Annotated in this window: 58 protein-coding genes (1 of these 58 running past the window's edge); 18 read left to right on the top strand and 40 right to left on the bottom strand. The window is 30.9% G+C overall.

Going from position 1 to position 57671, the window contains the following annotated elements; all coding sequences use genetic code 11:
• On the bottom strand, positions 1-1376 hold the 5' portion of the coding sequence (locus tag AADI82_RS00290) for a helicase HerA-like domain-containing protein (RefSeq protein WP_341214468.1). 166 nt of this gene lie to the left of the window's left edge; only the first 1376 of its 1542 coding nucleotides appear in the window; it begins with the start codon at positions 1374-1376; its stop codon lies beyond the left edge, outside the window.
• Positions 1377-1449: 73 nt separating this feature from the next.
• Entirely contained in the window at positions 1450-2175 is a 726-nt protein-coding gene (locus tag AADI82_RS00285; RefSeq protein ID WP_341214467.1) for a hypothetical protein, read from the bottom strand.
• A gap of 117 nt (positions 2176-2292) precedes the next feature.
• Here AADI82_RS00285 and AADI82_RS00280 point away from each other — a divergent pair, with 117 nt between their 5' ends.
• A complete protein-coding gene (locus tag AADI82_RS00280; protein WP_034044325.1) occupies positions 2293-2922 on the top strand; it encodes a 7-carboxy-7-deazaguanine synthase QueE in 630 nt (209 codons plus the stop codon).
• A gap of 86 nt (positions 2923-3008) precedes the next feature.
• Here AADI82_RS00280 and AADI82_RS00275 read toward each other — a convergent pair whose 3' ends face one another.
• Entirely contained in the window at positions 3009-3545 is a 537-nt protein-coding gene (locus tag AADI82_RS00275; RefSeq protein ID WP_341214466.1) for a DUF2911 domain-containing protein, read from the bottom strand.
• Positions 3546-3806: 261 nt separating this feature from the next.
• Here AADI82_RS00275 and asnB point away from each other — a divergent pair, with 261 nt between their 5' ends.
• Positions 3807-5471 carry an asparagine synthase B gene (gene asnB, locus AADI82_RS00270; RefSeq protein ID WP_341214465.1) on the top strand — a complete coding sequence of 555 codons (1665 nt, stop codon included), beginning with the start codon at positions 3807-3809 and terminating at the stop codon, positions 5469-5471.
• A 334-nt stretch (positions 5472-5805) separates the two neighbouring features.
• The gene (gyrB, locus tag AADI82_RS00265) at positions 5806-7755 is read left to right on the top strand and encodes a DNA topoisomerase (ATP-hydrolyzing) subunit B (protein ID WP_034044334.1); all 1950 of its coding nucleotides are present in this window, start codon (positions 5806-5808) and stop codon (positions 7753-7755) included.
• A 71-nt stretch (positions 7756-7826) separates the two neighbouring features.
• Here the strand turns inward: gyrB and AADI82_RS00260 are convergent, their stop codons facing one another.
• The 4 genes from AADI82_RS00260 to AADI82_RS00245 all read right to left on the bottom strand — a co-directional run bounded on the left by AADI82_RS00260 (position 7827) and on the right by AADI82_RS00245 (position 11030).
• Entirely contained in the window at positions 7827-8282 is a 456-nt protein-coding gene (locus AADI82_RS00260) for a hypothetical protein (RefSeq protein WP_341214464.1), read from the bottom strand.
• Positions 8283-8485: 203 nt separating this feature from the next.
• Entirely contained in the window at positions 8486-9079 is a 594-nt protein-coding gene (locus AADI82_RS00255; RefSeq protein ID WP_341214463.1) for a porin family protein, read from the bottom strand.
• 27 nt (positions 9080-9106) lie between these two features.
• Positions 9107-9892, bottom strand: a complete 786-nt coding sequence (locus tag AADI82_RS00250) for a membrane metalloprotease (RefSeq protein ID WP_341214462.1) — start codon at positions 9890-9892, stop codon at positions 9107-9109.
• A gap of 85 nt (positions 9893-9977) precedes the next feature.
• Positions 9978-11030, bottom strand: coding sequence for a hypothetical protein (locus AADI82_RS00245; protein WP_341214461.1), 1053 nt, complete (start codon positions 11028-11030; stop codon positions 9978-9980).
• 307 nt (positions 11031-11337) lie between these two features.
• On the opposite strand from AADI82_RS00245, the gene AADI82_RS00240 reads away from it, so the two are divergent.
• From AADI82_RS00240 to secDF, 7 genes are all read left to right on the top strand, one after another.
• Entirely contained in the window at positions 11338-11853 is a 516-nt protein-coding gene (locus tag AADI82_RS00240) for a sigma-70 family RNA polymerase sigma factor (RefSeq protein WP_341214460.1), read from the top strand.
• 53 nt (positions 11854-11906) lie between these two features.
• Positions 11907-12821: a FecR family protein gene (locus tag AADI82_RS00235; protein ID WP_341214459.1), complete on the top strand. Its 915-nt coding sequence runs from the start codon at positions 11907-11909 to the stop codon at positions 12819-12821.
• Positions 12781-15354, top strand: coding sequence for a carboxypeptidase-like regulatory domain-containing protein (locus tag AADI82_RS00230; RefSeq protein WP_341214458.1), 2574 nt, complete (start codon positions 12781-12783; stop codon positions 15352-15354). The genes AADI82_RS00235 and AADI82_RS00230 overlap by 41 nt, the downstream gene beginning before the upstream one ends.
• Before the next feature lie 107 nt (positions 15355-15461).
• Positions 15462-16496, top strand: a complete 1035-nt coding sequence (locus AADI82_RS00225; RefSeq protein ID WP_341214457.1) for a DUF6588 family protein — start codon at positions 15462-15464, stop codon at positions 16494-16496.
• Positions 16497-16763: 267 nt separating this feature from the next.
• Complete coding sequence (gene mdh / locus AADI82_RS00220) at positions 16764-17690, top strand: malate dehydrogenase (RefSeq protein ID WP_341214456.1); 927 nt, start codon at positions 16764-16766, stop codon at positions 17688-17690.
• 73 nt (positions 17691-17763) lie between these two features.
• On the top strand, positions 17764-18378 hold the full coding sequence (locus AADI82_RS00215; RefSeq protein WP_341214455.1) for a hypothetical protein: 615 nt from the start codon (positions 17764-17766) through the stop codon (positions 18376-18378).
• A gap of 200 nt (positions 18379-18578) precedes the next feature.
• Entirely contained in the window at positions 18579-21563 is a 2985-nt protein-coding gene (gene secDF / locus AADI82_RS00210) for a protein translocase subunit SecDF (RefSeq protein ID WP_341214454.1), read from the top strand.
• A gap of 136 nt (positions 21564-21699) precedes the next feature.
• Here secDF and msrA read toward each other — a convergent pair whose 3' ends face one another.
• The 3 genes from msrA to AADI82_RS00195 all read right to left on the bottom strand — a co-directional run bounded on the left by msrA (position 21700) and on the right by AADI82_RS00195 (position 24366).
• Positions 21700-22359 (bottom strand): peptide-methionine (S)-S-oxide reductase MsrA, encoded by a 660-nt coding sequence (msrA, locus tag AADI82_RS00205; RefSeq protein WP_341214453.1) that lies wholly within the window; start codon positions 22357-22359, stop codon positions 21700-21702.
• A gap of 129 nt (positions 22360-22488) precedes the next feature.
• Entirely contained in the window at positions 22489-23268 is a 780-nt protein-coding gene (locus AADI82_RS00200; protein WP_341214452.1) for a C4-type zinc ribbon domain-containing protein, read from the bottom strand.
• 3 nt (positions 23269-23271) lie between these two features.
• The gene (locus AADI82_RS00195) at positions 23272-24366 is read right to left on the bottom strand and encodes a Nif3-like dinuclear metal center hexameric protein (RefSeq protein WP_341214451.1); all 1095 of its coding nucleotides are present in this window, start codon (positions 24364-24366) and stop codon (positions 23272-23274) included.
• A gap of 54 nt (positions 24367-24420) precedes the next feature.
• On the opposite strand from AADI82_RS00195, the gene lpxK reads away from it, so the two are divergent.
• Positions 24421-25425: a tetraacyldisaccharide 4'-kinase gene (gene lpxK / locus AADI82_RS00190; protein WP_341214450.1), complete on the top strand. Its 1005-nt coding sequence runs from the start codon at positions 24421-24423 to the stop codon at positions 25423-25425.
• On the opposite strand, the gene AADI82_RS00185 is transcribed toward lpxK, so the two are convergent.
• Genes AADI82_RS00185 through AADI82_RS00155 form a run of 7 tightly spaced genes read right to left on the bottom strand, consistent with a single transcriptional unit; the run spans position 25415 to position 32716 of the window.
• Complete coding sequence (locus AADI82_RS00185) at positions 25415-27652, bottom strand: ATP-binding protein (protein ID WP_341214449.1); 2238 nt, start codon at positions 27650-27652, stop codon at positions 25415-25417. The genes lpxK and AADI82_RS00185 overlap by 11 nt on opposite strands.
• A gap of 28 nt (positions 27653-27680) precedes the next feature.
• A complete protein-coding gene (gene gap / locus AADI82_RS00180; RefSeq protein WP_341214448.1) occupies positions 27681-28697 on the bottom strand; it encodes a type I glyceraldehyde-3-phosphate dehydrogenase in 1017 nt (338 codons plus the stop codon).
• 6 nt (positions 28698-28703) lie between these two features.
• Positions 28704-29582: a lipoyl synthase gene (gene lipA, locus AADI82_RS00175; protein ID WP_341214447.1), complete on the bottom strand. Its 879-nt coding sequence runs from the start codon at positions 29580-29582 to the stop codon at positions 28704-28706.
• A gap of 55 nt (positions 29583-29637) precedes the next feature.
• Positions 29638-30858 carry an Nramp family divalent metal transporter gene (locus tag AADI82_RS00170; protein ID WP_341214446.1) on the bottom strand — a complete coding sequence of 407 codons (1221 nt, stop codon included), beginning with the start codon at positions 30856-30858 and terminating at the stop codon, positions 29638-29640.
• Positions 30858-31403 carry a sigma-70 family RNA polymerase sigma factor gene (locus AADI82_RS00165; protein ID WP_341214445.1) on the bottom strand — a complete coding sequence of 182 codons (546 nt, stop codon included), beginning with the start codon at positions 31401-31403 and terminating at the stop codon, positions 30858-30860. Before AADI82_RS00165 ends, AADI82_RS00170 begins: the two co-directional genes overlap by 1 nt.
• A complete protein-coding gene (locus tag AADI82_RS00160) occupies positions 31394-32506 on the bottom strand; it encodes a glycosyltransferase (RefSeq protein WP_341214444.1) in 1113 nt (370 codons plus the stop codon). Before AADI82_RS00160 ends, AADI82_RS00165 begins: the two co-directional genes overlap by 10 nt.
• A 6-nt stretch (positions 32507-32512) precedes the next feature.
• On the bottom strand, positions 32513-32716 hold the full coding sequence (locus AADI82_RS00155; RefSeq protein ID WP_341214443.1) for a membrane or secreted protein: 204 nt from the start codon (positions 32714-32716) through the stop codon (positions 32513-32515).
• A 144-nt stretch (positions 32717-32860) separates the two neighbouring features.
• Here AADI82_RS00155 and aqpZ point away from each other — a divergent pair, with 144 nt between their 5' ends.
• Positions 32861-33547: an aquaporin Z gene (aqpZ, locus tag AADI82_RS00150; RefSeq protein ID WP_341214442.1), complete on the top strand. Its 687-nt coding sequence runs from the start codon at positions 32861-32863 to the stop codon at positions 33545-33547.
• Positions 33548-33633: 86 nt separating this feature from the next.
• On the opposite strand, the gene AADI82_RS00145 is transcribed toward aqpZ, so the two are convergent.
• From AADI82_RS00145 to AADI82_RS00130, 4 genes are all read right to left on the bottom strand, one after another.
• Positions 33634-34422, bottom strand: coding sequence for an anti-sigma factor (locus tag AADI82_RS00145; RefSeq protein WP_341214441.1), 789 nt, complete (start codon positions 34420-34422; stop codon positions 33634-33636).
• Between the two features lie 11 nt (positions 34423-34433).
• Positions 34434-34964 (bottom strand): RNA polymerase sigma factor, encoded by a 531-nt coding sequence (locus AADI82_RS00140; protein ID WP_034044394.1) that lies wholly within the window; start codon positions 34962-34964, stop codon positions 34434-34436.
• Between the two features lie 68 nt (positions 34965-35032).
• Entirely contained in the window at positions 35033-36046 is a 1014-nt protein-coding gene (gene murB / locus AADI82_RS00135; protein ID WP_341214440.1) for a UDP-N-acetylmuramate dehydrogenase, read from the bottom strand.
• On the bottom strand, positions 36046-37236 hold the full coding sequence (locus AADI82_RS00130; RefSeq protein WP_341214439.1) for a pyridoxal phosphate-dependent aminotransferase: 1191 nt from the start codon (positions 37234-37236) through the stop codon (positions 36046-36048). Before AADI82_RS00130 ends, murB begins: the two co-directional genes overlap by 1 nt.
• A 123-nt stretch (positions 37237-37359) precedes the next feature.
• Here AADI82_RS00130 and AADI82_RS00125 point away from each other — a divergent pair, with 123 nt between their 5' ends.
• Positions 37360-38697, top strand: coding sequence for an aspartyl protease family protein (locus tag AADI82_RS00125; RefSeq protein WP_341214438.1), 1338 nt, complete (start codon positions 37360-37362; stop codon positions 38695-38697).
• A gap of 53 nt (positions 38698-38750) precedes the next feature.
• Here AADI82_RS00125 and AADI82_RS00120 read toward each other — a convergent pair whose 3' ends face one another.
• Complete coding sequence (locus tag AADI82_RS00120) at positions 38751-39176, bottom strand: DUF1573 domain-containing protein (RefSeq protein ID WP_341214437.1); 426 nt, start codon at positions 39174-39176, stop codon at positions 38751-38753.
• A gap of 323 nt (positions 39177-39499) precedes the next feature.
• On the opposite strand from AADI82_RS00120, the gene AADI82_RS00115 reads away from it, so the two are divergent.
• Entirely contained in the window at positions 39500-42133 is a 2634-nt protein-coding gene (locus tag AADI82_RS00115; RefSeq protein ID WP_341214436.1) for a valine--tRNA ligase, read from the top strand.
• Positions 42134-42188: 55 nt separating this feature from the next.
• Positions 42189-43388, top strand: a complete 1200-nt coding sequence (locus AADI82_RS00110) for a C40 family peptidase (protein WP_341214435.1) — start codon at positions 42189-42191, stop codon at positions 43386-43388.
• A gap of 13 nt (positions 43389-43401) precedes the next feature.
• Here AADI82_RS00110 and AADI82_RS00105 read toward each other — a convergent pair whose 3' ends face one another.
• The 6 genes from AADI82_RS00105 to rsfS all read right to left on the bottom strand — a co-directional run bounded on the left by AADI82_RS00105 (position 43402) and on the right by rsfS (position 48187).
• Positions 43402-43668, bottom strand: a complete 267-nt coding sequence (locus AADI82_RS00105; RefSeq protein WP_341214434.1) for an acyl-CoA-binding protein — start codon at positions 43666-43668, stop codon at positions 43402-43404.
• Positions 43661-44317, bottom strand: coding sequence for a phosphatidylserine decarboxylase family protein (locus AADI82_RS00100; RefSeq protein ID WP_341214433.1), 657 nt, complete (start codon positions 44315-44317; stop codon positions 43661-43663). Before AADI82_RS00100 ends, AADI82_RS00105 begins: the two co-directional genes overlap by 8 nt.
• Positions 44307-45128 (bottom strand): phosphatidate cytidylyltransferase, encoded by an 822-nt coding sequence (locus AADI82_RS00095; protein ID WP_341214432.1) that lies wholly within the window; start codon positions 45126-45128, stop codon positions 44307-44309. The genes AADI82_RS00100 and AADI82_RS00095 overlap by 11 nt, the downstream gene beginning before the upstream one ends.
• Positions 45129-45132: 4 nt before the next feature.
• Positions 45133-45741 (bottom strand): LUD domain-containing protein, encoded by a 609-nt coding sequence (locus AADI82_RS00090; RefSeq protein WP_341214431.1) that lies wholly within the window; start codon positions 45739-45741, stop codon positions 45133-45135.
• Between the two features lie 116 nt (positions 45742-45857).
• Positions 45858-47810, bottom strand: coding sequence for an ATP-dependent zinc metalloprotease FtsH (ftsH, locus tag AADI82_RS00085; protein WP_341214430.1), 1953 nt, complete (start codon positions 47808-47810; stop codon positions 45858-45860).
• Between the two features lie 5 nt (positions 47811-47815).
• A complete protein-coding gene (gene rsfS / locus AADI82_RS00080) occupies positions 47816-48187 on the bottom strand; it encodes a ribosome silencing factor (protein ID WP_341214429.1) in 372 nt (123 codons plus the stop codon).
• 93 nt (positions 48188-48280) lie between these two features.
• On the opposite strand from rsfS, the gene AADI82_RS00075 reads away from it, so the two are divergent.
• The gene (locus tag AADI82_RS00075) at positions 48281-49009 is read left to right on the top strand and encodes a biotin--[acetyl-CoA-carboxylase] ligase (protein WP_341214428.1); all 729 of its coding nucleotides are present in this window, start codon (positions 48281-48283) and stop codon (positions 49007-49009) included.
• Here AADI82_RS00075 and AADI82_RS00070 read toward each other — a convergent pair.
• Both AADI82_RS00070 and pyrE read right to left on the bottom strand, forming a co-directional pair.
• Positions 49006-49401 carry an SRPBCC family protein gene (locus AADI82_RS00070; protein ID WP_341214427.1) on the bottom strand — a complete coding sequence of 132 codons (396 nt, stop codon included), beginning with the start codon at positions 49399-49401 and terminating at the stop codon, positions 49006-49008. The two genes, AADI82_RS00075 and AADI82_RS00070, sit on opposite strands and share 4 nt — an antisense overlap.
• A 78-nt stretch (positions 49402-49479) precedes the next feature.
• Positions 49480-50124, bottom strand: a complete 645-nt coding sequence (pyrE, locus tag AADI82_RS00065) for an orotate phosphoribosyltransferase (protein ID WP_341214478.1) — start codon at positions 50122-50124, stop codon at positions 49480-49482.
• A gap of 134 nt (positions 50125-50258) precedes the next feature.
• Here pyrE and AADI82_RS00060 point away from each other — a divergent pair, with 134 nt between their 5' ends.
• Entirely contained in the window at positions 50259-50840 is a 582-nt protein-coding gene (locus AADI82_RS00060; protein WP_341214426.1) for an NUDIX domain-containing protein, read from the top strand.
• A 95-nt stretch (positions 50841-50935) separates the two neighbouring features.
• Here the strand turns inward: AADI82_RS00060 and AADI82_RS00055 are convergent, their stop codons facing one another.
• Genes AADI82_RS00055 through AADI82_RS00030 form a run of 6 tightly spaced genes read right to left on the bottom strand, consistent with a single transcriptional unit; the run spans position 50936 to position 55441 of the window.
• The gene (locus tag AADI82_RS00055; RefSeq protein ID WP_341214425.1) at positions 50936-51298 is read right to left on the bottom strand and encodes a glyoxalase/bleomycin resistance/extradiol dioxygenase family protein; all 363 of its coding nucleotides are present in this window, start codon (positions 51296-51298) and stop codon (positions 50936-50938) included.
• Positions 51295-51747 (bottom strand): DUF192 domain-containing protein, encoded by a 453-nt coding sequence (locus AADI82_RS00050; protein ID WP_341214424.1) that lies wholly within the window; start codon positions 51745-51747, stop codon positions 51295-51297. Before AADI82_RS00050 ends, AADI82_RS00055 begins: the two co-directional genes overlap by 4 nt.
• Before the next feature lie 34 nt (positions 51748-51781).
• Positions 51782-52711: a prolipoprotein diacylglyceryl transferase gene (gene lgt / locus AADI82_RS00045; protein WP_341214423.1), complete on the bottom strand. Its 930-nt coding sequence runs from the start codon at positions 52709-52711 to the stop codon at positions 51782-51784.
• Between the two features lie 50 nt (positions 52712-52761).
• Positions 52762-53877, bottom strand: coding sequence for a peptidylprolyl isomerase (locus AADI82_RS00040; protein WP_341214422.1), 1116 nt, complete (start codon positions 53875-53877; stop codon positions 52762-52764).
• Between the two features lie 3 nt (positions 53878-53880).
• The gene (gene gldI, locus AADI82_RS00035) at positions 53881-54429 is read right to left on the bottom strand and encodes a gliding motility-associated peptidyl-prolyl isomerase GldI (RefSeq protein WP_341214477.1); all 549 of its coding nucleotides are present in this window, start codon (positions 54427-54429) and stop codon (positions 53881-53883) included.
• Positions 54422-55441 carry a bifunctional oligoribonuclease/PAP phosphatase NrnA gene (locus AADI82_RS00030; protein WP_341214421.1) on the bottom strand — a complete coding sequence of 340 codons (1020 nt, stop codon included), beginning with the start codon at positions 55439-55441 and terminating at the stop codon, positions 54422-54424. Before AADI82_RS00030 ends, gldI begins: the two co-directional genes overlap by 8 nt.
• An 88-nt stretch (positions 55442-55529) precedes the next feature.
• Here AADI82_RS00030 and AADI82_RS00025 point away from each other — a divergent pair, with 88 nt between their 5' ends.
• The gene (locus AADI82_RS00025) at positions 55530-55949 is read left to right on the top strand and encodes a nucleoside-diphosphate kinase (protein ID WP_034044445.1); all 420 of its coding nucleotides are present in this window, start codon (positions 55530-55532) and stop codon (positions 55947-55949) included.
• Between the two features lie 145 nt (positions 55950-56094).
• Here the strand turns inward: AADI82_RS00025 and AADI82_RS00020 are convergent, their stop codons facing one another.
• The 4 genes from AADI82_RS00020 to AADI82_RS00005 all read right to left on the bottom strand — a co-directional run bounded on the left by AADI82_RS00020 (position 56095) and on the right by AADI82_RS00005 (position 57297).
• The gene (locus AADI82_RS00020; RefSeq protein ID WP_341214420.1) at positions 56095-56286 is read right to left on the bottom strand and encodes a cold-shock protein; all 192 of its coding nucleotides are present in this window, start codon (positions 56284-56286) and stop codon (positions 56095-56097) included.
• A gap of 107 nt (positions 56287-56393) precedes the next feature.
• Complete coding sequence (locus AADI82_RS00015) at positions 56394-56585, bottom strand: cold shock domain-containing protein (RefSeq protein WP_034044448.1); 192 nt, start codon at positions 56583-56585, stop codon at positions 56394-56396.
• Positions 56586-56711: 126 nt separating this feature from the next.
• Positions 56712-56903: a cold-shock protein gene (locus AADI82_RS00010; RefSeq protein WP_034044451.1), complete on the bottom strand. Its 192-nt coding sequence runs from the start codon at positions 56901-56903 to the stop codon at positions 56712-56714.
• 97 nt (positions 56904-57000) lie between these two features.
• Positions 57001-57297, bottom strand: a complete 297-nt coding sequence (locus AADI82_RS00005) for a DUF721 domain-containing protein (RefSeq protein ID WP_341214419.1) — start codon at positions 57295-57297, stop codon at positions 57001-57003.
• Positions 57298-57671 lie beyond the last annotated feature (374 nt).

Raw genomic sequence — 57671 nt, 5'->3', positions numbered from 1 at the left:
TCTTTGGTTTCTTCAGCTTCAGCTTGTTTTATTTTTTCGTTGAGCATTTCGTAAGCACTTTCTCTATCAATAGCTTCATTATACTTTTTAACCATTTTAGATTCAGATAATAAATTGCTCAATTCGCTATCGGTTAAAACATCCATTCTGCTCATTGGTGCGCGCATCATGGTTGCTGCAAGTGGTGTTGGTCGCCCTTTTTCATCTAAAGCCGAGACTAAAGCTTCGCCAATACCTAAGGATGTTAAAACTTCGGTAGTATCGTAATACTCAGAATCTGGATAATTTTGTGCGGTTAGTTTAATGGCTTTTCTATCTTTTGCAGTAAAAGCTCTTAAAGCATGTTGCACTTTTAAACCTAATTGACTTAAAACAGCTTCGGGAACATCGGTTGGATTTTGGGTTACAAAATATAATCCGACACCTTTACTGCGTATTAACTTTACTATGCTTTCAATTTGATTTAATAGGGCTTTTGATGCTTCGTTAAAAATTAAATGTGCTTCGTCAATAAACATAATAAGTTCTGGCCTATCGCTATCACCTTGTTCTGGGAAAGTTGAATAAATTTCAGCCAATAAACTTAACATAAATGTTGAGAATAGTTTGGGTCTATCTTGAATGTCGGTAAGTCTGATAATGTTAATGTAGCCTCTACCATCTTTATCAACACGTAATAAATCATCAACATCAAAAGAGGTTTCGCCAAAAAATAGATCAGCACCTTGTTGCTCTAACTCAATAACTTTTCTTAGGATTGCGCCTGTTGATGCTGTTGATATTCTGCCATAAGCTTCGGTAAATTCTTTTTTACCTTCGTTAGTGGCATATTGTAATATTTTTTTAAAATCTTTTAAATCAAGAATAGGATATTTATTATCGTCGCAGTATTGGAAAATAACAGCTACTACACCAGATTGGGTTTCAGATAAACCTAAAATACGCGATAGTAAAACAGGACCAAATTCACTAACAGTAGCTCTTAACCTAACACCATCTTGCTCAGAAAGTGTTAAAATTTCAACAGGAAACGATTTAGCTTCAAATGGTAATCCAATTTTTTCGTGGCGTTCGTTAATTTTAGGATGCCCAGGACTTGGTTGCGCTAATCCGCTTAAATCACCTTTTATATCCATAAGTAAAACAGGAATACCTTTATCACTTAAATTTTCGGCTAAAACTTGTAACGATTTGGTTTTACCAGTACCTGTGGCTCCAGCAATTAAACCATGACGATTCATGGTTTTTAAAGGAATTTTTACATGTGCACCTGTAACAGTTTCACCATTTAACATTGCAGCACCAATGGGAATAAAATCGCCTTTGGTGGTATTGCCCTCAGAGATATGCTTAAAAAAATTTTCCTTATTACTCATGCCTAATAATTTTGCATAAAAATACAGGAAAAATGAAGAAGAAAAAAATAAGGTTTTTAGTAAATAAAGTTAATTATTTTATTCTTTCAATGTAAATATTTGAGGTGCCAACACTTCTAAAATTTGCTGGGGCACTATTTCCACCTCTTATAGTTTGTACACTTATGGTTTGTCCTGCTATAATATTAAAAACCTCGGTTATATGTAATGATGCTTCATTATGGTTATTAGCACGCCTTACATAGCCTGTATTGGCAATAGCTCCTGTTGGTGTTCCATTAATTGCTAATCGAGCCTCTACAGAAACACGCTGATGAGTATTGTTACCCACACTTGGCACAGTATAAGCAATATTAGTAGTAATCCTATATCTTCCAGTAGTGTTTATAGTTATTGTATTTCCAGATTGGGAATACAACGTAGTATCATCATTCCAATCTAATAATCCAAAAATAGGAATATTAGTATATGACGAAGAGTTTAAATTAGACGTTATGTCTGTGTTACTATATTTTACAGAGTTTCCATGAGAAATTTTACTCCAGTCTGGTATTGCCGTGGTGCCACAATTAAACTGAAACTCATTTAAATCAGTATTATATATCATTAATCCGTTAGCTGGATTAACTATAGCATTAATTTGAACAGTAGTAAGTCTAGGGATAAGGACTCCTTTGTCTGTAGATTCTACATCAAGTATAGACGAAGCATCTGGATTTGTTGTGCCAATACCAACTTGAGCGGCACTGTAATAATAGCTGCAGCAAAGCAGTATTATTAAATACGCAGTTTTTTTCATTTGAGAGAGAGGTTGAGAGCAATTTACTTTAAAATTTTAATAAGACACGAAAGTAGGTAATTTCATTTGGAAATCAAAATAGCAAATTTATAATAGGAATACGTATCTTTGCAAACTATGAAAAAAGAGCTTCAAAGTTTAGTTGATAAAGGTGAAATGTTACCATTAATGGAAGAGTTTTATACTATCCAAGGAGAAGGGTATCATAAAGGCACTGCGGCTTATTTTATTAGAATTGGAGGATGCGATGTGGGTTGCCATTGGTGCGATGTAAAAGAAAGTTGGAATGCCGATTTACATCCGCCAACCCATACAAACAAAATTGTAGAAAATGCAAAAAAATATAGTGATACTATTGTAATAACTGGAGGAGAACCTTTAACTTGGGATATGACGCTTTTAACTAATAAGCTTAAAGCTGAAGGCTTACAAATACATATTGAAACCTCTGGCGCTTATAAATTGACAGGAACTTGGGATTGGATTTGTTTGTCTCCTAAAAAAATGAAACTTCCAACTAAAGAGGTTTACGAAAAAGCACACGAACTTAAAGTGATTGTATATAATAAAGACGATTTTCGCTTTGCAGAAGAACAAGCTTCTAAAGTAAATAAAGATTGCATTTTATATTTGCAACCAGAATGGAGTAAACGTGATAAAGTTGTTCCAGAAATTGTAGATTATGTAATGGCAAATCCTAAATGGAAAGTGTCGCTACAAACGCATAAATATTTAAATATTCCGTAAATTCATTGTTCATCGGTTTTTCTAAACTAAAAATATCCATAAAGATTAAAAAATCTTTATGGATATTTTTAGTTTTGTTCAACGTCTTATTTAGTAAACGGAACTGTTACTCTTGTCGTTCCCCATCCTAAATGCATATTTACACCATCGTCAGTTTTATTAAAAGCTATAGAGAAGTTTTCAATAGATTCTTCATCTGATGTAACAGGAGCATTAACCCTAACAACATCATTTGCTTCTTTGTAAGAGTAAGCACCCCAAACATTAATGTCTGAGTTTAAAATAATAGTCCATTCATTTTCTCCTGGAATTGTAAAAAGCGAATAGGTTCCAGCTTTAACATTTTTTCCTGCTATTTTCATATCGTTGTAAAGAGTAATTTCAGCAGCTTCATTAGCACCTGTTCTCCAAACTTTTCCATTTGGGGCTAATTTACTTAGAGATCTTCCTTTTAGAAAAGGTCTGCTATATACTATTTTTATTAAAGCAGGAGCATTTCTTTCAGTTCTATAAAATGAAGCATCTAATGGGCTTTTGTCCACTTTTGCGAACTCTTGAGCGTTTACATTAGTTGATAAAAGCATAACAAAAGCAATGGCTGTAATACATGATAATTTTTTCATAATAATTCTTAAGTTTTTAGAATGTTTTAAAGGTAATGGGATATTCTCTTAATATTTTTATAAAAGTCGTTTCAGAATGTTAAAGTTTACATTTTTCAAGAAGGTCTTTCTAAAAATTAATTTTATAGTTTCATATTTATCTAAATACTTATTAAATAGTTTTAATTTGTAACGAATTATTCGCTTTGTGTTTTTATAATAAAACTATAATAGCATTTTTGTATCATTAATTAGAATAAAATATATTAAAAGATAAAGATTATGTGTGGAATTGTATGTGCATTCGATTTAAAGCAAAAGGCTGAAGATTTAAGACCTCAAATATTAGAAATGTCTAAAACCATTCGTCATCGTGGACCAGATTGGAGTGGAATTTATAGTGACGACAAAGCAATAATGGCACATGAGCGTTTGGCTATAGTAGATCCAGCCTCAGGAAAGCAGCCACTTTTTAGTGAAGATAAAAAGTTAATTCTAGCAGCAAATGGTGAGATTTATAACCACAGAGAATTACGTAAACAGTTTGAAGGTAAATATACATTTCAAACAGAAAGCGATTGCGAAGTTATTTTGGCATTGTATAAAGAAAAGGGAGTAGATTTTGTAGATGAAATGAACGGTATTTTTGGCTTCGCTATTTACGATGTTGAAAAAGATGAATATTTTGTAGCAAGAGACCACATGGGAATTATTCCACTTTATATAGGTTGGGATCAAAACGGAACATTCTATGTAGCTTCAGAATTAAAAGCTTTAGAAGGTGTTTGTACTAAAATAGAATTGTTCCCTCCAGGGCATTATTTAAGCAGTAAAGATGGTGAGTTTGTAAAATGGTATAACAGAGAATGGACAGAATATGATGCGGTTAAAGATAACGAAACCAGTATCAGCGAGATAAAAGAAGCGCTTGAAGCTGCGGTACACAGACAATTAATGAGTGATGTGCCTTACGGTGTTTTGTTATCAGGTGGTTTAGATTCATCTGTTACTTCAGCAATAGCGAAAAAATATGCAGAAAAACGTATAGAATCTGATGACAAACAAGCAGCTTGGTGGCCACAATTGCATTCATTTTCAGTAGGGTTAGAAGGTTCTCCAGATTTGGCTGCAGCACAAAAAGTAGCAGATCATATAGGAACCATTCACCACGAAATTAAGTTTACTATTCAAGAAGGATTAGATGCTATTCGCGATGTGATTTATAATTTAGAAACTTATGATATTACTACCATTAGAGCTAGTACGCCTATGTACTTAATGGCTCGTGTTATTAAATCGATGGGAATTAAAATGGTGTTATCTGGAGAAGGAGCAGATGAATTATTTGGGGGTTATTTGTACTTTCATAAAGCACCTAATGCTCAAGAATTTCATGAAGAAACCGTGCGTAAATTAAGCAAGCTTCATATGTACGATTGTTTAAGAGCTAACAAAAGTTTAGCAGCATGGGGAATTGAAGGTCGTGTTCCATTTTTAGATAAAGAATTCATGGATGTTGCGATGAGAATTAACCCTCAAGACAAGATGATTAACGGTGAGCGTATGGAAAAATGGGTAGTACGTAAGGCTTTTGAAGATATGTTGCCTGAAAGTGTAGCTTGGAGGCAAAAAGAGCAATTTAGCGATGGTGTTGGTTACAGTTGGATTGATACGCTTAAAGAGGTTGTTAATAACGCTGTAAGCGATGAGCAAATCCAAAATGCACATTTCAGATTTCCAATCCAAACACCACAAAACAAAGAAGAGTTTTATTACCGTTCTATTTTCGAAGAGCATTTCCCGAGCGATGCAGCAGCTTTATGTGTACCACAAGAGCCTAGTGTAGCATGTAGTACAAAAATTGCCTTAGAATGGGATGAGGCATTTAAAAACATGAATGACCCATCGGGTAGAGCAGTAGCAAAAGTACACGATGATGCTTATTAATTGAGTATTCAGTTATATATTTTTATTAGTAAAGACCAGCTTTGTGTTGGTCTTTTTCATTATAATAAAATCTAAAATATGCGTTTTAAGGCATTTTATGATTTTTTAGATTTAATAACGATTTAAAAAACTATAAAATCAATTTTAAGATGCTTTTTAGTCGATTTAAGAGCGTTTTGAGTAATTAACAATTGTTGATAATTATTAAGCAAACATGCTAAAAGGCTTTTTAAAGGCTTTTTAATTTTGTATATTTGTTTGTATTCAAAAGGATGCTTTATAGCGTCTTTTTTTGTGAAAAAAATAACCAGAATAGATCATAAATAATATAAATATGAGCGAAAAAAAAGAAGAATTTAACAAGCATAATTATTCGGCAGATAGTATTCAGGCTTTAGAGGGTATGGAGCACGTGCGTATGCGTCCATCCATGTATATTGGAGATGTTGGTACGCGTGGTCTACACCATTTAGTTTACGAGGTTGTAGATAACTCAATTGATGAAGCTTTAGCTGGACACTGTAATAATATTACAGTAATTATTAATGAGGATAATTCGATTACTACTGAGGATGATGGTCGTGGTATTCCTGTAGATTTACATAAAAAAGAAGGCGTTTCTGCACTTGAGGTTGTTATGACTAAAATAGGAGCAGGTGGTAAGTTTGATAAAGATTCTTATAAGGTTTCTGGTGGGTTGCACGGTGTTGGTGTTAGTTGTGTTAATGCACTTTCTGAACATTTAAAAGCTACCGTTTTTAGAGAAGGTAAAGTTTATGAGCAAGAATACGAGCGCGGTAAAGCTATGTATCCAGTTAAACATATTGGCGAAACTGATAAAAGAGGAACTACGGTAACCTTTAAGCCAGACTCAACTATCTTTACACAAACACTAGAGTATAGTTATGATACTTTAGCAAGTCGTTTACGGGAATTAGCTTATTTAAATAAGGGAATTACTATTCATTTAGTCGATAAAAGAACTAAAAAAGAAGATGGTGAATATGAAGGTGAAACATTTCATTCTACAGAAGGACTAAAAGAATTTATAAAGTATTTAGATGCAACTCGTGAGCCTTTAATGAAAGATGTAATTGCTTTTGAAGGTGAAAAAAATGGGGTGCCTGTTGAGGTAGCCATGATTTATAATACATCCTATGCTGAAAATTTACATTCTTATGTAAACAATATTAATACACACGAAGGTGGAACACATTTATCTGGTTTTCGTCGTGGATTGACGCATACATTAAAAAAATATGCTGACGAATCTGGAATGTTAGACAAATTGAAGTTTGATATTGCTGGTGACGATTTTCGTGAAGGCTTAACAGCTATTATTTCGGTAAAAGTTCAAGAACCACAATTTGAAGGTCAAACCAAAACCAAATTAGGAAACAGAGAAGTTTCTGCAGCAGTAAGTCAATCTGTTTCAGAAATGTTAACTGATTATTTAGAAGAAAACCCAGACGATGCTAAAATTATTGTACAGAAAGTAATTCTTGCGGCTCAAGCGCGTCATGCAGCTCAAAAGGCTCGTGAAATGGTACAGCGTAAAACGGTAATGAGTATTGGAGGTTTGCCTGGGAAATTATCTGATTGTTCTGAGCAAGATCCTGCAAAATGTGAAGTATTTCTTGTTGAGGGAGATTCGGCAGGTGGAACAGCTAAGCAAGGTCGTGATAGAGCATTTCAAGCTATTCTTCCGCTTCGTGGTAAGATTTTGAATGTTGAAAAAGCCATGACGCACAAAGTTTTTGAAAATGAAGAAATTAAAAACATTTTTACAGCTTTAGGTGTTACTATTGGTACTGAAGAAGATAGTAAAGCTTTAAACCTTTCAAAGTTGCGTTACCATAAAGTAGTAATTATGTGTGATGCAGATATTGATGGTAGCCATATAGCGACGTTAATCTTAACGTTCTTTTTTAGATACATGAAAGAGTTAATTGAAGGCGGACATATTTATATTGCAACACCACCATTATATTTAGTAAAACGTGGTGCTAAAAAACAGTATGCTTGGTCTGATAAAGAACGTGATGAGATTGTTTCAGAATTTGGAGATGGATCAAAAATACAACGTTATAAAGGTCTTGGAGAAATGAATGCAGAGCAACTTTGGGATACTACTATGAACCCAGAATTTAGAACGATGCGTTTAGTTCAAATAGATAATGGTACTGAGGCAGATAGAATTTTCTCAATGTTAATGGGAGACGAGGTTCCTCCTCGTAGAGAATTTATTGAGAAAAATGCTATTTATGCTAATATTGATGCTTAAATAATAATTTATAAAATAAAAAAATAGGCTATCTTTTTTCTGATAGCCTATTTTTTTTTACTGTAAAATGTTTAGAATAATCCTAAACGTACATTTGGAGTACTTACGTTTACTCTTGTGTTTATAGTACTTCTTCTAGGATATCTCTCATAGTAATATCCATCGTACCTGTAATAATAAAATGTTGCGTGGTGATAATAGTAATCACTATGATGACAATTATGGCTACAATGCTCGTAATGTTCTGCATAGGCATCTTTTTTGCCCTTCATATAAGCTTTATAGGCTTTTCTGTCTTTTCTTTTTAAATCACTTTCATAATTTTTTTGATCTTTCCAAAAGGTTTCTTCTTCTGCTTTAGTTGCTGCACTAAATTGTTGTTCATATTTAGCATCTTCTAATGCTCTTTTTTGATAATATGATTTTTTATCAATTTTTGTTTCATTTGATGATTCAGAATCTTGAGCTTGTATCACAAATGAAAAACTTAGAACAATAATAAATACTGATGTTTTAAATATTTTCATGACTTAATAATTTTAATGTTATTAATAATTAACTTTCAATATTAAGACACCTTAAACCTTTTTTACCCTACTATTATTTTAATTTAAATTGGAAAAGTGTCATTTAATTATACATCTATGATTAATAAACCTCGTAGGTTTATATATAAAAAGACCATCAAAAATATTAGTTTTGATGGTCTTTTTGGTTTGAGTTCTTAAGTTTAAAAATCAAAGCCCAATGAGAATTGCCATACTCTATTTTTTGGACTTCCTTCGTCGTAAACATCACCCATTCCTATATGATAACGAATGCCTAAAGATACTCCTGAGTTTGTTTTAAAACCACCACCTAAGTTTATACCCCAATCATAGTTGCTAGGGTTAAATTCTTGAGAGGTATCAAATAAACCAAAGCTGCTATCAAACTCTTCTTTATGAGAAATGGCTAAACCAATTTGAGGACCAGCTTCTAAAAAAAAGTTTTCACTTGGATATATTTTTAGTAGTAATGGTAGATTTATATAATTTAATTTTTGGGTAAAAGTGCCGCCATTATCTTGTAATTCGTAACCTTGTTGTGAGTATAATAATTCAATTTGAAGAGCAACACTTTCGTTTAAAAAAGATTCTCCATAAAAACCCACATGAAATGCATGTCTTTGTCCGGTTTCAGTATCGCCATCAAAATTAACAGCTGCTAAATTATAGCCTAGTTTTATACCAGTATTAGACTTAGTTGAGTTTTTATTTTCTTGTGCTTTTGCATTAAAAAGCACCGTTATAATTAATATTGTTGTTAAAAATTTAGTTTTCATATTTCTATAATTTTGAGTTAAAAAAAATTATTTCCCGCCATTAGCTTGCAAATCAGCTATACATTGCGAATCTAATTGTGGGGCATTACTATTTCCAATTAAATTTGATAGACCATCTCCAGTTTCTGCAGACCAATACATTAAGCAGCTTTCAACATTACAATGTTTAGCATGCTCTGAATCTTCATGGTCATTAACCATATCTGAACCCAGGTTTGTAAGACCTAAAATATGCCCAAACTCATGTGTTATAACTGTTGTTTCTAAAACACTTCTATCGGGTTCAAAAGTACTATTGCTTAAATTTTTAATAGTTTCTTCAAAAATCACAAAAGAGGTGTTTCTATAAGCAGTGCCTAAAACAACACTATTATTAGTGTTTTTGTCTGACTCTCCATCCGCAAAAAATGCCCAAACGGCTATTTGATTATTCGTGTTGTATTTGGTTCTATTTGCATCTTCAATAGTTATAATATCTTGAATGGTGTATTTTGCTTTTCCAGTAGGTGTAATAGCTCTTTTTTCAATAGTAATCCCATTAGGTTTAAAAGTTCGAGCTTCTAAAAATGATTTAAAATTATTAATAGTATTTTGGGTAGGTTCAAACCCTTCAACATAAACAACTTCAATAACCATACTTTTAAATATATTATCAGATAAAAGATCGTTAGATGAAGATCCTGTTGCTTTTTGATTCGCAGTTATATTTACATTATCTGTACCATTATTAAGGTCTGTATTAGTTATGTCTTCTTTAGAACATGAATTTATGAAGACTAAAAGCAAAAGTGTTATTAAAAATTTATGTTTCATTATAATTATTTTTAATTGTTAAAAACAGCTGTCTATTCTTGACAGCTGTTTTACCATAACATACGTAACAAATGCGAATCTAGTTTTATATTTGGGCTAATACTAGAGTTATTGCAGCATTTGTTGTGCTTTGCAGAGAGATCGAACTTTCGGAGTAGCTTGTAACTTCCCATGTATTATTTAATAATTCGAAAGTAGCATTTCCTGAAAAAGTTAGATTTAAAAATACTTCAAGTTCTGATGTTACGGCATATGTACCTTGTACATCATCAATAGTTGCATTTACTGTATGTTTTGCTAAACATGTTAAATCGTTAGCAAAATCTATAGAATAGTTAGCATAATCATTAGCTGTATCAACACCAGCTGTTACAAATGATTCTACTTTAAATGCCCCATCAACTAAAATGCTTTCTAATGTATTAGCCTTTTCTTCAGCCTCTTCTTTAAGTTCGTCTGTAGCTAAACATTCAGTAATTTGAGCTTTTAAATCAATATCGCTTGTAATTTCTACTATAGTATCTCCATTTAAAGTAGCTGTTATTGGATAATTAATTGCAAATTTTTCATCATTACCAAAGTTATTCATGTAAGTGTATAATTGTTTTTCAGACTCAATAACAACACTACCAGTTTGCTCTATGTTTAAGTTGTAAGTTAGAATGGTTATTGGGAAATCTATATCTAAACAATTAATAGCATCTTCAGCATTTTGTTCAGCCTGTTCGCAAGCATTCATAAGTGCATCATACTCTGTTTGATTTGCTATCTGTACTTCTGTATAATTACTTAACTTTACTGAAAGCGGGAATTGAAATTCAATAGAATCCTCATCATTAGTAAACTCTCCAAGTATGTTTAAAACTAAGTTGTATTGAGATTCACTAACAATAGTTATTTCTGTGTTATTAATTGTTGCAGTAACGGGCAATAAAATAGAAGAGCAAGACATGCCGTCTAAAAAGTCATCAAAACTACCATCGTACATTGATGAGCGTTCTAAGTTATTTGCTGTTTCTGAGTTTGCTGAGTTTGTGTTTGGATTTTGTCCATTTTCGTTATCAATTTCATCTTGACAAGACGTTAATCCTAAAAATGATAGAAATAAGATTGCTGTAAATAATTTTAAGGTTTTCATAATACTAATTTTTTGGGTTTATATTTTTTTCTTTTTCATAGCGATTTTTTCGCCTTTCTATAAGTAAGACACCTGTGTTTAAGTTTACCCTACTTTTTATTTAAAAATAATTTTTGTTATTAAATTTATAGAGGCTAAAACGCATACAATCAATACAATTTTTAATAGAGTTTCAACTATCTTAATAATTGTTTCAGATTTCATAATATTATATTTTTGTTTCATATAACTTAAAGACAACTAAAAATTAATTTACCCTATTTTTGTAAAAAGAATAATAACTTATAATTTTAATATTTACCAATTAATGGATAGTAACGATCTTAAACTTTGCGAAGAAACTTACTTTAATGCATTTTATTTAGAGAACATTCAGCATGCTAGTAATTTTGCGTACTATAAATGTGGTGATAAGGATAATGCATTAGACTTGGTTCAAGATGCATTTTCTAAAATTTGGGAGAATTGTTCTAAAATAGATTTTACAAAGGCAAAAACATATTTATTTACTACAGTTAATAATTTGTTTTTAAATAAAGTGAAGCATAATAAAGTAGTTTTAGAGTATGCAAAAGCCGCTCCTTATGTTGATAAAACAAATGAGAGTCCAGAATACTTATTAGAAGAAGAAGAGTTTAAAGCGAAACTACAAAATGCCATATCATTATTAACTGAAGCGCAACGCGAAGTGTTTTTATTAAACAGAATAGACGGAAAAAAATATAGAGAAATAGCTGAGTTATTAGAGGTTTCTCAAAAAGCAGTTGAAAAAAGAATGTCTGGCGCACTAAAAATATTAAGAGCACATATAGAAAATATTTAATTAGGGTAGGGTAAATATATATATAGGTGTCTTATTTATAGAATGAACTAAAAATGAACAAAGAAAACGACATATTAAAATGGTTTAATGGTGATATATCTACTACTGAAATTAAAAAGCGATATCCCGATGAAGACTTTTCAGCATTGGAAAAAACAGCTTTTTATGCCAAACAAATTGATACGCCTAAAGTGGATGCTCAAAAAGCTTTAGCAGAATTTAAAACTAAAGCTTTTAAGAAAGAAGCTTCTAAAGTAATTCCTTTAAATTTTCAATCGTTTTTAAAAGTAGCTGCTGTTTTAGTAGTTATGTTAACATCGTCTTATTTTTTATTCTTTAACAATACAAAATCGTATTCAACTGAAATTGCACAAACAGAAACGTTTAATCTGCCAGACAATTCAGAAGTTATTTTAAATGCACAATCTAAATTATCCTTTAATAAAAAAGAATGGAAAAATAACAGAAGTCTAGATTTAGAAGGAGAAGCCTTTTTTAAAGTAACAAAAGGCGAAAAATTTACAGTTAATACAGATGCCGGTAGTATTCAAGTATTGGGTACACAATTTAATGTAAAAGAGCGTTCTAATTATTTTGAAGTACAATGTTATGAAGGTTCCGTAAGTGTAACACATAATAAACAAAAAGTGATACTTACACCAGGAAAATCATTTAGAGTTATTAATAACGAAATTGATTTAACTAAAGACTTTAATGCTGAAAACCCATCTTGGTTAGCTAAAGAGTCTTCATTTGATAATGTGCCACTTTGGCAAGTTATTAATGAATTAGAAATTCAATATAATATAATTATTGATGCTTCAAAGGTCGATGTTACTAAAGCTTTTTCAGGAAGCTTTACGCACGTCGATAAAAATATTGCGTTGCAGTCTGTAACCATTCCGCTTAAATTAAGCTATAAAATAAATGGCAATAAAGTTGAGTTCTATGACTATGCTAAGAACTAAATACTTATTAATTTTATTTTCTATCTATTGTTGTTTTTCTTTTGGTTTTCAAACTGAAGAAAGGATGCCTTTATTGGATTTAATGCAGAAATTAGAAAAACAATTTGATGTTAAGTTTTCCTATTCGGTAAATGATGTAAGTGGTGTTTTGGTTAACACACCGAACAAATCTGATACATTAAATCAAATTATTGAGAATTTAAATGCAACCACACTTTTAAATTTTAAATTCCTCAACGAGCGTTATATAACAGTCTCTACCATTAATAAAACCATATCTATTTGTGGTGTTTTGGTTTCAGAAAAAAATAAAGAACCTTTACTTGGGGCTTCGGTTTTAATTGAAAACTCTACAAATGGAGTTGTCTCAGATATTGATGGCACTTTTACTTTGAATGAAGTTGATATAAGTAAAAAGATAATCATATCATTTTTAGGCTTTGAAACACAGATCTTCAAAGCTGTGGATTTAATGTTATTAAGTAATACTTGTAAGACCATAGAAATGCAAATGAAGAATGAAGAACTCAATCAGGTTTTAATATCAAAATTTTTAACCACTGGTTTACAAAAACGCATAGATGGGAGTACTGTTTTAAATACGGAGAAGTTTGGTATTTTACCGGGTCTCACAGAACCAGATATTATGCAATCTATTCAAGCTTTACCAGGAGTAGAAAGTGTTAACGAAAGTATTGCAAACATTAATGTTCGTGGAGGTACAAATGACCAAAATTTAATACTTTGGGATAATATTAAAATGTATCATTCTGGGCACTTTTTCGGACTTATATCAGCTTACAACCCTTATTTAACAAACAAAGTTACAGTTACCAAAAATGGGACTTCAAGTGAGTTTAGTGATGGTGTTTCTAGTACCATTAATATGTCAACAAAAAACAAAATAGGGGATGTTTTTACTGGCGGTTTAGGTATTAATTTAATACATGCCGATGCTTTTTTTGAAATACCATTAAGTAAAAAACTGGCATTGCATGTATCCGGAAGGCGATCATTTACAGATGTTTTTAACTCACCGACTTACGATACTTATTTTGAGCGTAGTTTTCAAGATAGTGAGTTGACTACTAACAGCGATAATATAAGTGAAAGCAACAAGTCGTCAGAGTTTTTCTTTTACGATTATACAGCAAAACTGCTTTTTGATTTTAATGAGAATCATAAATTTAGAGCCAACATTATTGGCATAAATAATAATTTAGATTACACGGAAAGTTATACTAGTACTGATGATGAAACGGAATCTAAAACCAGTAACTTAAAGCAACAAAATTTAGGTATTGGAGCTAGCTGGAATGCACGTTGGAGTACTAAGTTTGCAACAAATTTTAATATGTTTTACTCAAAGTATAATGTTGACGCTGTTGATTACAGAATTGAAACAGACCAAAAACTAACGCAAGCAAATGAAGTATTAGAAACTGGAATTAAGCTTAAAACTAATTTAAAAATTAATACTTACTTAAACCTTTTAAGTGGTTATCAATTTAGTGAAATTGGTATTTTGAACGAAACCACTGTAAGTGTACCTTCTTATGATAAAACTAAAAAGGATGTGTTGTTAAATCATGCAGTTTTTAGTGAAATAGAATTTAAAAAACAGAATACTTACCTCAGATTAGGAGTTCGAGGAAATTATTTTCAAAAATTCAATAAAATTTTAATGGAGCCTAGATTAAATTTTAGGCAAAAACTAAGTCATTATTTTGCATTAAAGTTACAAGGCGAATTTAAAAACCAATCAGCAACTCAGATTATAGATTTTCAAGATGATTTTTTAGGTGTTGAAAACCGACGCTGGATTTTAGCCGATGAAAAAGAAATAAAAATTTCTGAGAGTAAACAAGCGTCTTTTGGTTTAGAATTTAATCAAAACAATTTAGTAATAGATGTAGAAGGTTTTTATAAAGTTGTTGAAGGAATTACAGCTTCTAATCAAGGGTTTTATAATAATTTTCAACATTTAAATGCTGAAGGAAGTTATCATGTAAAAGGAGTAGAATTTCTTATAAATAAAACCGCAAATAAATATAGTACATGGTTAAGTTATACTTATAGTATTAATGATTACAAATTTGAAAGTTTTACACCATCCGTTTTTCCTAACAATGTAGATATTAGACATTCGTTTTCTTTGGCTTTTAATTATGATATTGTAGATGACTTAAAAATATCAATAGGTGGTATTTGGAGATCTGGTCATCCCTATACAAAACCAGTTGAAGGAAATGAGACCATACAGAATGGTAATAACACAGTAGTTAATTATGATTTACCTAATAATGAAAATTTAGATGATTTCATGAGATTAGATACTTCTGTTAAATATAATTTTAATATTTCAAACACCACTAATGCCTCTATAAGTGCAGGAGTTATTAATCTTATTAATAAGAAAAACAGTATTAACAGATATTATGAGGTAGATCCAGAGAACTCTAACTCAGCTATTCAAATAAATAATAAATCCCTTGGTTTAACCCCAAATTTAAGTCTAAGAATAAATTTTTAAAAAAGGAATTATTATGAAAAAATCGATAAAAAGTAATATTTTAACGATTAAATGTTGTTTTATGTGATTTTTTTTATATTTTTGTCAAACCCAAATCTTAAAATAAAATGAAAAAGTTAATGCTACTTATGTTGTTGTTTTTAGCGACAATTACTTCAAAAGCACAAGATATTGATGCTTTATTAACAGCAGGTGTAAAAAATGCTGAACGTTTTGCGAATGATTATTTAATGACAGGTACCAATGGTTTAATGCATAGTATGAATGCTGGTTGGTTTAATACAGCAGATGCAAAACCACTTGGAGGTTTTGAAATTTCAATTATAGCTAATGCAGCTACAATACAAAATAATCATAAATCATTCTTAATGAATATTGCAGATTACAATAGTGATCCAGACCAAGATTTTGTTGTTTCGTTTACAGATGCTTCAACTTCAAAATCTGTAGCAACAGCTTTAGGGGAAAATGATCCAGATATCAATATAGTAGTTACTTATGATGATCCTATTTTAGGACAGCAACAGGAAACCATAACGTTGCCTAGTGGCATAGGTTCTGATACAGCAAACTTATTACCAACAGCTTTTATTCAAGGAGCTATTGGACTTAGTAAAGGCATAGAAGTTAAAGCACGTTTTGTACCCAAAATTGATACGGATGATGTGGATATTAGCATGTATGGTGCCGGATTGCAAATGGAATTTACCAAATGGCTACCTGCCGATAAATTATTGCCTGTCGCCATTTCAGGTTTGATAGCTTATACGCATTTAGATGGTACTTACGATTTAACAGATTCATCTGGAATAAGTGGTAATAATCAACGCATAGAAAATGATACAAATACGTGGTTGTTCCAATTAATTGCATCAACAAAATTACCTGTCATTAATTTTTATGGTGGTTTAGGATATATTAAAGGTAAATCAGAATCCGATTTATTAGGAAGTTATACTATTTCAAATGGACCATTATTATCTCAAACTATTACAGACCCTTTTTCAGTTTCAAGTGAAGCATCAGCGGTTAGAGGTACTATAGGGACAAAATTAAAATTAGGTTTTTTTAGACTTAATGCCGAATATCATTTAGCCGAATTTAATGCATTTTCAGTAGGTTTAAACTTCGGGTTTAGATAGTATTTAAGTTCTCTTTTTATAAAGATGAAAAAAAGATATTTTAATAATTAAAAAAATTTATGTTTTAGTTAGTTTATATTAGTTATTTGAATTTAAAGTGCAAGATTTAATCTTGCACTTTTTTCATTTACAGCATTTAAATTCATACTTTTGTTAACCAAAATAAATAGCTTTTAAAACAAACAAAAGTCATGTTTTAAGTAAATAAAAAGCATGAATTTTGATTAGAATTTATAACAAATCACAAATCATTTAAAAAATAAACTTATGAAAGTTACAGTAGTTGGAGCAGGTGCAGTTGGTGCTAGTTGTGCAGAATATATTGCAATTAAAGATTTCGCTTCGGAAGTTGTTTTATTAGACATTAAAGAAGGCTATGCCGAAGGTAAAGCTATGGATTTAATGCAATGTGCATCTTTAAACGGGTTTGATACTAAAATTACAGGTATCACAAACGATTATAGTAAAACGGCAGATAGTGATATTTGTGTAATCACCTCTGGAATTCCTCGTAAACCAGGAATGACTCGCGAAGAATTAATTGGGATTAATGCAGGTATAGTAAAATCGGTATCGTCAAGTTTAATTGAGTATTCTCCAAACACAATTATTATAGTAGTAAGTAACCCAATGGATACGATGACGTATTTAGTACATAAATCAACAAATCTTCCTAAAAACAGGATTATAGGAATGGGTGGCGCTCTAGACTCTGCTCGCTTTAAATACAGATTAGCTGAAGCTTTAGAAGCTCCAATTAGCGATGTAGATGGTATGGTAATTGGTGGACATAGCGATACTGGTATGGTGCCATTAACATCACACGCCACACGAAACAGTGTAAAAGTATCTGAATTTTTAAGTGAAGACAGATTAAATCAAGTAAAAGAAGATACTAAAGTTGGTGGAGCAACTCTAACTAAATTATTAGGCACTTCAGCTTGGTATGCCCCAGGTGCAGCAGTTTCAGGATTAGTACAAGCTATTGCTTGTGACCAAAAGAAAATGTTTCCATGCTCAGCTTTATTAGAAGGCGAATATGGTTTAAGCGATTTATGTATTGGTGTGCCAGTAATTTTAGGCAGAAATGGTATAGAACGTATTGTAAATATTGAGCTTAGTGATGCCGAAAAAGCACATATGCAACAAAGTGCAGAAGGTGTTAAGAAAACTAATGGCTTACTTGAGTTTTAAAATTAAATCTTATAAAATTAGATATTTATGTAAAGACTGTAGAAATACAGTCTTTATTTTTTATATTTGGCGCATGAAGGCAAAATGGTACATTAGTACTTTTATTATTATTCTTACCCTATTTGGTGCTATTTCTCAGCAGCAAATTACTGTGCCAAATCAAGAAATTGTATTACAGTTTACAAATACTTCAATAACATCTGAGGAGACTCAAAATACTGTTGCCATTGTAAAAAAGCAATTGCAAGATTTAGGTGTTAATAATATTAAAATAAAGGAAGAAGAAAACGGAAAACTTGTAATAACTTATTACAGTGATACAGATGTAGCGAGTATAAAAAAGACCTTTTCAAAAGAAAAAAATCTAACTTTAGATTACGCTTTTAATAATCAAAATCAAGACTCTTCAAAACTTCCTTTTGATAAAAATAAGATTAACTATAATCTCGATATTTATGAAATTCAAAATGAAAGTGATGTTGAATGGGATTTAAATGGCATTTCTGTTGTTGAGTTAAAAGCTGAAAGCAATAGGTTTTTAAACCTAAATATATACGCTTTTATTAATGTTGTTGAAATAAACGAAAGCATTGAAAAAGTAGCTTATAAAATATATTATAATATTGCCATTGCAATAGACAATACTTCATGTAAAATACCAGAAGTTAGAGCTGGACCTTTAGCTTAATTCAATTCATAAAAATTAGCTTTTATCATCAATCCAAGAGCTATCAAAATTATTAAAACATAAAATTGTAAAATCCTACGAGAAAATTCTATATTTGCTCGTTTTAAAATGAAAACAATTTTGAACAAGGTATAGCCTTGTGAATTATTAAATTTGTCATACCTACGAAAGTGGGAAACTAAAACACAAAAAAACACAAAATGCAAAATAAAGGATTAGTAAAATTATTTGCGCTTTTGTTTGGTTTGGTAAGTATTTATCAATTATCATTCACATTCAAAGCCAATCAAATTGAGAGCGAAGCTCAAGAAATCGCTATAAATAAAGTTGCCGATACAGAAGAAAACTACAGAGCAAAAAGAAGTATTGAAGAAACAAACTACCTAGAATCTATAGCTACAGATACCGTTTATAATATAGGTATAGCAAAATTCACTTATAATGAAGTGAAGCAGAAAGCTATGAATCTGGGTTTAGATTTAAAAGGAGGTATTAACGTAATCTTACAAGTATCGGTTAAGGATATTTTAAAAGGATTGGCAAATAATACTAAAGACCCTGTTTTTAACAAAGCATTAGACGATGCAACCGAGCTTCAAAAAGATAGTCAAAATACCTATTTAGAAGATTTTTTCATCGCATTTGATAAAATAAAAGGTGATACCAAATTAGCATCGCCAGATATATTTTATACCAAAGCCTTAGATGGAGAGATTGATGGAAGTATGACAGATGATGAAGTTAAAAGCATCATTGAAACAAAGATTGACGAATCCATAGTGTCTGCTTTCGAAGTATTACGTAAACGTATTGATGAGTTTGGTGTAACGTCTCCAAACATACAACGTTTAGGGAATTCTGGTCGTATTTTAGTAGAGTTACCAGGTGTTAAAGATGTTGAGCGTGCTACAGGATTATTACAAAGTACGGCACAATTAGAGTTTTGGGATGCTTATAAAGGCGAACAATTTTTTCCGTTTTTAGTACAAGCTAATGAGGTTTTAAAAGACATTGTTAAAGTTGATAAAGTTGATGAAGGTGTTGAATCTCAAGATGAAGAAAATGCAGAAGATTCACAAATTGATGCACTTTTAGGAGAAGCTGAAACAGATTCTACGGCAGTTGCAATAGTAAACCCATTATTCGATTTAATAAAAGGTCAAGGCTATCAAGGTGGTCCAGTTATAGCAAGTTTCGAATTAAAAGATAGAGAAACAGTATTAAACTATTTAAGTTTACCACAAGTTAGAGCCTTATTACCAGCAGAGCAACGTTATGCGAAATTTGCATTTGGCAAACCAGACAAGAATAGTGAGCTTGTAGATTTATATGCTTTAGTTGGTAATAGAGAAAATGTACCTCAATTAAGCGGTGCGGTAGTAACGGATGCACGTAACCAATTTGGACCAACAGGGAAATCTGAAGTGTCTATGCAAATGAATGCAAAAGGGGCTAAGATTTGGGAAGAAATGACAGGTAAAGCATTTACTCAAGGGAGTCAAATTGCTATTGTTTTAGATAACATTGTGTATTCAGCTCCAGGTGTAACTACTGGCCCAATTGCTGGAGGTAGTTCTTCAATCTCAGGAGATTTTACATTAAACGAAGCGATAGATTTAGCAAATGTATTGCGTGCAGGTAAATTACCTGCATCAGCAGATATTATTCAAAGTGAAGTGGTAGGACCATCATTAGGTCAAGAAGCTATTGATAGTGGTACTAAATCATTTATGATTGCATTAGCATTAGTTTTACTTTGGATGATTTTTTACTATGGTAAAGCAGGTGGATTTGCAGATGTTGCTATGATATTAAATATCCTATTAATTTTTGGTATTTTATCAGGATTAGGTGCTGTATTAACATTACCAGGTATTGCAGGTATTGTATTAACCATTGGTATGTCGGTTGACGCTAACGTACTTATTTTTGAGCGTATTCGAGAAGAAATAGTTAAAGGGAAAGGGCAAAAAGAAGCTATTCAAGATGGGTTTAAAAATGCCTTATCATCTATTTTAGATGCCAATATTACAACTGGTTTAACGGCATTAATTTTATTTATTTTTGGTACCGGACCAATTAAAGGATTTGCAACTACCTTATTAATTGGTATTGGTACATCGTTATTTACAGCTATTTTTATTACAAGATTATTGGTAGACTGGTATGTAAATAGAGGGGGTAAATTAGACTTCTCAACAGCTATTACTAAAAATTTATTTAGAAATATTAATATTGAATTCTTAAAGAAACGTAAGGTAGCTTATATTATTTCTGCTGTATTCATTATTGTAAGTTTAGGATCTTTATTTACTAATAGTTTAGATCAAGGTGTCGATTTTGTTGGAGGTAGAACCTACCAAGTACGTTTTGCACAAGATGTTAGTGCTTCAGAAATTACATCAACACTTTCTGATGCTTTCGGTAGTGCTGATGCTAAAACCTTTGGTGATGCGAATCAATTAAAAATTACAACTAAGTATAAAGTAAACGAAACTGGAGCTGAGGTTGATGAAGAATTAAGAAAGGCATTATATACAGCATTAATACCACATTTAGATGGCGTGTCTTACGAAGATTTTATTAGTGATGCCGATACGAAAACGGTTGGCTTAATGAAGTATTATAAAGTAAGTCCAACCATTGCCGATGATATTAAACAAGCCTCATTCTGGGCTATTCTAGGCTCTTTAATTGTAGTATTCCTTTATATCTTATTACGTTTTAAGAAATGGCAATACTCATTAGGTGCAGTAGCAGCAGTTTTCCATGATGTATTAATCGTATTAGGTGTATTCTCGTTAACCTATAAGTTTATGCCATTTAGCATGGAAATAGATCAGGCATTTATCGCAGCCATATTAACCGTTATTGGTTATTCACTAAATGATACGGTGGTAGTATTCGATAGAATTCGTGAATTCTTTAATGAGCATACCTCTTGGAAATTTGATAAAGTGGTAAATGTATCATTAAGTAGTACATTAAGTAGAACACTAAATACATCGTTAACAACGTTAGTAGTTTTATTAGCTATCTTTATTTTTGGAGGCGATTCTATTAGAGGCTTTATGTTTGCCTTGATAGTAGGTGTTATAGTGGGTACATACTCATCGTTATTTATTGCAACACCAATAATGTACGATACCGTAAATAAATTAGAAGGAAAAAAGAAGAACGACTAACTCAAATTTTTTTCTTTATAGTGAGAAGCCTATCATGTATTTGATAGGCTTTTTTTATTTACTCATTATTTTATAAAAGAGACTATTAGATTTTTAAAATCTGACAAGTCTAAAGTTTAGGTATAAATCTCTATTTTTAATGGTTTTCTTTTAAAAACTCTTTAGGGAATTTAGATTTAAACCTATTTAATCTAGGGATAGATACATTTCTAATATAAGAATTGTTTGGATTCAATTTCTCGTAATTTTGGTGATAATCTTCGGCTACCCAAAATTTTTGAAAAGGATATATTTCGGCTGCAATTTTAGCATTTAATGTTTTCGCTAACGCTTCTTTTTTCTTTAGAATAATTTGTTTTTGAGTTTCATTTTGATAAAAAATAATAGAACGGTATTGCGAGCCTATATCATTGCCTTGTCCGTTTACTTGTGTAACATTCTGTGAAGCAAAATATACATCAACTAAAGTTTTAAAACTTACAATTTTTGGATCGTAAATTATTTCAACAGCTTCGGCATGACCTGTTCTTCCAGTATTACTTGATGCGTAAGTTGGGTTTTTTGTATGTCCGCCAGCATATCCAGAAATAGATTCTTCAACGCCTTTAACACTTTCGTAAATAGCTTCAACACACCAAAAACAACCGCTAGCAAAATAAGCGCGAGCTTTGCCATTTTTGATGGGTACTTCTATAGGTTTGGCATTAATTACTTCTTGTTGTTGTTTGTTAACCTGTGCTGTGTTTTGGCAACTAAATAATAAGGTTACGATAAATAAAGGAATCAATTTATTCATTTGTGTTTTTCTTTTTTTCAATAGACGAATAAAAATACAAAACCTTAATAATTAGTGTGTGAAAGTTTTATTAAATAAAAAAGCCTTTCGTTACGAAAGGCTTTTAAAATTTATGTTTTTAAACTAAAATTAAAGTTTCGAAAACATTTTTTCCATTTTTGCTTTTTGTTCATCTGCTAAAGCAGCATCAACTAAAATACGACCACTATGCTCGTCTGTAATTACTTTTTTACGTGAAGCAATTTCTACTTGAACTTGTGGTGGAATAGTAAAGAAAGAGCCTCCAGAGGCACCTCTTTCAATAGCTACTACCGCTAAACCATTTTTAACGTTTTTGCGAATTCTGTTATAAGCAGCTACTAAACGCTCTTCAATCTGCATTTTATAATCTTCAGATTTTGAGATTAAAGCTTTTTCCTCTTTTTCTGTCTCTGCTAAAATAGCATCTAACTCATTCTTTTTATGTTTAAGATGATTTTCTCGCTCTTTTACACGTTCTTTAGTCTCAGCTATAACTTCTTTTTTCTGCTCTATTTGAGCCTTAAATTCTTTAATATGCTTTTCAGCTAATTGAATTTCTAATTCTTGAAATTCAACTTCTTTAGTAAGCGAATTAAACTCTCTGTTATTTCTAACATTTTTTTGTTGCTCGCTATACTTTTTAATTAAGGCTTTAGCTTCTTCAATAAGATTTTTCTTTGAAGTAATATCGTTATCAATTACTTCTAAACTAGCCATAAGTTTTTCTAACCTAATGTTTAGTCCAGCAACTTCATCTTCTAAATCACGAACTTCTAATGGAAGTTCTCCACGAACATTTCTTATTTCATCTATACGAGAGTCAATGAGTTGTAAATCGTATAAAGCTCTTAAGCGCTCTTCTACAGTTACTTCTTTCTTTTTAGCCATACTTTAAAAATACTTAACAGGATTGGTATTTGTCTTTGATAAAACGACTGCAAAATTAGTAATTTTTTTTGTAAGATATGCTACTAAAAGGTTTTTTGTGAACTGTTCGCTTTCATAATGTCCAATATCTGCCAAAAGTATGCTGCTTTCTGCCATAAAAAAATCATGATATTTTAAATCGGCAGTTATAAATGCATCAGCACCAGAGGCTTTAGCTGCTTGAATTGCAAAACTACCTGAACCACCTAAAACAGCTACTTTTTTTATGGGTTTGTTTGTGAAATCAGAATATCTAATACATGCGGTATTCATTTTAGTTTTTACATGATTTAAAAAGTTTGATACTTCCATTGCTTCTTTAAATTCGCCAATCATACCCATACCAATATTTTGGTTGTTATTTTCTAAAGTTGTTATTTCATACGCAACTTCTTCATAACTATGTGTTTTAAAAAGTGTTTTGAGTATTTTAGATTCAATATGCTTAGGGAAAGTGATAGATATTTGAGTTTCTTCTTCGGTATGTAAAATGTCTTTTTTACCAATAGTTGGATTTGAATTTTCGTTGCCTTTGTATGTTCCTAGTCCTTCAATATTAAAGCTGCAATCATTATAATTACCAATACTTCCTGCACCCACATTAAATAAAGCGGTTCGTAATTGTTCTGCTTCATTTTTTGGCACATAAGTTGTTAATTTTTTTATGGTTTTGCTTTGGGGAATTAAAATTTGTTTATTTGTTAATTCTAATTGATTACAAATCATATCGTTTACACCTTGTAAAGCATTATCTAAAGCTGTATGTATGGCGTAAATAGCAATATCGTTTTTAATAGCTTTTAAAACTACACGTTCTACATAATTTTTACCAGTGAGTTTTTTTAAACCTTTAAAAATAATAGGATGAAAACTAACAATGAGGTTGCAGTTTTTTTCAATAGCTTCGTCTACAACGGTTTCAAGTGTGTCTAAAGTGGCTAAAACACCAGTTATTTTTGCGCTTTTATCACCTACTAAAAGCCCCACATTATCAAAATCTTCGGCGTAAACTAAAGGTGCGAGTGTTTCTAAATGGTTTATGACATCTTGAACTATCATATTATTTTTTTTGTATTGATTTAAAACAAATATAAATATTATATTTTCGTAGCTGTGAAGCTAATTAGAAAAATATTATTTCCATTTGTTCCTATATATTATTTAGTGACTTGGTTGCGAAACAAATTATATGATTTAGGAATTAAAAAATCTGTGTCGTATAATTTTCCTGTGCTATGTGTTGGAAATTTAAGTGTTGGTGGCACTGGTAAAACGCCAATGATTGAGTATTTAATTAAACTACTTAAAAATGATTTTAATGTAGCTACTTTAAGTCGAGGTTATAAACGTAAAACAAAGGGGTTTCAATTGGCTGATGTGCATTCGACTGCTGAATCTATTGGTGATGAGCCTTTTCAGTTTTATAATAAGTTTAAAAATGATGTTTTAGTAGCTGTTGATTCGGATAGAAATAATGGCATTAAAAACTTAAGAAATTTAGAAAATAAACCTGAAGTTATTTTACTCGACGATGCATTTCAGCATCGTAAAGTAAAAGCTGGGTTTAATATTTTGTTAACGACTTACAGCAATATTTATACTGAAGATTTTATGTTGCCAACAGGTAATTTACGAGAACCTAAAAGTAGTGTAAAAAGAGCTAATATTATAGTTGTTACTAAGTGCCCGAATGATTTAAAAGAGGCTGAGAAAGTTGTAATTTTAAATAAATTAAAGTTGCAAAGTTATCAGTTTGCTTTTTTTAGCTCAATTGCGTATTCAAATGAAGTTTTTTCTAAAGATACTTCTAAAAACCTTGAATCTTTGTATGATTTTACTCTGGTTACAGGAATAGCAAATGCAAAACCTTTAGTTGATTTTTTAAAAGCTAAAGATTTGAGATTTGAACATTTAAACTTTAAAGATCATCACGAGTTTTCGCAACAAGAAATTTTTCAATTAGAAAAGCAACGATTAATTATTACTACCGAAAAAGATTATATGCGATTAAAGCAGTACGAATCTTTAAAAGATAAATTGTTTTATTTGCCAATAACTATTGTTATAGATAATAAGATAAAGTTTAATGAATTAATTAAGCAAGCAGTTAAGCACTAGTTGAAGAGTTCTTTTTTGAAGCTAATGCATTATAGAGTTTTTTCTCAAACTCTTCTTGCTTGAATGGTTTAGGTATAATGTCTGTAAAACCAGCTTCTTCAAACTCATGCATTTTATCTTCAATAGTTACAGCGGTTAATGCAAAAATAGTTAGTTCTTTATCAAAACTTCTAACAATTTTGGTAGCTTCAATTCCGCTTATACCAGGCATGTGTATATCCATCAAAATAATGTTATACGCATTGGTTTTAATCATTTCTACAGCAGCCTCACCATTATCAATAATATCGCATTTAAGATTCATTTTAGTAAGAATCTTTTTAGTTATCATTTGATTTATTTTATTATCCTCAACTACTAAAATTTTAACATTAGCTAAGTCTAATTCACTAGTGTCACCGCTAAAATAAGTTGGTGCTTTTTCTTTAATTTCTTCTACAGATGTGTATTCTAAAGGAATTTCAAAATAAAAAGTTGTGCCTTGTCCTAATTCACTTTTTAAATAAATATCCCCTTTTAAAATTTCAATTAAACCTTTAACAATCGAAAGGCCTAAACCAGTACCCCCATATTTTCTATTAATTTGGATAGAGCCTTGAGAGAAACTTTCAAACATATTGTCTTGCTTTTCTTGGCTAATACCAATACCATTGTCTTCTACTTCAAAACGTAAAGTATAAGTATTATTACTTTGGTCAATTTTATAAACTCTAATCCAAATATCTCCATCTTTTGTAAATTTAATAGAGTTACCAATTAGGTTTATTAGTATTTGAGAAATTTTTAACTGATCTGCTATAAAGTTTTCAGGTAAATCTGCATCGTACTCAAAATGAATTTTAATATTGTTATCTGAGGCTGAGTTATTTAATGCTAAAACAATATTGTTTATTTTCTTTTTTAAGTTGAAAGATTCTGGCTCGATATCTACTTTATTCGCTTCAATTTTATTTATTTGAAGAATATCATTAATAAATGTAAGTAAATAATCTCCTGAAAATTTAAGTGATTTTAAATGCTGAATTTGTTCTGGCTTAGGGTTTTCATCTAGTAGCATATTGCTTAAACCTGTTACAGCATATAAAGGTGTACGTAATTCGTGTGTTACTGTTGATAAGAAGTTGGCTTTGGTTTTTGAGGCTAATTCTGCTTTTTCTTTGGCAATTATTAATTCTGCATTTTTTTTATGCAACATATTGTTTGTTTTTAACCTTATGTTATTGTTTTTGTAAAGCGATAAGGTTAATAGGGATAATATAGTAATTAAGGCGACACTTAATATTGATATTAATGTACTTAAATCGTTTTTGTTATTAGCTTCTTCTAATTCTTCGGCTTGTCTTTTATTTTCCTCAGTTTTATCTGCAATTAAATACTGAACCTTTTTATCTGGTGATAAATTTGCTCGTTTAACAGCTCTAAGAGAATCTGATAGTTTTATATGTGCTTTTAAATAATTATTTGATAGTTTATAATCTCCAATGTTTTGATTTATCTCACTTAAAATTAAATAGCCATCATTTAAAATATTGGCATATTTATTTTCTTTTGCAATTTGTATACCTTCACTAGCAAACTCTAAAGCCTTTTCATTATCACCTAAAACACTATATATTTTGCCGTGATTTACTAATCCGTTACTTTGAATTTTTAAATAGTTATTCCTTTTTGCTAATGCAACTGCTTGCTCATTAAGTACTCTAGCTTTTCTAAAGTTTTTTAAACGCATATAAGTTTTTGCTTCGGCAAGTAAAACTTCACCTAAATTTTCGTTTAGTTCTTCTTCTTGAAATTTAGATTTTGCAGCGGTATATTGATCTAATGCTTGATAATAGTTGTTTTTACTTAAATAAATATCGCCAAAAACTTTACGAGATTTACCAATATTTATATTATCGTTTATTATATTTTGTACTTCTATGGCTTTATTTATAGATTTTATAGCATTATCTTCTTCTTCTATAATAAGTTGTAGTTCTCCTTTTATTGTATAAATAATGCCTTCGCTTTTTTTGTTGTTAGCATTTATTGCAATTTCTAAAGCCTCGTCAAGTTTTTTTTGGGCTTCGTAATAGTCGTATTTTTCTATATCGTATTTAGCTTGTGTAATACGATAGTCTATGTTGTTTTGAATAATTTCAGGATCGTTTTCAATAGTGTTTTGAGAGTACAAGCTGAAGCTTATCAACATTAAAAAAGCATATATGTAATTTTTTATCTGGGGCATTTATATTTAATATTCTCGACAAATATAATTATTTTATCGATAAAAGCACATTTTTTTCCGACAAATTACACATTAAGTCGATTATTCTTTTAGAATACCCTGTTTCATTATCGTACCAACCTATTATTTTTACCATATTTCCAATAACAGATGTCATTTGAGAATCAAATATACAAGAATGTGCGTTTCCAACAATATCTATTGAAACTATTGGGTCTTCCGTATATTCTATAATGTCTCTATATTGATTTTTTGATGCTTCTTTGAAGGCATTATTTATGCTTTCAATAGTAACTTCTTTTTTTACATTAAAAGTAATGTCTGTTAGCGAGCCATTTATGACAGGGACTCTAATACCGCAACCTCCAATGACATTAGCAAGATTGGGAAAAATTTTTGTTAATGCTTTAGCTGCACCAGTTGTTGTTGGTACAATAGATTGACTGGCTGCTCTTGACCGACGTAAATCGCGATGTGGTTGATCGTGTAAACTTTGATCTGTTGTGTATGAGTGTACTGTTGTTATGTAAGCTTGATTAATACCACAAAGTTTATTGATTACATCAATCATTGGTGCTGCATTGTTGGTTGTGCACGAGGCGTTTGAAATAATGGTCTCTGTACCATCAATAATAGTATCATTTACACCAAGTACAATAGTTTTAATATCATCTTCTATAGGTGGTACGCTTAAAATAACACGTTTTGCGCCATTATCTATATGATGTTGTAAATCGAGTACGGTTTTAAATTTTCCCGAAGCTTCAATTACAAAATCAATGTTAAAAGGCGTCCAATCTATTTGTTTTGGATGGTTAGAATTTAAAAGCGGAATTTTTTTATTATTTACAATAATATGCTTCTCATCATGAGAAATAGTACCGTTAAACAATCCGTGAACACTATCGTATTTAAGTAAATGGCTTAAAGTTTTTGTGTCTGCTAAATCGTTTACAACAACAACTTGTATATTTTTATAGTCTTGTAGTAATCTAAAAACACGCCTGCCAATTCTCCCAAAACCATTAATGGCAACTTTAATCATAAATAATTAATTAATGTGTTTTTGAGCTTTATATGACGAGCGTACCAAAGCACTACTTTCTACATAACGAAAACCTAACTCTAAACCAATATCTTCAAATTCTTTAAACTGATCTGGATTTATAAATTGTTTTACAGGTAAATGCTTTTTACTCGGTTGCAGGTATTGTCCAATAGTTACCACATCTACATCGTTGGCTTTTAAATCTTGAAGTGTTTCTATCACTTCTTCTCTAGTTTCACCCAAACCAAGCATAATGCCAGATTTTGTTCTGCGTTGCCCTTGTTGTTTTAAATATTTTAAAACGCCTAAGCTTCTATCATATTTTGCTTGTATACGTACTTCGCGTGTTAGACGTTTAACAGTTTCAATATTATGAGACACTACTTCTGGTGCGACATCAATAATTCTATCGATATGTTGTTCAATGCCTTGAAAATCTGGAATTAAAGTTTCTAAAGTTGTTTTAGGATTCATTCTGCGAACTGCTTTTACAGTTTCTGCCCACATAATACTTCCCATATCTTTTAAGTCGTCTCTATCAACACTAGTTAAAACGGCATGTTTAATTTTCATTAATTTAATAGAGCGTGCTACTTTTTCGGGTTCGTCCCAATCTACCGTTTCTGGTCGTCCTGTTTTTACACCACAAAACCCGCAAGATCGTGTACAAATATTACCTAAAATCATAAAAGTTGCAGTGCCTTCTCCCCAGCATTCCCCCATGTTTGGGCAGCTTCCAGAGGTGCAAATAGTATTTAATTTATATTTATCTACTAAACCCCTTAATTCGGTATATTTTTTTCCTGTTGGAAGTTTAACACGAAGCCATTTAGGTTTTGCTTGTCTTTCTGGTAATATATTTGAAGCTGTATCTGTGTTCATCTAAATATCGTAATTTCAAAAGCACAAAGATACAAAGTATTCTATTAAAAGTATGTTATAAAGTAGTTAGAAACCATACACTAAAACCTATTAAAAAAGCAATTCCAAGCGAGCTTAAAGCATGTAATTTCTTTGATGGATGCCATTCTTTAGGTGTATGTTTACTAGAAATAAGTATATAATTTACTATGGCAAAAAATGGTGCTGTTAAGAATGATAGTATAGTAGCAATTTTAATAAGTAAACCCATTTCTGAAGCTAAAAAAATAAAAATGCCAATAGTTCCTAATGAAAGTAATACTATCCAGAATAGATAACCAAAATTTGTATGTTTTTCAAAAAGTAGTTTTGTTGTTTTTGCCATGGCTCTAGGTGTAGCATCTAGCGTTGTTAAAGTTGTACTAAACATAGTTGTAAAAGCTGCAATACCAATAATAATATATGCCCAACTCCAATTACCTAAACTGGTTTTGTACATATTTATTAGCTGACTAGAAAATTTACTTGCTGAATTACTAAATGATTCTCCACTGTTAAACATAACTAATGCACCTAATAGTAAAAAACCTATTCCTAAAATAATGGTACTAATATAACCAACATTAAAATCAAATATAGCGGATTTCGTCCCAAACTTTTTAATATTTTTTTTCTTTTCTACAACCCAAAGTGAGTTAATTACAGAAATATCTAATGGAGCAGGCATCCAGCCCATAAAGGCTATTAAAAATGCAATTTCAATACTGTTTTTTGGAAGTACTTGATTAAAATTAATAGGTTCTGTATTATTAATTAATGCTAAACTTACTGCTAAAATTGTAGTAATAGTTAATATTATAATTATAACCTTCATAAGGTTATCTAATAATTTATATTTCCCAGCAATAAGCAGGGTTAAACAAATAATTATAATAATAACAGTCCATATTTCTATACTAAAAAAATTTCCAAATAGTGATGAAGCTAAACCTGCGGTTACTATAGTTACTGCCGTTTGAATTGTAAACATTGTTGCAAAAGTTATAATATAGTAAGTAACTAAAACGCCTTTTCCTAATTTTTTGTAACCATCCAAAAGGCTTTCTCCAGTAGCAGATGCATATCTTGGTCCAAATTGAAAAAAGGGATATTTAAATAAGTTTATTAATAGCAATGCCCATAATAAACCCAAGCCAAAATCGGCACCAGCACGAGTAGATTGTACTAAATGTGAAACACCTATAGCTGCACCAGCAAATAGCAAACCAGGACCAAGGTTTTTGAGTTTGCTAATCATTACTTTTTATTAATAATTTCTGCCAATAACTTTTTAGCGCGAAGAAGCTTAACTTTAACATTATTTATTGGTTCTTTAAGTTCTGCTGAAATTTCTTTATAGCTTAACTCTTGAAAATACCTTAAATTTATAACTTCTTGATAATGAGGTTTTAGTTTTTTGATATCTAGAAGTAATTTGGCTAAATGTTGCTCGGTAATTAACTTATCTTCAGGTGAAGGTGATTCGTCTAAAACTTTAAATGCGTCTCTGTTATTTTTTGAAATAACTTGAGTGATTGAGTTTTTTTCCTTCCGCAGTAAATCAATATGAATATTTTTTGAAATGGTAATTAACCAGGTTTTAAACTTGTAATTATCATCAAACGTTTTAATTTTATCAAAAGCTTTTGAGAATGTTTGAATGGTTATATCTTCAGCATCATTCTCATTTTCAGTACGTTTTAATTGAAATCCATAAACGTTATCCCAAAACATATCCAATAAATAGTTGAATGCTTTTTGATCATTTTTTTTAGCGCGTTTTATTGCTTCCTCTATTTCCAATGGTTAGGTTTTGAAATAAGATTGTTTATAAAGATAGTTAATTGTATAATAATTAAAAAGATTTCTAAGAAAGGAATCAAAATCAAAAGGTCTTCTTCATTTAATTTTTTTGTTGAAAACCCAATAGTAAAATATTGCACAATGATTCGTAATAAAAGTAAAGAAATTACTATTTGCCAATTAAAATGAAACACCAATAATATTGAAGCTAAAACCCAGAACAGTAAGTTTAAAAGATAGATTAAAACCAATAAAATTTTATGGTTTAGTTTATAATATTTGGCTGTAGAAACATGTCGCCTTTTCTGTTTAAACCAGTTGTTAAATGTTGTTTCTGGATTAGATTTTGTAAAACTATGTTTTGAAAAACAAATTGAAGTATTGGTTGTGTTCGAAGCTTGGTTTATAAATAAATCATCATCACCAGATCGAACTTTCATATGACTCATAAAGCCATTTGTATTAAAAAATTCGGTTTTAGTATAAGCTAAATTTCTACCAACACCCATATAAGGAATACCAATTTTCGCAAACGAAAAATATTGAATAGCAGTAATTAAGGTTTCAAACCGAATAAGTTTATTTAAAAATGAATTTTTAATTTTTAAATACGCACCATAACCTAGAACAATTGTCTTTTTTGTGTTAAAATGAGAACACATTTCAGTAATCCAATGTTTTGAAACTGGTTTACAGTCAGCATCTGTAAATAATAAATGATTATGTTTAGCCGCTTTTATACCTAGTGTTAAGGCATATTTTTTATTACCCCAAAAGGCTTCGTTGTTTTTTACATCAACTATTTTTATGTTAGAATGTTGTAATGAAAACGTTTCCATAACTTGAAGTGTTTCATCGTGTGAAGCATCATTGATTAATACAATCTCAAAAGTTGAATACTCTTGAGATATAATTGAAGGTAAAAATATTTTTAAATTTTCAGCTTCATTTTTGGCGCAAATAATAACTGAAACAGGAAGGCTTTGTAGAGCACTCTTCTTTTGTTTTAGAAAAGCAAATTGTCCTAAAATAAATAAATAATAAATAACTTGAAATAAAACTACAACAATAAATGTGTAGAATAAATAATCAAGAAAACCCATAAACAATTAAGAGTGTTGAGGTTCATTACAGTCACTAAATTGATCAGGCGTTTTTCCACAAAAACCACAAGCTTCTCCATTTTTATTTAACACAGGGTTTTGACTTGCACAAGTGCCAGCAAATTTGCCATCTTTTTTTGCCCAAATTTTTATGGCAATCCCAGCAATTGCTATACCTAGTAAAGCAATGGTAATTAAAAGGAGTTTCATTTAGATAAAATTATTTTGTGCAAAGATAAAGCTTTTAACACTAATTTTTAAAGCGTTTAATGTGTTTAATGTGACATTGTTGCTTTTTCGTGTCTAATGTTTAATTATTATATTTAATCATCTAACCATTAAAATTATTTAATTATGAAAAAATTATTTGCAGAATTTTTTGGAACATTTTGGCTTGTTTTTGGAGGCTGTGGTAGTGCTATTTTTGCTGCTGGTTATCCAGATTTAGGAATAGGTTTTGTAGGCGTTTCTTTAGCGTTTGGACTTACAGTTTTAACTATGGCTTATGCTGTTGGACATGTATCTGGAGCACATTTTAATCCTGCGGTGTCTTTAGGTTTGTGGGCAGGAGGTAAGTTTCCTGCAAAAGATTTATTTGGTTATATTATTGCTCAAGTTATTGGTGCTATTGCAGCAGCAGGCGTATTATACTTAATAGTTTCTGGTAAGTCTGATTTTACCGATGTTGGTGGTTTTGCTGCCAATGGTTATGGTGATTTGTCTCCAGGAGGTTATAATATGGCCTCTGTTTTGGTTACTGAATTTGTTTTAACCATGTTTTTCTTATTAATTATTTTAGGAAGTACGTACCCTAAGGCACCTAAAGGGTTTGCAGGTATTGCAATTGGTTTAGCTTTAACGCTAATACATTTAATAAGTATTCCAATTTCTAATACGTCTGTTAATCCTGCGCGCTCAACAAGTCAAGCATTATTTGCTGGCGGTGATTTTACTGGTCAATTATGGTTATTTTGGGTAGCTCCAATTGCGGGCGCCATAATTGCAGGTTTTATTCACAAAGCTTTTTTTGATAAAGAGTAGTGAAAATTAAAAATTTTATAGCATAAAAAAAGCCTCATTTTATTTAATAAAATGAGGCTTTTTATTTTTAACTATCGCTATTAATCTTATTGCAAGCTAATTTGTGCTACAGAATTTTCTACAGATGCAATACTATTTCCACCTTTAGGCTCAATAGTAATTTTTAAAGCTAATGCGTCTTCTGTATAAGGAAGTGATTTGAGCTGTCTGTCCGACTCACTTAAAATGCCTAAACTCACCATTTTACCTTGCAACTCAGCCCAAATTTGATAGCATTGCTCTTCTGGTAATTGAGGTAGAGAAACTACATCAATCATAGATGTTTTTTCTTTAGGGTTTATGTAAGCTACAGTTTTTAAATCTTTTGCACGCTCGTTTCCTTTAATAATGTATTTTTCGGTTTCAGGATTATTGAGCTTTAAAAGTTGTCTCATCACATTATCAAGCATTTTATTGTTTTGTGCAATATCACTACGTAAATCAAAAATTTCATCTACAACTACTTGGTTTTCTTCAGAGAGTTTTTGATTTTGAGAGTAAAACAAATAAGATGTCCCAGCAAAAATTAATGCAGCAATACTAGCAGCAACACTAAATTTATACCATTTCTTAGATTTGTATGAGGTGTTTAATTTAACAACAGGTTTCTCATCAAGGGCTTCTAAAATATTATTTAAGATGCCTTTAGGAGCTTCAACAGCATTGCTTTTTGCAACTACTTCTAAGTTGTATTGTAATGTGTTGTATGTGTTCTGTACTTCTGGGTATTTTAAAATATAAGTTTCAACCATTTCTGCTTCAGCAGAAGTAGTTTCACCTAGTAGATATTTTTCCAATAGGCCAGAACTTAAAAAAGTATTTATTTTCTCATTCATGACTTTATTTATTAAGGATTGTATATTTTTTTCAATTCTCGTAATCCAATTTTTAATCTCGATTTTATAGTTCCCAACGGAATATCTAATTCGTCACTAGCTTCTTGTTGTGTCATGCCCTCAAAAAAGAGTGCATTTATCACTATTTGATATTTCTCATCTAAGCTGCTAAGGTGTTTTTTTATATCTAAAACATCTTGATTTAATTCTCCTGATGATACTTTATATACGGCAGAAGTCTCCATTTGGACTTCTTTTCCTGTTTTATTCTTTAAAGAGCGAATTTTGTCGATAGATGTATTATAAGCTATTCTGTATAACCAAGTAAATAATTTTGCTTTGCTAGCATCATATTTTTTTGAATATCTCCAAATCTTTACGAAAGTTTCTTGTAGTACATCTTGTGCCGTATCGTCATCTGCTATTACCTTTTTAATAACGCCGTATAATGCATCTGCATAGTTTTCATACAATAAGGTTATGGCTTTTTTATCGCCATTTTCAAGTAAATTAACTATGTCTTTTTCTATAGGTGAAATCAAGGTATGTTTGGTTTAAACAAGATGTTTATAGGTTAGTAATAAAATCAAAGTTAGAAATTTCTTTTAGATTATAAGATATTTACTTCAGCTTCTATTGAAATACCAAAGAGTCTTTTAATGGTTTTTTGAATTAATTTTGAAAGATTTAAAATATCTGAACCTTTGGAATTTCCATAGTTTACCAGTACTAAAGCTTGATTTTTGTGTACACCATAATCGCCAAAACGTTTACCTTTAAAACCTGATTTTTCAATTAACCAACCTGCTGGGATTTTTATTTCATTATCAGAAATAGTATAACTTGGTATTTCAGGAAAATTTTCAAGTAAAGTATCATAATGCGCTTTTGAAATTATTGGGTTTTTGAAAAAACTACCACTATTTCCAATCTCTTTTGGGTTTGGTAATTTGCTTTCACGAATGGCTATAACTGCTTTTGAAATCTCTTGAATTGTTGGACTTGTGATTTGCATTAATTCAAGCTGAGAAGCAATACTTCCGTAATTAATATTGAGTTTATGTGTTTTTTTTGAAAGTTTAAAAGTTACGTTAGTAATAATGTATTTTCCTTTTTCGTGTTGTTTAAAAATGGAATTTCTGTAACCAAAATTGCAATTCGCTTTTGAAAATGATTTTATTGTATTGCTTTCTAAAGAAAGGCCTTCGCACGAAATAAAGGAGTCTTTTAATTCTACACCATAAGCACCAATATTTTGAATAGGTGCCGTACCAACATTACCTGGAATTAATGATAAATTTTCAATACCACCAAAATCATGATCTAAACACCAAAGCACGAATTCGTGCCAGTTTTCTCCAGCATTTGCTTTTACTATTACTGAGTTTTCATCTTCAGAGATTATAGTAATACCCTTTAAATTAACATGAATAACTAAGGCTTTTTGATTTTTGGTAAGCAATATATTGCTGCCGCCTCCTAAAATAAGTTTGTCTGGGTAACCCTTTAGTAATAGAATGTTTTTTAATTCATCAAGATTAGAAACCGATACAAAATGTTTTGCAAGCACATCAATACCAAAAGTATTGTAAGGTTTTAAAGATATGTTTTCTTTAATCTTCACTAGTCTTTATAAACCTTTAAGGCTTCTTTTAAAATATTTACGGCTTTAACTAGGCTTTCTTTTTTTAGTACATAGGCAATACGTATTTGGTTTAAACCAACACCCGGAGTTGAGTAAAATCCACCTGCTGGAGCAACCATAATGGTTTCGCCATTAACATCAAAACCTTCTAAAAGCCATTGCGCAAAATCATCCGAATTTTTTATAGGTAATTCTGCTATGCAATAAAAAGCACCTTTTGGTTTTGCTACTTTAACACCATCAATTTTTTGTAATTCGCTAATTACAATGTTTCTTCTTTCAACATACTCTTCAATAACATCATCAAAATAACTTTGTGGTGTTTCTAAAGCAGCTTCACTTGCAATTTGTGCTAATGTTGGAGGACTTAAACGTGCTTGAGCAAATTTTAATGCCGTTTGTATAACCGCTTTATTTTTAGATACTAAGCAGCCAATTCGGGCACCACACATGCTGTACCGTTTAGAAACCGAATCAATCATTATTGCATAATCATCTAAACCAGTTTCTTGCATTATAGAATAATGTGTATTACCATCGTAAGCAAATTCTCGATAAACTTCGTCGGCAATTAAAAATAAATCATGTTTTTTAACAATAGCAGCAAGTTTTTGAATTTCTTCTTTAGAGTATAAATATCCTGTTGGATTTCCAGGATTACAAATTAAAATAGCCTTAGTTTTTGAAGTAATAAGTTTTTCGAATTCCTCAATTGGCGGTAATGCAAAATTATCTTCAATTTTAGAAATTACTGGTACAACTTTTACACCAGAAGCTGTTGAAAACCCATTATAATTGGCATAAAAAGGCTCTGGGATAATTATTTCATCATCTACATCCATAATACTGCCAAAGGCAAATAATAAGGCTTCACTTCCTCCAGTGGTTACAATAATATCATCGTGATTAACATTAATATCATGCTTTCTGTAATAAGCCGAAATTTTTTGTCTGTAAACCTCCGATCCTTCAGATCTTGAATAAGCCAAAACATCAATATTACTGTTTTTAACAGCTTGTAAAGCAATTTCTGGAGTTTTAATATCGGGTTGCCCAATGTTCAAATAATAAATAGACTTACCATTTTTTACAGCTTGTTCAGCAAATGGAACTAATTTCCGTATAGGTGATTGAGGCATTAATTGCCCTTTTTTCGAGATTGTTGGCATTTAAAAGTATTTAAAGTACAAAGTTGAGAAAATTATCTTAAAGTTTTTTTAAAAAATAGCTATAAATGAGAAAGCTATTATAAAGATTAGTAAATTGATAAGAGAAATATTTAGCATGTGTATATGAAAAAAGGCTTAGCTCTTATTTTGTTGTTGTTTTGTTTGAGTAATCTTGCGTACTCACAAGGAAAGTTTGTTATCCAAAATAAAAAAAGATCAGATAAAATAAAGTTTAGATTAATAAATAATTTAATTGTTATTCCAGTTGAAATTAATGGTGTAGAGTTGTCATTTTTATTAGATACAGGTGTTAGTAAGCCCATTATTTTTAATTTTTTAAATGTTTCTGATACTTTGAAAATTAAAGACACTAAGAAAATATTTCTAAGAGGTTTAGGCGAAGGCGAGTCAGTCGAGGCTTTAAAGTCAAAAAATAATGTTTTTAAAATTGGAAATGCCATTAAGTTAAACCAAGACTTATATGCAGTATACGATGCTAATTTAAATTTTGCACCAAGATTAGGCGTTCCAATTCACGGTATTTTAGGTTTCGATTTTTTTAAAGATTTAATTGTAGAAATAAACTATTCTCATAAGTATTTAAAAATAACAGAACCAATTAGTTATCGGTATAAAGGGTGCAGAAAATGTGAAAGATTTAATCTGGAGTTTTACAACAATAAACCCTATATAAATACAAAGGTTAGAATAAATAACAAATTAATTCCTGTAAAGTTATTAATCGATTCTGGCGGTAGTGATGCGTTGTGGTTATTTGAAGATGATAGTTTAGGAATAGTGTCTAATAATAAATATTTTGAAGATTTTTTGGGACATGGACTAAGCGGGAGTGTGTATGGTAAACGTTCTAAAATTGACGAATTTTATTTAAAAAGTTTTGTTTTTAAAAAAGCAAATGTGGCATATCCAGATTCTACATCTATTTCCTTTGCAAAAAAGTTTACTGGGCGTAATGGAAGTTTAGCTGGTAATATTTTAAAACGGTTCAATATTATAATGGATTATAGAAATGCCATAGTAACCTTTAAAAAGAATGGATATTTTCAAGAAAAGTTTAGCTATAATAAAAGTGGAATAGAATTAGCACATGATGGTGTTAGGTTTGTAAAGGAAAGAGAAAATTTCGTTCCAAGTAATAATAATTTGAGTAATGAAACTAATCAAAACGGAACAAGAATTGTTTTTGATGCACGTTACAAATTTTCACTTAAACCTGCTTACGCAATAGTAGAACTTAGGATAGATTCGCCAGCGTATAGAGCTGGATTAAAAAATGGTGATATTGTTTTATCAATTAACGGAAAACCAGCTCATCAATATACATTACAGCAAATAATGTATATGTTTTATGATAGTGATGGAAAAAGAATAAAACTAAGAATAGATAGAGGTGGCATTATTTTAAACTACTCATTTTTACTAGAAGATTTTTTTAAATAAAAAAGTCCAAACACTATTGGTGTTTGGACTTAATTTTTAAGACTATTAAAGTACTATTGTTCCATAACACTTTTGTTTTTCTTATCTAAGACACTATCCTTGCTAGAATCTACAACAAGTCCTTTTATTTTTAAGGCAACTGTTGGCGTTTCAGCATTAGAAATAACGGTAATAGTTTTTCTTATAGGCATCACTCTTTTTGTGTCATATTTCACTTCTATTTTGCCAGTTTTTCCAGGTAAAATGGGGCCTTCTGGTTTTTTAGGTATAGTACAACCACAAGTAGAAGATACTTTCGAGATTATAAGTGGCGCATCACCAGTATTTGTAAATTCAAAAACTCTTACACCATCAGCTCCTTTTTCAATAGTTCCATAATCTATAGTATCCGATTTAAACTCTATTTTCGCTACTTTGTCTTGCGCATTTACTGAGAAATTAATCAGTCCGATAAATAAAATTGTAATTAATTGTTTCATTACTTTTAATTTTAAATTCAAGTCAAACATACTTACTTTTTCTACAATCTGCAAAAATATTAGATGTAATGCACGTATGTTAACATATTCAACTTAGTTATAAGTACATACAACTTTTCTTTATTTGCAATTAAAATAATAAAGAATCATCTTTATCAATCACAGTTAAAACTATCGTCTGATGATTTATATTTGATATAATTATCAAACGTAATTCGTATTTCAAGAGTTCAAACTAAATGTAAACTTTTCATCATGCTCATTTCATAGAAAAAGAAATATAAGTACTTTTGCACATCAATATTCAAAAACTATTCCAAAGTATGCAAATTCCATCAAAATACGATGCAAGAGAGGTAGAAGGTAAGTGGTACGATTACTGGATGAAACATAATTATTTTCATTCAGAGCCAGACGAAAGAGAGCCATATACCATTGTAATTCCACCACCAAACGTTACGGGCGTATTACACATGGGGCATATGTTGAATAATACCATTCAGGATGTGTTAATTCGCCGTGCACGTTTACAAGGAAAAAATGCGTGTTGGGTTCCTGGTACAGATCACGCATCTATTGCTACCGAGGCTAAAGTAGTTGCTAAATTAAAAGAACAAGGCATTGATAAAAATGATTTGTCTCGTGATGAGTTTTTAAAGCATGCATGGGATTGGACGCACGAATATGGTGGTGTTATTCTTGAACAGTTAAAAAAACTAGGTTGTTCGTGCGATTGGGATAGAACAAAATTCACCATGGATGACGACATGAGTGAAGCTGTTATTAAGGTTTTTGTTGATTTATATGAAAAAGGTTTGATTTACCGCGGATATCGTATGGTGAATTGGGACCCTGAAGCTAAAACAACTTTGTCAGACGAAGAAGTAAATCATGTTGAACGGACTGACAAATTGTACTATGTAAAGTATAAAATTGAAGACGAAGATGGATTTATAACTATTGCAACAACACGTCCTGAAACTATTTTAGGTGACTCGGCAGTTTGTATAAACCCAAATGATGAGCGTTTTACAAGCTTAAAAGGTAAAAAGGTAATTGTGCCAATTTGTAATCGAATTATTCCCATTATTGAAGACGATTATGTTGATATTGAGTTTGGTACAGGATGCCTAAAAGTAACACCTGCTCACGATGTTAACGATAAAGAAATAGGCGATAGGCATAATCTTGAAATTATAGATATCCTTAATGAGGATGCTTCGTTAAATAGCTACGGATTGCACCATGAAGGTAAAGATAGAGTAGTTGCTAGAAAAGATATAGCCAAAGAATTAGACGATATGGGAATTTTGGTTAAAACCGAAGATATTACCCATAAAGTTGGGACTAGCGAGCGTACACATGCTGTAATTGAGCCCCGTTTAAGCGATCAATGGTTTTTAAAAATGGAAGAATTAGCTAAACCAGCTTTAAAGGCAGTTTTAGATGAAAATCCTGAAATTAAGCTATTCCCTAAAAAGTTTGAAAACACCTATCGCCATTGGATGGAAAATGTACGCGATTGGAATATCTCACGTCAATTACTTTGGGGACAACAAATTCCTGCATATTATTATGGCGATGGAAAAGAAGATTTTGTTGTAGCTGAAACTATTGATGAAGCTCTTGAAAAAGCTAGAGAAAAAACTAACAACCCCCAACTAGCAACTAATGATTTGCATCAAGAAACAGACGCACTTGACACTTGGTTTTCGTCTTGGTTATGGCCAATGAGTGTGTTTGATGGTATTAGAAACCCTGAAAATGAGGACATAAAATACTATTACCCTACCAACGATTTAGTTACTGGGCCAGATATTTTATTCTTTTGGGTAGCGCGAATGATTGTTGCTGGTTATGAATATAAAAACGAAAAACCTTTCGAGAATGTATATTTAACAGGTTTGGTACGCGATAAGCAACGTCGTAAAATGAGTAAATCTTTAGGAAACTCGCCAGATGCATTAAAACTCATTGAAACTTATGGAGCCGATGGTGTTCGTGTTGGGTTATTGTTGAGCTCTGCCGCTGGAAACGATTTAATGTTTGATGAAGCTTTATGTAATCAAGGGAAAGGATTTGCTAATAAAACATGGAATGCTTTCAGATTAATTAATGGTTGGGAAGTAGCAGAGATTAATCAGCCAGAGTCTTCTAAAATAGCAATTGATTGGTTTGAAGCGAAATTCCAAAAGGCTTTATCTGAAATTGAAGATCATTTTAGTAAATACCGTTTGAGTGATGCTCTAATGAGTATGTATAAGTTAATTTATGACGATTTTTGCGGATGGTTTTTAGAAATGATAAAACCAGCATATCAGCAACCTATTGATAAGAAAACTTACAATGCTGCCATTTCCATTTTAGAGAATAATTTAAAAATACTGCATCCGTTTATGCCATTTTTAACCGAAGAAATCTGGCAGCATATTACAGAACGTACTCCAGATGAAGCTTTAATAGTAGCAAAATGGCCAGAAAATAAAACAGTGAATAATACGCTAATTCCTGAGTTTGATTTTGCTTCCGAAGTTATTTCGGGTATTCGTACCATTAGAAAACAAAAAAACATTGCCTTTAAAGATGCTATTGGGTTTTCGATAATTAATAATGAAAATTCAGGCAAAACTTTTGATGCTATTATAGCTAAATTAGGTAATCTCGAAAATGTTGATTATGTTTCTGAACCAGTTGAGGGTGCTTTAACTTTTAGAGTAAAATCTAACGAGTATTTTGTGCCAATGGCAGGAAATATTGATGTTGAAGCTGAGGTTAAAAAGTTAACAGAAGAGTTAAACTACACCGAAGGCTTTTTGAAATCGGTACAAAAGAAACTCTCAAACGCTAAATTTGTTTCAGGTGCACCCGAGCAAGTAGTAGCAAGCGAAAAGAAAAAAGAAGCAGATGCTTTGGCAAAGATTGAAACATTAAAAGCTAGTTTAATAAGTTTAAAGTAAACAAAGTGGCTTTTGTAGTTTTTTAATTTTGTTTCATTATAAAATAAATTTAATTATGAAAAATATTTTTATAAAGCTACTATATACTTTTATAGTATTACTAATTTTTACTTCTTGTAAGGAAAAAGACGCTATAGAAGATAATGTATTAAGTGATGATATATCTCTAGTTAAAGCTGAATACGCTCCAGATAAGCGAGTTGCACTATTTAATGTAGAAGCTATAAAACAAAAGGAAAGCTATTTGTTAAAAGGAGAAAGTAACTTGCCCAAAGCTATAAATGCATTAAAAGATAAATTAAAGGCAAAAAGCATCAACTTTATTGATAGTATTCAAATGCTGCCTTCAAAAGAATTAAATGGAAACATATTTGGTTTGGTTAACATTTCAGTTGCGAATTTAAGAAGCAATCCAAAACATTCAGCAGAATTAGCAACTCAAGCGCTTTTAGGAACACCTGTTAATTTACTTAAAAAAGAAGGTAGTTGGACACTAATCCAGACTCCAGATAAGTATTTAGCATGGGTTGACGATGGAGGCATTATAGAAATTACTACATCCGATTTATCTTCTTGGAAATCTTTACCTAAAGTTATATATACGAATATTACAGGAAGCACTTATTCAAAATCAAATAAGGAGTCTCAAGTTATTTCAGATATAGTTGCAGGTAATATTCTAGTTCTTTTAGATGAAGAAAATGGATTTTACAAGGTAAAATATCCAGATGGTAGAATAGCTTTTATTAACAAAAAAGAAGCACAGTTATATACAGATTGGTTACAAAAAACAAAGCCAACGGCAGAATCATTAATTACAACATCAAAAAAATTAATGGGGCTACCTTATTTATGGGGAGGGACATCAACAAAAGGTGTTGATTGTAGTGGATTTACAAAAACAGTTTATTTTTTAAACGGAATGGTTATTCCAAGAGATGCTTCACAGCAAGTTCATACAGGTAAATTAACTGATGAAATAAAGAATTTTTCTCAATTAGCTCCAGGTGATTTATTGTTTTTTGGTAGAAAAGCAACCGATTCTACTGCTGAAAAAGTAGTTCATGTAGGTATGTGGATTGGTAACAATGAGTTTATTCATTCTTCTGGACAAGTAAAAATAGGCAGTGTTGATAAGAATGCTGTAAACTTTGATGCTTACAATTTAAATAGGTATTTGCGTTCTAAAAGAATTGTGAATAGTAAAAATGATGCCATTATTAACTTAAATAGCACGTTTATTTTTAAAGATTAAAGATAAGATACCATTACTTTCTATACAAAAAGTAATTGTTTACCAAGTTAATATACTCTTGTTTGGCTTCGTCTTCGGTAATGTTTTCAGTTTGAAATAAAGCATTGGTTTTAAAGGCATTAATTATGGGCTTTCTGCTTCGTGGTTTTCCATAATCATTAGTAGCTCTTTTGTAGTAAGCGTAGAGCTTTAAAAGCGTATCGGCAGGAAAAGGATCGGTATGCGCATTTACACGATTAACAGCATCAAGAAACTCTATGTCTAACTCACTATTACTCATTAATTTCTGCAATAATACTTTCGCCACCCCTTACTTTTTGGTTAAGCTGTACTTTTATTTTAGTGTTTAAAGGTAAAAATAAATCAACCCTCGAGCCAAATTTTATAAACCCAGAATCTGCACCTTGAATAGCTTTATCGTTTTGTTTAGCATAATTAACAATACGTTTTGCTAAAGCACCTGCAATTTGTCTGTAAAGTACTTTTCCGTAGGTTTCATTTTCTACAACAACAGTTGTTCGTTCGTTTTCTTCACTCGCTTTAGGATGCCATGCTACTAAATATTTACCTGGGTGATATTTACTGAAAATCACATTTCCACTGATTGGGTAACGTGTTACATGCACATTTATTGGAGACATAAATACACTTACTTGTAGGCGTTTTTCTTTAAAATATTCCTTTTCGAAAACCTCTTCAATAACCACAACTTTACCATCAACAGGAGAAACTACTTGCTTATCGTTAAAAGAAGTAAGTCGTTTAGGATTTCTAAAAAACTGCAGAATTAATATAAATAAAATTAGAAATACAATTAAAACTAGAGTTCGTAGCCACGATATATTTATAAAACTATCAACTAGTAAAAACGCTGCAACAACTATAACCAGTGTTACAAATATAATTTTATGTCCTTCTTTATGAAACATATTGTAAAATTCTTAAAAATAAATATATAAATGGTGCAGCAAAAATAATACTATCTAGCCTATCTAGCAATCCACCATGTCCAGGCATAATAATACCACTGTCTTTAACGTTGGCTTGACGTTTAAATTTCGATTCAATTAAATCTCCCAAAGTTCCAAATACACTAATAATAATACTTAAAATTAACCAATTTGTAAAGTTTAGTGTTTCTGTAAAGGTAGCAATAAAATAACTTGCAATACAGGAGAAAAACAAACCACCCAAGAACCCTTCGACGGTTTTTTTAGGTGAAATTTTTTCGAATAATTTTTGTTTTCCAAAATTTTTACCAACTAAATAAGCGAACGAATCGTTTATCCAAACTAAAATAAAAGATCCTAATAATATACTTGGATTATAAGTATGATGATAATTTGCAATTAATATTAAGAACACAAAAGCACTCGAAATATAAAAGGTTGTAAGGATGAATCGTTTAGAACTAAACAGCGGAATAGTTTTTTCTGAAAACAAATCTTTTATTAAAAATAACTCCACAAAAATGGTAATTACCATTAATATTTGTGTGGCTTCATCTAAACCTGTATTGGTGTTTAACACGAGTTGCCAATAGCCAAAAACTAAATAAAGTAAAATAAAAAGAAAATAAGGAATAATACTTCTTAGTTGAATAAGCTTTTTGAATTCTCCCATACAGATTAGTCCAAAACCAAAGAAAAGGATGATTAATGCATGCTCGTTAAATAAACAGGCTATTAATAGTAAAACGTAAATCAAACCAGATAGAGCTCGTATTAAGGTTTCTTTCATCTATTTATAAATCTTCTAAAAGTAATAGATATAAGTTTTTTGCACTACTACCATAACTTAAGAAATCTTTATCATCATTAGATTTAAAGTGTTTTATGGTGGTGATATTTGTTGGGATTCTTTGTCTGTTTTTAGATTTTATACCACGTAACCCCTCACCAATATTTTCTACAATTTGACTTGTGGTAGCAAAAACAATAAAATTTATAGGAAGTTCTGGGAGTTTCTTTTCGTATATCTGTTTTGAAGAAATTAGTAAAGAACCATCGTTAGCAATTAAGTTTTCGCAAGTGGTTAAGAAAAAAGTAGAGTCGCTAATTCTAGCGGTAGTTTGAATATTAGAATTTTTGAATTTATCTTTTAAATTTTCATCTAATAAAAGAGTTTTTTTATCATTCCATTTGTTTTCATCAATAATGCTTTCTAAGTTTTGGAAGATTTCATTTAAGTCTTCACAATACAGAAACTTACCACCATTAGCTTTAAAGTTTATGGTAAACCTTTCGTCTATTGGTAGTTTTATTTCAGGCATATACTTGCCTCTATCATTGGATTTTAGTTCTTCTTGTGAACTATCAGACTTTGATCCAAAAAATTTTCTAAAAAGACTCATTTAGGTTGATGCTATTAACTCAATTTTTTAGGGGTTTATCAAATATAAAAAATCTTAAATTAACCATAGGCTTAATTTAAGATTTTTACTAAAAGCTTAACAAAATTAATTAAAATCTATTCTTCTTCTTCTGTAATTTCTTCTTTTTTAATTTCGGCAGGGCTTTCCTTCTCAAAAGGTCGCTTACCAAATATTTTCTCAAGGTTATCTTTAAAAATCACTTCCTTTTCTAGTAGTACTTCTGCAAGTTGTGTTAATTTGTCTTTATTTTCTTCAAGTAATTTTAAAGCTCTTTGATACTGTTTTTCAATGATTTCAGAAATTTCTCTATCAATTAATTCTGCTGTTTCTTCACTGTAAGGTTTTGTAAACCCATACTCACTTTGTCCTGAAGAATCATAATATGTTAAATTACCAATTTTATCACTCAACCCATATACAGTAACCATGGCTCTTGCTTGTTTTGTTACTTTTTCTAAATCGCTTAAAGCGCCAGTAGAAATTTTATCGAAAATTACTTTTTCGGCAGCGCGACCACCAAGGGCAGCACACATTTCGTCAAGCATTTGTTCTGGGCGAACAATTAATCGTTCTTCTGGTAAATACCAAGCAGCACCCAATGAACGCCCTCGAGGCACAATAGTAACTTTTACTAAAGGCGAAGCATGCTCAAGCATCCAGCTTACAACAGCATGACCAGCTTCATGAAAAGCAACTGCTTTTTTCTCACTTGGTGTTATAATCTTATTTTTCTTTTCTAAACCGCCAATAATTCTATCTACAGCATCTAAAAAATCTTGTTTATCTACGGCTTTCTTACCATTTCTAGCAGCAATTAATGCAGCTTCGTTACAAACATTAGCAATATCTGCTCCAGAGAAGCCAGGAGTTTGTTTCGAAAGAAAATCAATATCTAAATCTTTAGCTTTTTTAAGAGGTCTTAAATGCACTTCAAAAATTTCTTTACGTTCTCGAACATCTGGTAAATCGACAAAAATCTGTCTATCAAAACGTCCAGCACGCATTAAAGCTTTATCTAAAATATCGGCTCTGTTGGTCGCAGCAATTACAATAACATTGGTGTTTGTTCCAAAACCATCCATCTCTGTTAGTAATTGGTTTAAGGTATTTTCACGCTCATCATTACTTCCAGACATGGCATTTTTACCTCTTGCACGACCAATAGCATCTATTTCATCAATAAAAATTATTGAAGGAGATTTTTCTTTGGCTTGTTTAAATAAATCACGAACACGCGAAGCACCAACACCAACAAACATTTCTACAAAATCTGAACCAGACAATGAGAAGAAAGGAACTTTAGCTTCACCAGCAACGGCTTTGGCTAATAAGGTTTTACCAGTTCCTGGAGGGCCTACAAGTAATGCGCCTTTAGGTATTTTTCCTCCTAAAGTGGTATATTTTTCTGGAAATTTTAAAAAGTCTACAATTTCTTGAACTTCTTCTTTAGCACCTTCTAAACCTGCAACATCTTTAAAACTTGTTTTAACCTCAGTGTTTTGATCGAATAGTTTTGCTTTCGATTTACCGATGTTAAAAATCTGTCCGCCAGCACCACCGCCAGCACCACCAGACATACGGCGCATAATGAAAATCCAAACACCTATAAGCAAAATGAAAGGTAGAATACCTAATAGGAAATCGCCCCAAACATTTTCTTGAGTATCTAGACTAAGAATGTCATATTTATTAATGGCTTTTAAATCATTTTCAAAATTCTGAAGATCGCCAATTTCAAATTTATAATTGGGTAATTTTGTTGCCGATGGTATAAATGTTTTAGGCTTTGAGTTTTTATGAATCTCTTTTTCTTGCGCCTCCTTTGTTAAGTAAACTTGAGCAATACGTCTGTTTATAATTTCAACTTTTTCAACATCATTGTCTTCAGCATATTTGAAAAACTCAGAAGGTGTAATAGTACCACCATCTTGATAGCTGCCACTACTGAATAGTTGAAAACCTAAAAAAATCACTAATACTACACCGTAAATCCAATACGGACTAAATTTAGGTTTCTTATCTTTTATATTTTTTTTGTCGTTTGCCATGTGTTTTAGTAGCTAGTTTCTATTACTGTTGTTTTTGCATCTCCCCAAAGACTCTCAATATCATAATATTCTCGAATATGTTTTTGAAACACATGTACAACAATATTAACATAGTCTATTAATACCCATTCGGCATTATCTAAACCTTCTGTATGCCAAGGGTTATCTTTTAACTCTTTACTTACCTTTTTTTGAATTGAGTTTACTATGGCGTTTACTTGTGTGTTTGAAGTACCTTCGCAAATTATAAAGTAGTCGCAAACTGTGTTTTCTATATCTCTTAAATCTAGGATATTTATTTCTTTACCTTTAACATCTTCAATGCCACTTATTATAACAGATATTAATTGATCTGGGCTTATTTTTTCTTTCGCCATTAATTTTATTTAATTTGTGCAAAGTTATTATTTTTTTAGTTCTTTATACTTTAAAATAATCATAAGATTTTAAAGGTTTAAAATAACTTGTAAATGCGTATAATCAAACTTAATGCCATCGACTCAACAAATTCTTTTTTAAAAGAAATGATTTGTAATGAAGATGTTGCCGATTATACTGTTGTTATTGCAGAATACCAAACAAATGGTCGTGGGCAAATGGGTACGAATTGGGATTCTGATAGGGGTAAGAACCTTATCTTTAGCATGTTTAAGGATTTGCGTTTGCATGAGGTTGAGTTTCCTTTTTATATTAGCATGGCTATTTCTTTGGCGATTTTAAAAACTTTAAAAACTTTAAATATCCCTCATTTAAGTATTAAGTGGCCTAACGACATTTTGTCAGTAGATAAGAAGGTTTGTGGGATTTTGATTGAAAATGTCATAAAAAACAAGCTTAATTCTACAATTATTGGTATTGGAATTAATGTAAATCAGACGGAGTTTAACAATCTTCCTCAAGCATCGTCTTTAAAAAACATTACAGGAGTACATTATAATTTAGATGAAATTTTGCATCGTATTATCAAGCACACTAAGGAATATTCCAAACTTTTGCAGCAAGGTGAATATGATGCTGTTAAAAATGAATATGAGGCCAATTTATTTAGAAAAAATAAACCTTCAACATTTAAAAACACTGAAGGTGATTTGTTTTCTGGGTTTATAAAGGGTGTTACCAAATATGGTAAACTTCAAGTGCTTTTAGAAGACGAAATTGTTAAGAAATTTGATCTTAAAGAAATTACTTTAATGTACTAAATAGCCTTTGGAATACTAGTAGCCAGAGTTTCAATAAATTTACTTATTGGACCTTTAATCATCATTGCCATCATAGGGTTAAAGTCGCCAGTAAATTCTAACTGCACTTCGCTAGAGTCATTTTCTACTTCAATTATATTACCAATAAGCGAAAAATCTAATTTACCACCAGCAGCACCTAAAACAATTTTGTTTGGAGCAATAGCTTCTTTCTTTTTAAGTATTATTTCGGGCATGCCTTTTAAAGCAAAAAGAAATTTGTCGTTATCTAAAACTTCAAATTTACTTATGTTTTCTGGCATTAAAGATTCAAAGTTTTTAACATCAGATAAAAAATCAAAGACCTCCTGTGGTGATTTATTAACGTTAATTTTGGGCGATTCTAAATTCATTTGTTGTAATTTGTTTGTCGTTACGCTATTTAGTCGTGCATCTTAACAGCATTACAACTAAACAACATACTTATGTTATCAATTAGCGTTCCATTCACTAGGATTGGTGTTCCATTCAGACAAAGTTTCTAGTTCTTTTTGAGATATATAATTAGTTTCTAAAGCTTGCTCAAGTAAACTTTCGTAATTGCTTAAGGTATGAAGGTTTATGTTTTCTTTTTTAAAATTTTCGGTAGCCACATCAAACCCATAAGTAAAAATGGCAACCATTCCTTTTACATTAATATTGGCTTCTTTTAAAGCTTTTACAGCATTTAAACTACTCTTACCTGTGCTAATTAAATCTTCAACAACTACAACATTCTGTCCGCTTTCAATAAAACCTTCAATTTGGTTTTTGCGACCGTGCCCTTTAGCATCTGGTCTTACATAAATAAAAGGTAAGCCTAAATATTCTGCAACCAAAATACCAATACCAATAGCACCAGTAGCAACACCAGCAATAACATCTGGTTTGCCATAATGTTTTTCAATTTGCTTAGCCATAACTTCCCGAATATAGTTACGAATAGGAGGAAAGGATAATATAATTCTGTTGTCGCAATAAATTGGTGATTTCCATCCAGAAGCCCATGTAAAAGGTTCTTTAGGGCTTAGTTTTATAGCATTAACTTGTAATAAAACCTCAGCGGTTTTTCTAGCGGTGTGTTTGTTAAAAATCATAGGCGTAAAATTACACATAAATTTATTTTTATTTAGCCGAAGATTGATGAATAAAATTATTTTTTTTAACAATAGTTGAAATGTGCTTAAAAATGATATTTTTACCAAAACAAAATAGTTAAGTAAAACCTACTATGCACAAAATTTTTGTTAACGATAAACCTTTAATTTTAACGACTAAAGTTGAAAAAGAAGATGGCTTTAAAAATTATTTACTTAAAACAGTAGATATGGGTAAAGTAATTAGAAAACTTAACAGAACAAAGCTTAAAGAGGTTAGACTTATTGGAAAAAAAGAGGATAAACTGCTTAAAAGATTTCTTAAAAAGTTACCTAATGTTATTGCGGGAGGTGGAAAAGTTTATAATGATAATGGCGATATTTTATTTATTTACAGAAATGATAAATGGGATTTGCCTAAAGGAAAAACCGAAGGTAACGAAAGCATTGAGAGAACTGCTATTAGAGAAGTTACTGAAGAAACTGGAGTTAGCGGATTAGAGATTACAAAACCTTTAGAAACTACATACCATATTTTTAAGCGTAACGGACGTTATAAAATAAAGATAACCTATTGGTTTGAAATGAAAACGAGCTTTAAAGGAAATTTTTACCCTCAAGAAAATGAAGGTATTACTAAAGTTGAATGGCTTAATAAAGAGGAAACAAAAAAAGCATTAGAGAATAGTTATGCTAATATTAAGTTATTAATTTAGGGGGTTTGTTAAATATTTTTAAAAATATTATCGTATTACGTTAAATGATTTTATCGGTTTTTTATAAAAAAACAGGCCTTAATCAAGAAGAGGAATTAAACATCTTCAACAAAAAAAATAGCGTTATTATTCAAATCATAAAAACCAAATTCATTAGTGCGCCAAGGTGTATTTATTCTTAGTTTGTCTTTTTTTACAGTGCCACGTTTTACAAACTCTTCAAAAACAGGCTGTATATTTTTTACAAATATTTTAATCACTGAGCCTCCAAGCAATGGGTCATCTTCAGTATCTGCATGCCATTGTAAATGAATATAGAGTTTATCTCGTTTTAAAACGGCATACATATTATCTTTATGCACTAAAGTAAAACCAACGTTTTTTATATACCAAGTTACATCTCTATCAATTTGTGATGATGGTAAAACAGGAGAGATATTTATAAATTCTGTTTTCACTTAGTATAGCTTATACTGTCTCCAGCAGAAAGCTTCCAAGTGTCAATTAAGCCTGCATTAACTTCTAAAACATATTTTGCAGGTGCATTTGATGGCAGAGAACTTTCATCAAAGGGTTTTGCATTTTTCTGAAAACTTACAATGATTTTTTTGTCGTTAATGAAAATTAAATCTAACGGGATTTTGGTGTTCTTCATATAAAAAGAACGCTCACTAACATCATCAAAAACAAACAGCATGCCTTGGTTGTTTTGCATAGAACTGCGGTACATTAAACCTGTTTGGGTTTCATATTCGGTATTCGCAATTTCAATATCTATAACCACCTTTGTTGAGTCTGTGGTTGTTTTAAAAAACGTGAGTTCACCTTCTTTTGTAAAAACAACCTCAGTTTGCTTAATTATTTTTTTATCGTCTTTACAAGACAATGCACATAATAAAACAAGCAATACTAAAATTAATTTTAAGGACTTTAGAAACATCTTATTTGGTAGCCGTTTTTGGTTTATAAATAAACATAAAATATAGACCAATTAGTATAAACGGAATACTTAACCATTGTCCAGTATTTAACCCAAACCAGTTAATATATTCGTCACCTTGTGGTTCTTTAACACGTTCAACAAAGAAACGGATCGTCCATAGTAAAATTAAAAACAATCCAAAAAGAAAACCAGTTTGGTCTTTTTTAGAAGTTTTAGAATAAAAATACCATAAAATTAAAAATACAAAAACATAGCTAAATGATTCGTATAATTGTGCAGGATGTCTGTACGGAACAGCTTCTAATAATTCAGCAAATTGAGGATTATCAGTTACTGCTGCATAAGCTTTTTGTATATCTTTAATACCAGTGAGTTGAGTGATTTCTCGTTTATAATATTCATCTTGAATAAACCGAACACCAAAACTAGACTCCGTTACTTTTCCAATAATTTCAGAATTTATAAAATTTCCAATTCTAATAAAAACTGCACCAGAAGCGACTGAAATGACTACACGGTCTAAAATCCAAAGTAAAGATTTGTAGTTGTATTTTTTACGATATAAATACATACCTATTATAATACCAATGGCAGCACCATGACTTGCAAGTCCTTGAAAACCTGTAAACTCGAAGCCGCCTTTAAATTTAAAAGGAAGAAAAATGCTAAAAAAGTCTTCGGTTATTAATTCAGACTGATAAAATAAAACATGACCTAAGCGTGCACCAAGCATAGTTGCCAAAACTGTATAAATAAAGAGAGGGTCTAAATAAGTTAGCGATACTTTTTCTTTAGTAAAAATACGCTTCATAATATACCAACCTGCAACAAAAGCAATAACCCACATGAGGCTATAAAAATGAAGCTTAAAATTGCCAATTATATCAATGCCAGTTACTGGGTTCCAATCAAATTTTAAAAAATGCATAGGTTTTGTTTTTCAGCGTAAATATAAGGTTTGCTATACTTTTTTTGAGATTATTTAACAATTTCTAAAATTTCTACTTCAAAAATTATATTTGATCTTGGTGGAATACCTCTATTTCCTGCTTCGCCATAAGCCAAATGATATGGTATAAATAAAGTAGCTTTATCGCCAACATTTAGCTGTTGTAAGCCTTCTTTAAAGCCTGAAATCATTCTTGCATTTGGGCTTAAATCAGCTGTTAAGGGTTCGTATTTATCTGCAAGTTTACGTTTTTCGTTAACCACGTCAAGAGCTTCTGCTATTTTTAAACTGCTTGTTTCTAGTAGTTTACCGTTTTCAAAATAAACAGCATAATGCGTTAAAACTTTATCGGTTTCTTTTAGCTTTTCTCCAGTTCCTTTTTCTGTAATTGTGTATTGTAAACCAGAAGGTAAAGTAATAGAAGTTTCCTGCTGTTTGTTAAATTTTTCTTTAGTAGCTTTTAAAATAGCGGCTGCTTTTGCAGCTTTTTCTTTTTCTAAGTGCTCAATTTCTGCAAAATGATTAATGAAAATTTTTGGAGCATCAAACTTTTTAGCGTCTTTACCTTTTCTAATAATATTTAATTCTTCGATAATAACATCTTTGATTGGTTTATTTCTTGAGCCAACTTTTACATTCGAAATCGTGTCAAGAATATCAAGACCTAGGACTAATTCACCAAAAACACTATGGACATTGTCTAAATGAGGTTTAGGAATTTCGGTTATAAAAAATTGACTTCCATTTGAGTTTGGCCCTGAATTTGCCATTGATAAAACACCAGGTTTATCATGTTTTAAATCAGGGTGAAATTCATCATTAAACTTATAACCAGGATTTCCAGCTCCTGTTCCAAGAGGATCTCCGCCTTGAATCATGAATTTATCCATAACCCGATGAAAAGTAAGTCCGTTATAGAATTTTTTTTCTTTATAGGCACTATCAACCATGGTATTCGTGCCTTCTGCTAACGACACAAAATTTGCAACGGTAATAGGTGTTTTTTTGTAATTTAATTTCGCAACCATAACACCTTTAGTGGTTACAAATTCTGCATACATACCATCTTCAAGATCTGGGTATTGTGCTTTGCAAGAGGTTAAGCTTATTAATAAAGCTAAGCCTAAAAATTTAAAAATTCGCATGATTTAATTGGATTGATTTTGGGTAATTGAATTAACGGTTACTTCGCAAATTAAGGGCGTATTTGAACCTATTTTATTTTGGTCTCCATAATAGCCATAAGCTTTTTGAGAAGGGAATAAAAAAGTAACGGTTTCGCCTGTTTTCATAAGTTTTAAACCTTCACGTAAACCAGTAAACAATTCTTCTTGATCCATGGCATAGGTTTGTGTTTTAATATCTGCTTTCGAATAAATTAATGAGCCATTCAAGTCTTTTATATTATAATTATAGGTTATAATATCACCAAAATTAGGTGTGCTTAATGTATCGATTTCTGCTTTAGTATTATAGTAATACCAAAACCCACTTTCTGACGCTATGTAATTGTTATCCTTTTTAAGTGTCATAACTTTTTGAATGCTAGCTTGTTCTTTAGCGTTTAATTGCTTGTTTCGCTCTACCGAAGCATCAATAAAAGAACCTGTTTTTACCGAAATGGGTTTTCTGGCTTCAGGAGTTTTGCAACTAAATAAAAAAAGTAGCGCAAGTACTATGGTTAATTGTTTAGTCATCATTTAGGGCTTTATTATAACTAGGCAATATACTAATAAATTTTTCTATAGTGTTTTTTAAAGATAATTCGCTTCGTCCACCAGCAGCGTTTGTATGTCCGCCACCATTAAAATGTACACGAGAAAATTCATTTACAGAAAAGTTACCTTTTGATCGTAATGAGATTTTTATAATACCTTCTTGTTTATCTTCAATAAAAATAGCTGCAAAAACAATATTTTCTAACGATAAACCATAATTAACAACACCTTCGGTATCTCCTTTTTTATAATTGAACATGTTTAGTTCATCTTGAGAAAGTGTTATATAAGCAGTTCGTGACTCAGGAATAACTTTTAAATTACTTAAAGCACAGCCCAAAAGTTGCAATCTTTCGTAGCTATTAGTATCGTAAACATTATTATGAATTTCAGCATTATTTGCACCTTTTTCAATCAGTTTTGCAATAATTTGATGCGTTTTACTTGTCGTTGAAGGAAATCTAAAAGAACCAGTGTCTGTCATAATACCAACATAAATACAAGTAGCAATGTTAGAATCGATACGACTTGTATCTCCTAGCATGTCTATAAAATGATAAATCATTTCGCAGGTGGAACTCATACTTACATCAGAAAACATATAAGTTGCATAATTGTCTGGTGCTTGATGATGATCTATCATGATTTTTAAAGCCTTACTTTCTGTTAAAACAGTTTCCATATTTCCTGTTCTATGAAACGCATTAAAATCTAAAGTAAAAATAATATCGGCAGATTTGATAAGTGTTTCGCAAGCTTCGGTTTGAGAATCATGTTTTAAAATATGGTCATTTCCTGGTATCCATTTTAAAAAAGTCGGATAATCATTAGGAACCATAACTGTAGCATTATGCTTGTGTTTTATTAAGTAATGATATAAAGCTAACGTAGAGCCAATAGCATCTCCATCAGGATTTTTATGCGGTACTATAACTATATTTTTTTGTTTAGCTAGTAGTTGTTTTATGTGCTTTATGTCTTCTTTTGTCATAGGTAGCGAATATACAATTTTTTAAAATTGGTTAGACTTGTATTTAATTAGAAATACATTACTTTTGCACGAAAATAAAAAATATATAATGGCAACAAACAGAACATTTACTATGCTTAAGCCAGATGCTGTTGAAAAAGGACACATTGGCGCAATATTAGAAAAAATTTCAGCTTCGGGATTTAGAATAGTAGCAATGAAATTAACGCAAATGACAAAAGCAGATGCTGAAGCATTTTATGCAATACATAACGAGCGTCCGTTTTTTGGTGAGTTAGTTGAATATATGACTCGTGGTCCAATTGTAGCGGCTATTTTAGAAAAAGATAACGCCGTTGAAGATTTTAGAACCTTAATTGGTGCAACAAATCCTGCTGATGCTGCCGAAGGGACTATACGTAAATTATATGCAGCTTCTATAGGAGAAAATGCTGTACACGGAAGTGATAGTGATGATAACGCTGCTATTGAAGGCGCATTTCATTTCTCAGGTAGAGAGATGTTTTAATTAGCATTAAGAAAATAATATAAAAAAATCCCGCAACATCGTTGCGGGATTTTTGTTTAAAAAAAAGTATAGTTTCCCGTTTTCACAGGAATGACAAATTTATTAGAGCATCTGAGATTTTTTATCTCAGATTGTCTTTTCTTAACTAAACTACTTTTACGTTTACGGCATTTAATCCTTTTCTGCCTTCCTCTAAATCAAATTCTACTAAGTCGCCTTCGCGAATTTCATCGATTAATCCAGAAATATGGACAAAATGCTCTTTGTTTGAACCTTCTTCTGTTATAAATCCGAATCCTTTAGAATCGTTGAAGAATTTTACTGTTCCTTTACTCATTGTATTATATATATTAAATTAATATTAATAAGTATACAAACTTTATACCACAAAAAAAGCCCATCAAATAAATGATAGGCTCTTAATTGTAAATTAAAGTATATGTATTAGATTACTTTTACGTTTACTGCGTTTAATCCTTTTTTACCTTCTTGTAAATCGAATTCTACGGCATCACCTTCACGAACTTCATCGATTAATCCAGAAATGTGTACAAAATGCTCTTTGTTGTTGTCGTCTTCAGTGATAAATCCAAATCCTTTAGAATCATTGAAAAACTTTACTGTTCCTTTACTCATTATTTAAACTATTAAATTAATATATTTTTGTAAAGGTAGTGCCAATTAATTTATAAACCACTATAAACAAAAAAAGTCTACCAAATTAATGGTAGACTTTTAATTGTAATTGTTAAAAGTATATTCTTAGATTACTTTTACGTTTACGGCGTTTAATCCTTTTCTACCTTCTTGTAGATCGAATTCTACTGCATCACCTTCACGAATTTCATCGATAAGTCCTGAAATGTGTACAAAATGTTCTTTGTTGTTGTCATCTTCAGTGATAAATCCAAAACCTTTTGAATCGTTGAAGAATTTTACGGTACCTTTACTCATTGTATTTGTATTAAAATAATTAAGCATCAAAGATAATACAAATTATAATAACTTGTTTCTTTTAATTAAAAAAAATCTATTAAATTAAAATATATAATTATCTTAAAACCAGTTTTTTAATAATGTTTTTTCCTAATTCTTCATTAAGCATATCAATTATTTTTTGTTTACCGTAACTTAATTCTTCTCTTAATACACTCGAACTTAGTTGTATATAAAGGGTGTCACGCTCTAAATTTACAGTTGTGGTGTAGTTGTTTACACCATTGCCCATAAGTTTAGCCCAAGCATCGGCAACATTAACTTTATTCAAACCTTTTTCTAGTTTGTTTGTCTCAACAAATTCTTTTAATGCGTCTTGTATGCTAATATGTTCGTTGTTGCGTTTTGCCATAAAATTGTTATTTACTTATCATATTATTTTGGGTGCTATCCTGCCCTTTATCTTACTTCGACTTCGCTCAGCACAAGTTGCTTAGGGTTGGCAGGTCGGGCTTTCCGCAATATCTTTTTAAACGTCATTGCGAGGACGAAGGACGTGGCAATCTACCAAATTTCAGTTTACACCATAGTTTTTTCTCAATCAAATTTAAAAAGGATGCCACTGCAATCCCTAACGTAATTATTTGCTGTCTTAATTTTTTAAATTGAAAATTATCTCGTTTTTTGAAAGGTTCGTTTAACGTTTACGTATAAGATTAGTGGCGTGTTTAAGCAACTAATTTAGTAAACAAATACTTGCCAGCGGAAAATTCCGCAGGAATTTTC

It is taken from the genome of uncultured Wocania sp., from assembly GCF_964021735.1.
Classification (GTDB): Bacteria; Bacteroidota; Bacteroidia; order Flavobacteriales; family Flavobacteriaceae; genus Wocania_A.
The sequence above is the reverse complement of the archived record's forward strand: the minus strand, read 5'-3'. Positions and strand labels throughout refer to the sequence as shown.

Coding starts and splice junctions, on each gene's coding strand:
- AADI82_RS00025 (WP_034044445.1), top strand. CDS start 55,530: ATGGCAACAAACAGAACATTTACTATGCTTAAGCCAGATGCTGTTGAA.
- AADI82_RS00285 (WP_341214467.1), bottom strand. CDS start 2,175: ATGAAAAAAACTGCGTATTTAATAATACTGCTTTGCTGCAGCTATTAT.
- AADI82_RS00115 (WP_341214436.1), top strand. CDS start 39,500: ATGCAAATTCCATCAAAATACGATGCAAGAGAGGTAGAAGGTAAGTGG.
- AADI82_RS00200 (WP_341214452.1), bottom strand. CDS start 23,268: ATGGCTAAAAAGAAAGAAGTAACTGTAGAAGAGCGCTTAAGAGCTTTA.
- AADI82_RS00215 (WP_341214455.1), top strand. CDS start 17,764: ATGAAGGCAAAATGGTACATTAGTACTTTTATTATTATTCTTACCCTA.
- AADI82_RS00110 (WP_341214435.1), top strand. CDS start 42,189: ATGAAAAATATTTTTATAAAGCTACTATATACTTTTATAGTATTACTA.
- AADI82_RS00070 (WP_341214427.1), bottom strand. CDS start 49,401: ATGAATTTAGAATCGCCCAAAATTAACGTTAATAAATCACCACAGGAG.
- secDF (WP_341214454.1), top strand. CDS start 18,579: ATGCAAAATAAAGGATTAGTAAAATTATTTGCGCTTTTGTTTGGTTTG.
- AADI82_RS00015 (WP_034044448.1), bottom strand. CDS start 56,585: ATGAGTAAAGGAACAGTAAAGTTTTTCAATGATTCTAAAGGATTTGGA.
- AADI82_RS00095 (WP_341214432.1), bottom strand. CDS start 45,128: ATGAAAGAAACCTTAATACGAGCTCTATCTGGTTTGATTTACGTTTTA.
- aqpZ (WP_341214442.1), top strand. CDS start 32,861: ATGAAAAAATTATTTGCAGAATTTTTTGGAACATTTTGGCTTGTTTTT.
- AADI82_RS00145 (WP_341214441.1), bottom strand. CDS start 34,422: ATGAATGAGAAAATAAATACTTTTTTAAGTTCTGGCCTATTGGAAAAA.
- AADI82_RS00030 (WP_341214421.1), bottom strand. CDS start 55,441: ATGACAAAAGAAGACATAAAGCACATAAAACAACTACTAGCTAAACAA.
- ftsH (WP_341214430.1), bottom strand. CDS start 47,810: ATGGCAAACGACAAAAAAAATATAAAAGATAAGAAACCTAAATTTAGT.
- AADI82_RS00225 (WP_341214457.1), top strand. CDS start 15,462: ATGAAAAAGTTAATGCTACTTATGTTGTTGTTTTTAGCGACAATTACT.
- AADI82_RS00250 (WP_341214462.1), bottom strand. CDS start 9,892: ATGAAACATAAATTTTTAATAACACTTTTGCTTTTAGTCTTCATAAAT.
- AADI82_RS00125 (WP_341214438.1), top strand. CDS start 37,360: ATGAAAAAAGGCTTAGCTCTTATTTTGTTGTTGTTTTGTTTGAGTAAT.
- AADI82_RS00010 (WP_034044451.1), bottom strand. CDS start 56,903: ATGAGTAAAGGTACCGTAAAATTCTTCAACGATTCAAAAGGTTTTGGA.
- AADI82_RS00235 (WP_341214459.1), top strand. CDS start 11,907: ATGAACAAAGAAAACGACATATTAAAATGGTTTAATGGTGATATATCT.
- AADI82_RS00005 (WP_341214419.1), bottom strand. CDS start 57,297: ATGGCAAAACGCAACAACGAACATATTAGCATACAAGACGCATTAAAA.
- gldI (WP_341214477.1), bottom strand. CDS start 54,429: ATGACTAAACAATTAACCATAGTACTTGCGCTACTTTTTTTATTTAGT.
- AADI82_RS00075 (WP_341214428.1), top strand. CDS start 48,281: ATGCGTATAATCAAACTTAATGCCATCGACTCAACAAATTCTTTTTTA.
- AADI82_RS00230 (WP_341214458.1), top strand. CDS start 12,781: ATGGCAATAAAGTTGAGTTCTATGACTATGCTAAGAACTAAATACTTA.
- AADI82_RS00170 (WP_341214446.1), bottom strand. CDS start 30,858: ATGATTAGCAAACTCAAAAACCTTGGTCCTGGTTTGCTATTTGCTGGT.
- AADI82_RS00255 (WP_341214463.1), bottom strand. CDS start 9,079: ATGAAAACTAAATTTTTAACAACAATATTAATTATAACGGTGCTTTTT.
- AADI82_RS00060 (WP_341214426.1), top strand. CDS start 50,259: ATGCACAAAATTTTTGTTAACGATAAACCTTTAATTTTAACGACTAAA.
- lgt (WP_341214423.1), bottom strand. CDS start 52,711: ATGCATTTTTTAAAATTTGATTGGAACCCAGTAACTGGCATTGATATA.
- AADI82_RS00245 (WP_341214461.1), bottom strand. CDS start 11,030: ATGAAAACCTTAAAATTATTTACAGCAATCTTATTTCTATCATTTTTA.
- AADI82_RS00240 (WP_341214460.1), top strand. CDS start 11,338: ATGGATAGTAACGATCTTAAACTTTGCGAAGAAACTTACTTTAATGCA.
- pyrE (WP_341214478.1), bottom strand. CDS start 50,124: ATGATTTTTAACAAACACACCGCTAGAAAAACCGCTGAGGTTTTATTA.
- AADI82_RS00090 (WP_341214431.1), bottom strand. CDS start 45,741: ATGAGTCTTTTTAGAAAATTTTTTGGATCAAAGTCTGATAGTTCACAA.
- AADI82_RS00275 (WP_341214466.1), bottom strand. CDS start 3,545: ATGAAAAAATTATCATGTATTACAGCCATTGCTTTTGTTATGCTTTTA.
- asnB (WP_341214465.1), top strand. CDS start 3,807: ATGTGTGGAATTGTATGTGCATTCGATTTAAAGCAAAAGGCTGAAGAT.
- AADI82_RS00155 (WP_341214443.1), bottom strand. CDS start 32,716: ATGAAACTCCTTTTAATTACCATTGCTTTACTAGGTATAGCAATTGCT.
- AADI82_RS00195 (WP_341214451.1), bottom strand. CDS start 24,366: ATGATAGTTCAAGATGTCATAAACCATTTAGAAACACTCGCACCTTTA.
- msrA (WP_341214453.1), bottom strand. CDS start 22,359: ATGAATAAATTGATTCCTTTATTTATCGTAACCTTATTATTTAGTTGC.
- AADI82_RS00120 (WP_341214437.1), bottom strand. CDS start 39,176: ATGAAACAATTAATTACAATTTTATTTATCGGACTGATTAATTTCTCA.
- AADI82_RS00105 (WP_341214434.1), bottom strand. CDS start 43,668: ATGAGTAATAGTGAGTTAGACATAGAGTTTCTTGATGCTGTTAATCGT.
- AADI82_RS00280 (WP_034044325.1), top strand. CDS start 2,293: ATGAAAAAAGAGCTTCAAAGTTTAGTTGATAAAGGTGAAATGTTACCA.
- AADI82_RS00100 (WP_341214433.1), bottom strand. CDS start 44,317: ATGTTTCATAAAGAAGGACATAAAATTATATTTGTAACACTGGTTATA.
- rsfS (WP_341214429.1), bottom strand. CDS start 48,187: ATGGCGAAAGAAAAAATAAGCCCAGATCAATTAATATCTGTTATAATA.
- AADI82_RS00020 (WP_341214420.1), bottom strand. CDS start 56,286: ATGAGTAAAGGAACAGTAAAATTCTTCAACGATTCTAAAGGATTCGGA.
- AADI82_RS00160 (WP_341214444.1), bottom strand. CDS start 32,506: ATGGGTTTTCTTGATTATTTATTCTACACATTTATTGTTGTAGTTTTA.
- mdh (WP_341214456.1), top strand. CDS start 16,764: ATGAAAGTTACAGTAGTTGGAGCAGGTGCAGTTGGTGCTAGTTGTGCA.
- AADI82_RS00040 (WP_341214422.1), bottom strand. CDS start 53,877: ATGCGAATTTTTAAATTTTTAGGCTTAGCTTTATTAATAAGCTTAACC.
- lipA (WP_341214447.1), bottom strand. CDS start 29,582: ATGAACACAGATACAGCTTCAAATATATTACCAGAAAGACAAGCAAAA.
- AADI82_RS00260 (WP_341214464.1), bottom strand. CDS start 8,282: ATGAAAATATTTAAAACATCAGTATTTATTATTGTTCTAAGTTTTTCA.
- AADI82_RS00185 (WP_341214449.1), bottom strand. CDS start 27,652: ATGCCCCAGATAAAAAATTACATATATGCTTTTTTAATGTTGATAAGC.
- gyrB (WP_034044334.1), top strand. CDS start 5,806: ATGAGCGAAAAAAAAGAAGAATTTAACAAGCATAATTATTCGGCAGAT.
- AADI82_RS00130 (WP_341214439.1), bottom strand. CDS start 37,236: ATGCCAACAATCTCGAAAAAAGGGCAATTAATGCCTCAATCACCTATA.
- gap (WP_341214448.1), bottom strand. CDS start 28,697: ATGATTAAAGTTGCCATTAATGGTTTTGGGAGAATTGGCAGGCGTGTT.